Annotated in this window: 50 protein-coding genes, 2 tRNA genes and 4 pseudogenes (1 of these 56 only partly in view); 37 read left to right on the forward strand and 19 right to left on the reverse strand. The window is 67.5% G+C overall.

What is annotated here, in order from left to right:
- Positions 1–227 precede the first annotated feature (227 nt).
- The gene (locus tag J1M64_RS11315) at positions 228–1,016 is read left to right on the forward strand and encodes a recombinase family protein (RefSeq protein WP_082924043.1); all 789 of its coding nucleotides are present in this window, start codon (positions 228–230) and stop codon (positions 1,014–1,016) included.
- 235 nt (positions 1,017–1,251) lie between these two features.
- Positions 1,252–1,695, forward strand: coding sequence for a hypothetical protein (locus tag J1M64_RS11320; protein ID WP_119192334.1), 444 nt, complete (start codon positions 1,252–1,254; stop codon positions 1,693–1,695).
- A 254-nt stretch (positions 1,696–1,949) separates the two neighbouring features.
- On the opposite strand, the gene cydB is transcribed toward J1M64_RS11320, so the two are convergent.
- Both cydB and J1M64_RS11330 read right to left on the reverse strand, forming a co-directional pair.
- Positions 1,950–3,005, reverse strand: coding sequence for a cytochrome d ubiquinol oxidase subunit II (gene cydB, locus J1M64_RS11325; protein WP_119192335.1), 1,056 nt, complete (start codon positions 3,003–3,005; stop codon positions 1,950–1,952).
- A gap of 20 nt (positions 3,006–3,025) precedes the next feature.
- Positions 3,026–4,606 carry a cytochrome ubiquinol oxidase subunit I gene (locus J1M64_RS11330; RefSeq protein ID WP_096907664.1) on the reverse strand — a complete coding sequence of 527 codons (1,581 nt, stop codon included), beginning with the start codon at positions 4,604–4,606 and terminating at the stop codon, positions 3,026–3,028.
- Positions 4,607–4,749: 143 nt separating this feature from the next.
- On the opposite strand from J1M64_RS11330, the gene J1M64_RS11335 reads away from it, so the two are divergent.
- The gene (locus tag J1M64_RS11335; protein ID WP_070719688.1) at positions 4,750–5,109 is read left to right on the forward strand and encodes a BlaI/MecI/CopY family transcriptional regulator; all 360 of its coding nucleotides are present in this window, start codon (positions 4,750–4,752) and stop codon (positions 5,107–5,109) included.
- A 14-nt stretch (positions 5,110–5,123) separates the two neighbouring features.
- Positions 5,124–5,957: a M56 family metallopeptidase gene (locus tag J1M64_RS11340; protein WP_206474215.1), complete on the forward strand. Its 834-nt coding sequence runs from the start codon at positions 5,124–5,126 to the stop codon at positions 5,955–5,957.
- A gap of 33 nt (positions 5,958–5,990) precedes the next feature.
- Here the strand turns inward: J1M64_RS11340 and cydC are convergent, their stop codons facing one another.
- Positions 5,991–9,395 (reverse strand): thiol reductant ABC exporter subunit CydC, encoded by a 3,405-nt coding sequence (gene cydC / locus J1M64_RS11345; RefSeq protein ID WP_206474216.1) that lies wholly within the window; start codon positions 9,393–9,395, stop codon positions 5,991–5,993.
- Positions 9,396–9,634: 239 nt separating this feature from the next.
- On the opposite strand from cydC, the gene J1M64_RS11350 reads away from it, so the two are divergent.
- Complete coding sequence (locus tag J1M64_RS11350) at positions 9,635–10,831, forward strand: FAD/NAD(P)-binding oxidoreductase (protein ID WP_206474217.1); 1,197 nt, start codon at positions 9,635–9,637, stop codon at positions 10,829–10,831.
- Positions 10,832–11,198: 367 nt separating this feature from the next.
- Positions 11,199–11,618, forward strand: a pseudogene (locus J1M64_RS11355) (transposase); the annotation flags it as partial.
- A 976-nt stretch (positions 11,619–12,594) separates the two neighbouring features.
- On the opposite strand, the gene J1M64_RS11360 reads toward J1M64_RS11355, so the two are convergent.
- Complete coding sequence (locus J1M64_RS11360) at positions 12,595–12,957, reverse strand: metalloregulator ArsR/SmtB family transcription factor (RefSeq protein WP_238556426.1); 363 nt, start codon at positions 12,955–12,957, stop codon at positions 12,595–12,597.
- Positions 12,958–13,045: 88 nt separating this feature from the next.
- Here J1M64_RS11360 and arsB point away from each other — a divergent pair, with 88 nt between their 5' ends.
- The 7 genes and pseudogenes from arsB to J1M64_RS11390 all read left to right on the forward strand — a co-directional run bounded on the left by arsB (position 13,046) and on the right by J1M64_RS11390 (position 18,972).
- Entirely contained in the window at positions 13,046–14,173 is a 1,128-nt protein-coding gene (arsB, locus tag J1M64_RS11365) for an ACR3 family arsenite efflux transporter (protein ID WP_017838563.1), read from the forward strand.
- Positions 14,170–14,556, forward strand: a pseudogene (locus tag J1M64_RS19890) (low molecular weight phosphatase family protein); the annotation flags it as partial. The gene arsB and the pseudogene J1M64_RS19890, both read left to right, overlap by 4 nt.
- An 18-nt stretch (positions 14,557–14,574) precedes the next feature.
- Entirely contained in the window at positions 14,575–14,994 is a 420-nt protein-coding gene (locus tag J1M64_RS19895; protein WP_307872435.1) for an arsenate reductase ArsC, read from the forward strand.
- A pseudogene (locus tag J1M64_RS11375) lies at positions 14,991–16,325 on the forward strand (FAD-dependent oxidoreductase). The gene J1M64_RS19895 and the pseudogene J1M64_RS11375 overlap by 4 nt, the downstream one beginning before the upstream one ends.
- A 12-nt stretch (positions 16,326–16,337) precedes the next feature.
- A complete protein-coding gene (locus J1M64_RS11380; RefSeq protein ID WP_206474219.1) occupies positions 16,338–16,967 on the forward strand; it encodes an arsenate reductase ArsC in 630 nt (209 codons plus the stop codon).
- Positions 16,968–17,013: 46 nt separating this feature from the next.
- Positions 17,014–18,204 carry an MFS transporter gene (locus J1M64_RS11385; protein ID WP_042330372.1) on the forward strand — a complete coding sequence of 397 codons (1,191 nt, stop codon included), beginning with the start codon at positions 17,014–17,016 and terminating at the stop codon, positions 18,202–18,204.
- Positions 18,191–18,972, forward strand: a pseudogene (locus J1M64_RS11390) (FAD-dependent oxidoreductase). The gene J1M64_RS11385 and the pseudogene J1M64_RS11390 overlap by 14 nt, the downstream one beginning before the upstream one ends.
- Positions 18,973–19,112: 140 nt before the next feature.
- Here J1M64_RS11390 and J1M64_RS11395 read toward each other — a convergent pair.
- From J1M64_RS11395 to J1M64_RS11415, 5 genes are all read right to left on the reverse strand, one after another.
- Positions 19,113–20,117: an arsenic resistance protein gene (locus J1M64_RS11395; protein WP_017838569.1), complete on the reverse strand. Its 1,005-nt coding sequence runs from the start codon at positions 20,115–20,117 to the stop codon at positions 19,113–19,115.
- Between the two features lie 102 nt (positions 20,118–20,219).
- Positions 20,220–20,816: a cadmium resistance transporter gene (locus J1M64_RS11400; RefSeq protein WP_017838570.1), complete on the reverse strand. Its 597-nt coding sequence runs from the start codon at positions 20,814–20,816 to the stop codon at positions 20,220–20,222.
- Entirely contained in the window at positions 20,813–21,172 is a 360-nt protein-coding gene (locus tag J1M64_RS11405; RefSeq protein ID WP_031265411.1) for a helix-turn-helix transcriptional regulator, read from the reverse strand. Before J1M64_RS11405 ends, J1M64_RS11400 begins: the two co-directional genes overlap by 4 nt.
- Before the next feature lie 108 nt (positions 21,173–21,280).
- The gene (locus J1M64_RS11410; RefSeq protein WP_371517683.1) at positions 21,281–22,135 is read right to left on the reverse strand and encodes a cytochrome c biogenesis CcdA family protein; all 855 of its coding nucleotides are present in this window, start codon (positions 22,133–22,135) and stop codon (positions 21,281–21,283) included.
- 41 nt (positions 22,136–22,176) lie between these two features.
- Positions 22,177–22,797, reverse strand: coding sequence for a TlpA disulfide reductase family protein (locus J1M64_RS11415; RefSeq protein WP_017838574.1), 621 nt, complete (start codon positions 22,795–22,797; stop codon positions 22,177–22,179).
- Positions 22,798–23,103: 306 nt separating this feature from the next.
- Between J1M64_RS11415 and J1M64_RS11420 the strand changes: the two genes are divergently transcribed.
- The 6 genes from J1M64_RS11420 (at position 23,104) to J1M64_RS11445 (ending at position 30,133) form a co-directional block, all read left to right on the forward strand.
- A complete protein-coding gene (locus J1M64_RS11420) occupies positions 23,104–23,466 on the forward strand; it encodes a helix-turn-helix transcriptional regulator (RefSeq protein ID WP_063973160.1) in 363 nt (120 codons plus the stop codon).
- Entirely contained in the window at positions 23,463–25,457 is a 1,995-nt protein-coding gene (locus J1M64_RS11425; RefSeq protein ID WP_372504395.1) for a heavy metal translocating P-type ATPase, read from the forward strand. Before J1M64_RS11420 ends, J1M64_RS11425 begins: the two co-directional genes overlap by 4 nt.
- A 208-nt stretch (positions 25,458–25,665) precedes the next feature.
- Positions 25,666–26,043 carry a helix-turn-helix transcriptional regulator gene (locus J1M64_RS11430; protein WP_206474221.1) on the forward strand — a complete coding sequence of 126 codons (378 nt, stop codon included), beginning with the start codon at positions 25,666–25,668 and terminating at the stop codon, positions 26,041–26,043.
- Positions 26,044–26,049: 6 nt separating this feature from the next.
- Positions 26,050–26,991 carry a cation diffusion facilitator family transporter gene (locus J1M64_RS11435; protein WP_017838579.1) on the forward strand — a complete coding sequence of 314 codons (942 nt, stop codon included), beginning with the start codon at positions 26,050–26,052 and terminating at the stop codon, positions 26,989–26,991.
- A 370-nt stretch (positions 26,992–27,361) separates the two neighbouring features.
- Positions 27,362–29,404, forward strand: coding sequence for a cytochrome c oxidase assembly protein (locus J1M64_RS11440; protein WP_206474222.1), 2,043 nt, complete (start codon positions 27,362–27,364; stop codon positions 29,402–29,404).
- A gap of 225 nt (positions 29,405–29,629) precedes the next feature.
- The gene (locus J1M64_RS11445) at positions 29,630–30,133 is read left to right on the forward strand and encodes a hypothetical protein (protein ID WP_206474223.1); all 504 of its coding nucleotides are present in this window, start codon (positions 29,630–29,632) and stop codon (positions 30,131–30,133) included.
- A gap of 60 nt (positions 30,134–30,193) precedes the next feature.
- On the opposite strand, the gene J1M64_RS11450 is transcribed toward J1M64_RS11445, so the two are convergent.
- A complete protein-coding gene (locus tag J1M64_RS11450) occupies positions 30,194–30,889 on the reverse strand; it encodes a M23 family metallopeptidase (protein WP_206474224.1) in 696 nt (231 codons plus the stop codon).
- A gap of 479 nt (positions 30,890–31,368) precedes the next feature.
- Between J1M64_RS11450 and J1M64_RS11455 the strand changes: the two genes are divergently transcribed.
- Entirely contained in the window at positions 31,369–32,139 is a 771-nt protein-coding gene (locus J1M64_RS11455; RefSeq protein WP_206474225.1) for a M23 family metallopeptidase, read from the forward strand.
- A 761-nt stretch (positions 32,140–32,900) separates the two neighbouring features.
- Here the strand turns inward: J1M64_RS11455 and J1M64_RS11460 are convergent.
- Positions 32,901–33,278, reverse strand: a complete 378-nt coding sequence (locus J1M64_RS11460; protein ID WP_017838585.1) for a hypothetical protein — start codon at positions 33,276–33,278, stop codon at positions 32,901–32,903.
- A gap of 446 nt (positions 33,279–33,724) precedes the next feature.
- Here J1M64_RS11460 and J1M64_RS11465 point away from each other — a divergent pair, with 446 nt between their 5' ends.
- The 8 genes from J1M64_RS11465 (at position 33,725) to J1M64_RS11500 (ending at position 39,543) form a co-directional block, all read left to right on the forward strand.
- A complete protein-coding gene (locus J1M64_RS11465; protein ID WP_206474226.1) occupies positions 33,725–33,925 on the forward strand; it encodes a hypothetical protein in 201 nt (66 codons plus the stop codon).
- Positions 33,922–34,305, forward strand: a complete 384-nt coding sequence (locus tag J1M64_RS11470; protein WP_206474227.1) for an SURF1 family protein — start codon at positions 33,922–33,924, stop codon at positions 34,303–34,305. Before J1M64_RS11465 ends, J1M64_RS11470 begins: the two co-directional genes overlap by 4 nt.
- 241 nt (positions 34,306–34,546) lie before the next feature.
- Entirely contained in the window at positions 34,547–36,220 is a 1,674-nt protein-coding gene (ettA, locus tag J1M64_RS11475) for an energy-dependent translational throttle protein EttA (RefSeq protein WP_067719805.1), read from the forward strand.
- Between the two features lie 6 nt (positions 36,221–36,226).
- Positions 36,227–36,712 (forward strand): thioesterase family protein, encoded by a 486-nt coding sequence (locus J1M64_RS11480; protein ID WP_241261441.1) that lies wholly within the window; start codon positions 36,227–36,229, stop codon positions 36,710–36,712.
- Complete coding sequence (locus J1M64_RS11485; RefSeq protein ID WP_067719802.1) at positions 36,709–37,167, forward strand: thioesterase family protein; 459 nt, start codon at positions 36,709–36,711, stop codon at positions 37,165–37,167. Before J1M64_RS11480 ends, J1M64_RS11485 begins: the two co-directional genes overlap by 4 nt.
- Positions 37,164–37,649: a thioesterase family protein gene (locus tag J1M64_RS11490; RefSeq protein WP_154830477.1), complete on the forward strand. Its 486-nt coding sequence runs from the start codon at positions 37,164–37,166 to the stop codon at positions 37,647–37,649. Before J1M64_RS11485 ends, J1M64_RS11490 begins: the two co-directional genes overlap by 4 nt.
- Positions 37,646–38,329, forward strand: a complete 684-nt coding sequence (locus tag J1M64_RS11495; protein ID WP_244294303.1) for a hypothetical protein — start codon at positions 37,646–37,648, stop codon at positions 38,327–38,329. Before J1M64_RS11490 ends, J1M64_RS11495 begins: the two co-directional genes overlap by 4 nt.
- Complete coding sequence (locus tag J1M64_RS11500; RefSeq protein WP_154830476.1) at positions 38,326–39,543, forward strand: site-specific DNA-methyltransferase; 1,218 nt, start codon at positions 38,326–38,328, stop codon at positions 39,541–39,543. The genes J1M64_RS11495 and J1M64_RS11500 overlap by 4 nt, the downstream gene beginning before the upstream one ends.
- On the opposite strand, the gene J1M64_RS11505 is transcribed toward J1M64_RS11500, so the two are convergent.
- Genes J1M64_RS11505 through J1M64_RS11515 form a run of 3 tightly spaced genes read right to left on the reverse strand, consistent with a single transcriptional unit; the run spans position 39,540 to position 42,279 of the window.
- Positions 39,540–40,283: an SDR family NAD(P)-dependent oxidoreductase gene (locus J1M64_RS11505; protein WP_067719946.1), complete on the reverse strand. Its 744-nt coding sequence runs from the start codon at positions 40,281–40,283 to the stop codon at positions 39,540–39,542. The two genes, J1M64_RS11500 and J1M64_RS11505, sit on opposite strands and share 4 nt — an antisense overlap.
- Before the next feature lie 11 nt (positions 40,284–40,294).
- Positions 40,295–41,848, reverse strand: coding sequence for a glycoside hydrolase family 13 protein (locus J1M64_RS11510; RefSeq protein ID WP_206474330.1), 1,554 nt, complete (start codon positions 41,846–41,848; stop codon positions 40,295–40,297).
- 35 nt (positions 41,849–41,883) lie between these two features.
- Positions 41,884–42,279: a globin gene (locus J1M64_RS11515; protein ID WP_182610313.1), complete on the reverse strand. Its 396-nt coding sequence runs from the start codon at positions 42,277–42,279 to the stop codon at positions 41,884–41,886.
- A 284-nt stretch (positions 42,280–42,563) separates the two neighbouring features.
- On the opposite strand from J1M64_RS11515, the gene J1M64_RS11520 reads away from it, so the two are divergent.
- Positions 42,564–43,175, forward strand: coding sequence for an HNH endonuclease (locus tag J1M64_RS11520; RefSeq protein ID WP_206474228.1), 612 nt, complete (start codon positions 42,564–42,566; stop codon positions 43,173–43,175).
- Between the two features lie 25 nt (positions 43,176–43,200).
- Here J1M64_RS11520 and J1M64_RS11525 read toward each other — a convergent pair whose 3' ends face one another.
- Positions 43,201–44,637 carry a hypothetical protein gene (locus J1M64_RS11525; protein WP_206474229.1) on the reverse strand — a complete coding sequence of 479 codons (1,437 nt, stop codon included), beginning with the start codon at positions 44,635–44,637 and terminating at the stop codon, positions 43,201–43,203.
- Between the two features lie 174 nt (positions 44,638–44,811).
- The gene (gene pepN, locus J1M64_RS11530) at positions 44,812–47,415 is read right to left on the reverse strand and encodes an aminopeptidase N (protein ID WP_206474230.1); all 2,604 of its coding nucleotides are present in this window, start codon (positions 47,413–47,415) and stop codon (positions 44,812–44,814) included.
- 113 nt (positions 47,416–47,528) lie between these two features.
- Between pepN and J1M64_RS11535 the strand changes: the two genes are divergently transcribed.
- The 3 genes from J1M64_RS11535 to J1M64_RS11545 are packed head-to-tail and all read left to right on the forward strand — an operon-like array spanning position 47,529 to position 49,513.
- Positions 47,529–48,155: a DsbA family protein gene (locus J1M64_RS11535; RefSeq protein WP_119192399.1), complete on the forward strand. Its 627-nt coding sequence runs from the start codon at positions 47,529–47,531 to the stop codon at positions 48,153–48,155.
- Between the two features lie 44 nt (positions 48,156–48,199).
- Positions 48,200–48,673 carry a ribose-5-phosphate isomerase gene (locus J1M64_RS11540; protein WP_096905799.1) on the forward strand — a complete coding sequence of 158 codons (474 nt, stop codon included), beginning with the start codon at positions 48,200–48,202 and terminating at the stop codon, positions 48,671–48,673.
- 6 nt (positions 48,674–48,679) lie between these two features.
- Positions 48,680–49,513, forward strand: a complete 834-nt coding sequence (locus tag J1M64_RS11545; RefSeq protein ID WP_206474231.1) for an Fpg/Nei family DNA glycosylase — start codon at positions 48,680–48,682, stop codon at positions 49,511–49,513.
- A gap of 111 nt (positions 49,514–49,624) precedes the next feature.
- Here J1M64_RS11545 and J1M64_RS11550 read toward each other — a convergent pair.
- Positions 49,625–49,698 (reverse strand) — tRNA-Gly (locus J1M64_RS11550).
- Between the two features lie 200 nt (positions 49,699–49,898).
- Here J1M64_RS11550 and J1M64_RS11555 point away from each other — a divergent pair.
- The 5 genes from J1M64_RS11555 (at position 49,899) to clpX (ending at position 54,408) form a co-directional block, all read left to right on the forward strand.
- A tRNA-Pro gene (locus J1M64_RS11555) sits at positions 49,899–49,975 on the forward strand.
- 50 nt (positions 49,976–50,025) lie between these two features.
- The gene (gene tig, locus J1M64_RS11560; protein ID WP_206474232.1) at positions 50,026–51,429 is read left to right on the forward strand and encodes a trigger factor; all 1,404 of its coding nucleotides are present in this window, start codon (positions 50,026–50,028) and stop codon (positions 51,427–51,429) included.
- Between the two features lie 209 nt (positions 51,430–51,638).
- Positions 51,639–52,301 (forward strand): ATP-dependent Clp protease proteolytic subunit, encoded by a 663-nt coding sequence (locus J1M64_RS11565; protein ID WP_119192410.1) that lies wholly within the window; start codon positions 51,639–51,641, stop codon positions 52,299–52,301.
- Positions 52,302–52,369: 68 nt separating this feature from the next.
- On the forward strand, positions 52,370–52,993 hold the full coding sequence (locus J1M64_RS11570) for an ATP-dependent Clp protease proteolytic subunit (protein ID WP_119192402.1): 624 nt from the start codon (positions 52,370–52,372) through the stop codon (positions 52,991–52,993).
- Positions 52,994–53,139: 146 nt separating this feature from the next.
- Positions 53,140–54,408, forward strand: coding sequence for an ATP-dependent Clp protease ATP-binding subunit ClpX (clpX, locus tag J1M64_RS11575; RefSeq protein WP_206474233.1), 1,269 nt, complete (start codon positions 53,140–53,142; stop codon positions 54,406–54,408).
- A 73-nt stretch (positions 54,409–54,481) separates the two neighbouring features.
- Here clpX and J1M64_RS11580 read toward each other — a convergent pair whose 3' ends face one another.
- Positions 54,482–55,771 (reverse strand): benzoate/H(+) symporter BenE family transporter, encoded by a 1,290-nt coding sequence (locus J1M64_RS11580; RefSeq protein ID WP_206474234.1) that lies wholly within the window; start codon positions 55,769–55,771, stop codon positions 54,482–54,484.
- Positions 55,768–57,179 carry the final stretch of a LuxR family transcriptional regulator gene (locus J1M64_RS11585; protein WP_206474235.1) on the reverse strand. 1,423 nt of this gene lie beyond the right edge of the window, so 1,412 of the gene's 2,835 nt are visible here — the last part of the coding sequence; the start codon falls outside the window, past its right edge — the gene reads right to left on this strand; it ends in the stop codon at positions 55,768–55,770. Before J1M64_RS11585 ends, J1M64_RS11580 begins: the two co-directional genes overlap by 4 nt.

The raw sequence follows: 57,179 nt of genomic DNA on the forward strand, positions 1-57,179 counted from the left end.
CCACCAAATGCGACACCACGACCGTCTGCCGCTATCTGTGACCAGACCGGTGCTCGCGTGTATCGCCATGAGCAGATGCCGCCACAGAGCGTCGACAGAACCCCGCCATATAACGGCGAAAGCCACAATTGCTGCTGTGTCACAGGGTCCAGTTCGACATTTATGAAACACCTTCCCATCGGGTCTAATATCTACTGATACAGATTCCGGGCGAAAGGGTCTCTTCGATGGCCGATCGGATCGGGACGCTCTTGAACCGTTCGGGTGACGGTGGCGAGGAGGTGCTCATCGTCAGCCGCGGGAAAGAGCGGACTCGGTTCCGGCGCCGGGACGAGTTGGGCTGGAGCTTTCGGGTGGAGTCGACGGACTCGGAGAACATCATCGAGCAGAACCCGAAACGAAAGCCAAAGCCGGATCCGAAGCCGGCTCGCCGGGCCTCGCGTCCTCGTGGGCAGCGAGTGGCGTACGTGCGGGTGTCGGCGGCCGATCAGAACGAGGCGCGTCAGCTCGAAGCGGTGGGGGAGTGCGACCGGGTCTACGTCGAGAAACAGTCCGCTCGCTCGCGTGCCGATCGCGTGAAGCTAGAAGAGTGCATCAGGTATCTCCGGGACGGTGACGAGCTGGTTGTTGCGTCGATGGACCGGCTCGCCCGTTCTCTGGTTGATCTCAAGCAGATCGTCGGCGAGATCACCGCCAAGGGCGCCAGTGTGGAGTTCGTCCACGAGCGGGCCACCTACGCCGCCGGCGCCCAGGATCCTCGAGCAGACCTGATGCTCTCGCTGCTCGGTGCGTTCGCCGAGTTCGAGCGGGCCATCATCCGTGAACGCCAGGCCGAGGGCATCGCCATCGCCAAGGCGAAGGGCAAGTACAAGGGACGCAAACGCGTCCTGACTGACGAGCAGATCGACAAGGCCCGCGCCCGCATCGAGGCAGGGGAGGGGCCATCAGCGATCGCCCGCGATCTGGAAGTCGGACGGTCAACGTTGTACCGCGCCCTCCAACGACATACGACGTAGACGAGGAAGGGGAAGCGACATGGATGGGTGGTCGCCAGTGTGCGGCAAGGGCCGCATCGCAGCGTTGCTCGAGACCGGGACCGTGGGTGCTGTCCGAGATCTCTTTCCCTACGGGGTGCGGATCCTGTGTCCGATCACGCTCCATACGGGCCGCGACGTGGCCGGGTGGAGCTCATGGCATGAGGTCGCTGAGCGTGTAGGTGCGCAGTATCCGCCCCGCCGTGGATTGACATCGATGATCGACAGCGCCAACACCCCGGAGCTGGCGATAGGTGTGGATCGCCTGGTCGGGTGTAGCGCTGGCCCTGCCATCGAGATCGCGCAGCGCTACTGCAGCACCGCGTCTGTCCTGCAGTGGAAAGCCGCGATCTGGACAGTGAACGGCGATCCAATCGGAACATCCGACGCCGCACGCACTATCACAATCGTCGATGACGGCGACTATGGCAGCTCCTACGACTACCAGCTGGTATCAGCTTCCACGGCGGCTCTCATGGACCCGTTCCTCCACCCCGAACCATCCTTCTTGTGGTCCGACGACGAGACACTGTTCCTCGAGATTCAACCCGAGACAGGATGGATCGAGGTCTACTCGACTAGGCCGGATCTGGTCGAGGAGGTGCGAAGCGACACCCAGTGGGAAGTAGTCCCGCTGACCCGCGACCTCCCGCAGTCGTAGCAATAGCGCCTCCCGCGAATCTTGCTCGCGGTAGGCACTGCAGCACGACACCGGACCGCCAGCCAGTACTGGCAGAAACCCGCCACCGAGCGCCGGGAGCTGATGCACGGTTAGGTGACAGGGTTAGTCACGCGGTCTGAAGGGCCTCGTCGGTCATGATGGTCTCGAATTCAATGGGGGCCAGTCTGCCGAGGCGGTCCTGCCGTCTACGACGGACCCGGCCATCAGGTTGGTCGCAGTCGGCTGATGGGTGGTTACACCTGGCGCCCGGCGTCTTCGGCCCGCAGAATCGCCGGCAGAACCACGTGTGGCTCGGGGATCATCCCGGGTGTGACGCGGTGCCGGAACACCCAGTAGCTCCATGCCTGGTAACAGAGGATCACGGGCAGCGCCACGACCGTGATGGCGGTCAACACGCCGAGGGTATACGTACTGTGCGCCGCGGACTGCACCGTGATGTCGAAGGCACTGTCGATTGTGGACGGCAGCAGAACCGGGAACATGGCCAGGAAGATCGCGGCCAGCCCGAACAGGCCGGTGCCGGCATAGCCGGTAAACGCGAGCCCTTCCCGGCCCGCGCGTGCCTGAGCCCATCCGACGCCACCGGAGACCACGGCGAGAAGGGCGACCGTCCACCCCGCCGGTCCGGCACCGTGCTCGAATTGCACCATCGCAATCCAGACGAGCAGCGGCAGCAGGCAGAGGGGAGCCCACCGGACGGCGAAACCGGATGCGCGCCGCCGCACTGGGCCGTCGGCCTTGAGCGCCAGGAACGTGGCGGAGTGGGCCAGGGCAAATCCCACCACGGCGAGGCCACCGACGAGGGCGGGCCACGAGAGCCAGGCAAAGGGACCGCCGACGCGGTCGCCGTTGCCGTCGATAGGCAGTCCGATCGAGGTGAGCGCGAGCAGCGCGCCGATGAAGAACGCGACGGCCGCGGAACCGAGGCCGATCATGTACGTCCAGAACGTCGCCCAGACCCTTGTGCCGACCTTGCCCCGGTACTCGATACCGACGGCCCGCACGATGAGTCCGAGCAACGCGAGGGTCAGCGGCACGTAGAGGGCGGACAGTAGCGCGGCGTACCAGGGCGAGAACGCGGCGAAGAGGGCAGCGACGGCGGTGATGAGCCACACCTCGTTGCCGTCCCAGACGGGGCCGATGGTGTTGAGCATGACGCGGCGGTCGCGTTCGCTGCGGGTCGAGAAGATCATGTGCATGCCCACGCCCAGATCGAATCCCTCGAGCAGGAGGTACCCGGTCCACAGGAGGGCGATGGCGACAAACCAGATGATTGCAAGGGGTTCCATGGTTGTTCCTCGTCTCGTGGTCAGTAGGCAAACGACAGCACGTCGTCGTGCTCGCCGTCCGGGTCGTCGACGTCGTCGTCGTCCTGACCAACGAGTTCGGGCATCGCACTGGCGACTCCACCGCGCGTATACCGCACCAGCAGGTACACCTCGACGACCAGCAGAACCCCGTAGACGGAGCCCAGGGAGATGAGGGAGAACAGCAGCTCCCCGGCGGTCACACCGGGAGATACGGCGGCCTGGGTGTACATGTACACGGAGTCGGCTCCGGTCACGGCGGGGTTCGGGGCCACGACGAACGGCTGTCGGCCCATCTCGGTGAAGATCCATCCGGCGATGTTCGCGGCGAACGGTGCGAGGATTCCGGCGAGCGCGAGTCGCATGAGCCCGCGGGATCCGGGGACGGTGCCGCGCCGGGTGAGCCACAGGGCAACCGCTCCGGCGGCGGCGACTATCCCGCCGAGGCCGATCATGAGGCGAAAGCCCCAGTAGGTCACCCACATGACGGGGACGTACTCGATCTGCGCGCCCGCCCGGTCGCCGTACAGGGCGTCGTCCGGAATCGTCTCGCCGTAACGGTCCACGTACTCGGGTTCGAGGTCGCGAATACCCGGCATGTCGACGCCCCACTCCCCGGTGGCGAGGAAGCCGAGAACGCCGGGGACCTCGATGAGAGTGGTGACGTCGCGGCAGTCCGTGGATCCCGGGTTGCCCAGCGAGAGCACCGAGAAGGAGGAGCCGGAGTGGCAGGCGGCCTCGGCGGCAGCCATCTTCATGGGCTGCTGCTCGTACATGAGTTTGCCCTGGATGTCGCCGGTGACGACTGTGCCGAGGAACCCCACCATGGCGACTATCGCGCCGAATCGCAGGGACCAGATCCAGACGCCGTGGTCGGTGCGGTCGCGTCCTGGTATGTCCTGGGCCTGCCCCACGATCACGTGCCCGCGCTCGTCGACGGTGTCGATCCCGTCATGCCGGCGGCGCCACAGGTGGTACCAGGCGATCCCGAGCAGGAACATCCCTCCCACCACGAGCGCACCAAAGACGGCGTGGGTGAACGCTGCCAGTGCGGTGTTGTTGGTGAGCACGGCCCACACGTCAGTCATGACCGGCCGGCCGTCCTCGCCGAGCTCGACGCCCACGGGGTGCTGCATCCACGAGTTGGCGACGATGATGAAGTACGCCGAGACCCAGGATCCGATCACCGCGCACCACAGGGCCGCGAGGTGCACGCCCTTGCGCAGCCTGCCCCAGCCGAAGATCCAGATACCGAGGAAGGTCGATTCGAGGAAGAAGGCGAGCAGACCCTCGAGCGCGAGCGGGGCACCGAACACGTCCCCGACGAACCGGGAGTACTCGCTCCAGGCCATTCCGAACTGGAACTCCTGGACCAGGCCCGTGGCCACGCCGAGGATGAAGTTGATGAGGTAGAGCTTTCCCCAGAATTTGGTCATCCGGAGAAATTTCTCCTGGCCGCTGCGCACCCAGGCGGTGTGCATCACGGCAACCATCGCCCCGAGTCCGATAGTGAGCGGGACCATGAGGAAGTGGTAGACGGTCGTGATGCCGAACTGCCAGCGTGCGATCTCGACAACGTCCATAGGACGCCAACCCCTTTCACCGGATCGGGTGTCGTGTTCACCCGCCATCGGCATTCTACATAGCGTAGAAATATTTCTACCGAGAGTCGAATTTCTTTCGCCACTGATAGAATCCGGCTACAAAGCAGGAGGAGAGGATCACCGTGGCGACCCTGGGCGAGTTGGAGCGTGCCGTTATGGACGTAATCTGGGACCACAGTGGGCCGGTGACGGCGTACGACGTCAAGGGCGTGCTCGACAGCTCCCGGGAGCGCCCACCCGCCGTGACCACCCTGCTCACGGTCTTGAGCCGCCTTGCACGCAAAGGTCTGGTCGTCTCGGATCGCACCGCGCGCCCCCACCGCTACCGCGCTGTGGCCTCGCGGGAGGAGTACACCGCGGAACTCATGCACGAAGTCCTGGGTGACTCCCGGGACCGGCACGCGGTACTTGCACGGTTCGTCGGCGGGGTCTCCAACGATGAGGCGGCGGCGTTGCGCACCCTACTGAAGGGAAACGGCTGATCCCCCAGTCGGCGATGTCCACCGGCGCCGTGGGGCTCCTGTTGGCCGGGGTCGCCCTGGCCCTGGCCTGGCCGGTGCCGGTTCTGTTGGCTCGCGCGCGCTGGCCGATGCACGCCCCGGCCCGCGCGCTCCTTCTCTGGCAGGCCATCGGCCTGGCCGGCGGGGTCTCGATGATCGGGGCACTCGCGCTGATCGGCCGCGCGGTCGCGCCGGAGCATCCCCTGGCCGCGGTGATCCCTGCGATCCTGCTGGGCTGTTATCTTCTCGCTCACCTCGGTGCGACCGTCGTCCAGGTCACGCGGCAACGGCGCCGACATCTGACGCTGCTCCAACTACTCACGGCGCCCCATCCGACCCGCGCGCGAACGCGGGTTATCGATGAGGCCGCACCGGTGGCATATTGCATCCCCCGTGGCGCCGGTTCTGTCACGGTGCTCTCCCAGGGGCTGCTCGACAACCTGGATCCAGATGAGCTCGAGGCCGTGATTGCCCACGAACGCGCGCACGTGGAGCAGCGGCACGACATCCTGCAATTGGCATTCCGGGCCTGGCGGTCAGCGTTACCGGGGCTGCCCACAGCGGTCCTCGCGGAGACGGAGGTCGCCGCGATGGTGGAGATGTTGGCCGACGACCAAGCTCGCCGCGAAGTACGCGACGAGGTGGTGGCCCGCGCGATCCTGCGGGTCGGTGCCGCCGACGGTAGCGGTGAGACCGACAGCGTCGGCGACGACGACCGCAGCGGGAGCAGCAGGAACGAGCGCGGCTGCGGCCACCAGGCCTCCTGCCGCGGCGGCCGCATGAGCGATCGACTCCGCCGTCTCGGTGCCCCGGCCCCCGGCCATGAGTGAACGATGCGGATCTGACGGCTCGCTCCGGCTCGTTCAGCTGAGTCGGACCACCTGGTCCTCGGGCCGCCGGTCGTTGTGGCGGTGTGAAACCAGGATCACCACCTTGTCGTGGGCGGCGGTACGGAGATCTTCCATCATGGCGTCGGCTGTCGGCGCGTCTAGGTGCGCAGTCGGCTCGTCGAGCAGGAGAACGTCGGCGCGCGTGAGCAGTGCCCGTGCCACCGCCAATCGTTGACGCTCCCCTCCTGATAGGGCCCGACCGCCGGCCCCGACCCGGGTGTCCAGACCGTCGGGGAGCGCGTCGAGCAGAACGGTCAAACCGACCCGCTCGAGAACCCGCCGCAGTGCGGCGTCATCGGGGGCCTGGGCGGCCGGCCTGGATAGGAGGAGATTGCCGCGCAGGGTGGAGTCAAAGACGTAGGCGTCCTGCGGGCACCAGGCCACGCGGGATCGCCATTCCTTTTCGGCGAACGTCGTGATCGGAGAGGTCTCGGCCCAGATCGTGCCGCCACTGAGGGGCAGTGCCCCCATCACGGCGGATAGCAGCGTGGACTTACCCGATCCGGACGGCCCGTCGAGGAACAACCAGCACCCCGTGCGCGCGACAGCATCCACCTCCGCCACGGCCGGTCGCGCAGTGTGCGGATACCGAGCAGTAACCTTCTCCAGCGTCACCGAATTCACGGGGCCGTTCGGCGCGCCAACGCCCCATGCGGTCTGCGGGAAGGGGCCCAGTACGGAGCCGAGGCTCTGCAGCAGTGATCGCACGGACGGCACTCGGTGCACTGCCGAGACCCACGCGGCGAGAGACTCACCCAGCGCCAGGCACAGGAGGGCAATCACACTGGCTCGTTCTGCACCCACCGACGGATCGGACACTGCCACGAGCACCGCTAGGAGGCCCGTGCCTGCTGTCACCGCCGCCGTTCCGAGCCCTGTGCCGCGGGTGGCGCGCCGTTCGGCGGCGGCCTGTTTCCGGTTCAGCTCGTCGAGTTGGTCGACCGCCGCCGCTGCCACTCCATTACCGCGTAGGTCCGCCGCTGCCGCGTTCAATGAGGCCGACCCCCGTATCAGGTGGGACCGACCAGCAACCCTGGCCACATCGCCCCCACGTTCGACCGTTGCCACTAGGACCGCGCCGAGGGCCATGGTCGCGCTCAGGCTCACCCCCACCTGCACAGTGAACTCGGGGGTGACCAACCAGGTGGTGAGTGTGGCTCCCAGCAGTACGGCGACTCCGGAGATCACGGGCGTAACGACTCTGGGGAGTTGGTCCCGCAGTTCATCGGCCTGGGTCACGAGGTAGTCCAGGGGCGCCCCACCCTCGAGCAGCCGCCGGGATCCGGTTCCTCGTGCTGCGATCGCTCGCCAGAGCCGCAGCCGAAGGTCATCGATGGTTCGAAAGGCGGCGTGATGGGTGAGTAATTGTTCGGCGTATGTGGCCACCGAGCGTCCGATCCCAAACGCTCGAACTCCGACGATCGCCACCAGGAGATACATGATGTACTCCTCGACGCTCGATCGGACGATCAACCATCCCGACAGCGCGGTGAGCGCCAAGCCCAGCGAGGTGGCGAGCACCGAGATGCCTACCGCCCCCGCCCAGAGCCTGCCGTGGGCACCAATCAGCGCACCGAGTGACAGACGCTGGGCGCCGCCTGTCTCGTCCGACACCTGCTCGTCCGCCCCCGCGCAGACTCCCTGTTCTGGTCCCCGCCCGTAACGACCCTGATCGGCATTCCCGTCCACAGCGGGGACCGGGGAGGCGCCGAGATCACCGTCCCGAGCGGCCTCGGTGAGCGCGGATGCGTCATCGTCTGCGCGGCCGGCCTGCCCAGAGATCCGAATAGTGCTCGTGGCGAGATCAAGTGTCATCGGTTCGTGGCTCGCCAGCACGATCGTGGCATGCTCGGCCCGGCGCACGATCGCGTCCCTGACCAGCTCAGCGGCATGGTGGTCAAGGTGGGCAGTCGGCTCGTCGAGCACCAGCAGGCGGGCGCCGGCGTCCACGCGGGCCAGTGCGCGCGCCACAGACAGGCGTCGGAGTTCCCCCGGGCTGAGTTCGGCGGCAGCCGACTCGGCGACCCGGGATAGTCCGACCTCGGCCAGAGCGGCCGCGGGATCCGCGCCATACAACGCGAGTTCCGCCCGTGGGGTGGCACCGAATACTCGCGGCGACTGGGGTGACCACCCCACGAGGTCAGCCTCGATTCCAGTGACTCGACCATGCACTATCGCATCGACCGGCAGCGCCCCGACCAGCGCCGAGAGGAACGTGGACTTACCGGCTCCACTGGCCCCGGTCACGGCGACAATGCCGCTCAGCTCTGCGTCGAGACCAGTCAATGCCGCGGCCCCGCGACCGGAATAGCGAACCTCGAGCCCTGCGACGCGGACCGTGGCCCCGTGGGCTTCTCGCAGGTCAGTCCCGGGTGCTACCTCGAGATGTTCGCGCACTCGGTGCAGAGCCGCGAGGCCATCCTGTGACGCATGGAATGCCACCCCGACCCGGCGAAACACGGTAAAGCACTCTGGCGCGAGCAGCAGCGCGAGCAGTGCGGGCTGTAGGTCCATCGACCCGCCAAGCAAGCGGAGACCCAAGAAGACCGCTACTACCGCCACAGAGATCGTCGCGATGAGCTCAAGTGCCAGGGCGGACAGGAACGCCCACCTCAGCGTCTCCTGCGTGCGGCGCCCGTAAATCCGCTGGATGGTGTCCAGCGAGTCCGTCTGCTCCTCGACGCGGCCGAGCCCGACCAGCACTGGCAGTCCGCGGGCCAGTTCGGCCAGATGGTCAGACAGCCTGGCCAGAGCACGCAACGCCGCATCTGTGCGTTGACCGGTGTGGCGGCCGATCAGGACCATGAACAGTGGCACCAGCGGGATCGTCACTACAATCGCCAGTGCACTGACCCAGTCGGCGGCGAGGATGCGTACCAGCAGTAGCGGGGGCACCACGATCGCCGCGACTATGGCCGGCACGGATTGCAGGTAGTACTCGTCCAGATCGTCTAAGCCATCCGTGGCGAGCACCGCGGTCCCGCCCCGGGGATCGTGCGCTTGCACCATGTGGCGCCACAGCCGACCCCGCAGGTTCTGCTTGACGGCGATGGCGACCCTGCGTGCACTCGTCTCGGTCGCCCATTCGGCAGCGGCCCGCAGCAGCACACCACTCATACCGAGTACCAGGATCGCCCGCACCGACCCGGTCGAGAGGGTGCCGACCGCCAGTCCCGCGATCCCTCGCGCGACAGCCTCCGCCACCAGCACCAGGCCCAGTGCCCGCAGGGCTGCCAACAGCCCCAGCGCCACGAGGGAGGATCTCGGTGCGGGCCCGAGGTCCGGGCGCGTGGAAATCCGCTGCACAGTCCGCTCGGCCTCGAGCATCCAGGGATCGATCCCCTGGGCGGGCCGCGTGGTCGACCTGCGCATCACCATCCACACACGTCCTCACAGGGGGTTCACCGCAATTGATCATCGACTCCGCCGTGTAATTCTACATTCCGTAGAAGTACGCGCTGGGACCAGGTCGGCGAACACCGGGTCATCGATGGCATCGACGCCAAGGCCGAGCAGTGGATCCTAAAGGGAGACCCTCCATCCGCTGTACTTATATACCCTGGGGGGTACATTGCGGGGTGGCAGAACTGCCACAGCTGCTACGAAAGGCTTCCAACATGAGCACTCACCATGCAATTCTGATCATCGGTGGAGGCAACGCGGGAATCAGCCTGGCCGCCCGACTGCGCCACGCGGGACAGGAGGACGTCGGTCTCATCGAGCCCAGCGATACTCACTACTACCAGCCATTGTGGACCCTGGTCGGCGGTGGATGTGCTCCACAGGAGGAATCTAAACGCTCGGAGTCCTCCGTGATCCCTCAGGGTGTTGCGTGGATCAAAGACGCAGCCGTCGATATTGATCCGGAGGCACAAACAGTGCTATTAGGATCCGGAGGTAGGGTTACCTATGACTACCTAGTCGTCTGCCCAGGTATTCAGCTTGATTGGAATAAGGTGCCCGGTATGGCCGAGGCTGTCTCGTCGCCGTCTGCGTCGAGCAACTACGTCTACGATCTCGCCCCGAAGACCTGGGATCTGATCAAGTCCACCCGGTCTGGGACGGCTATATTCACCCAACCTTCTGGCCCCATCAAGTGCGCAGGGGCCCCTCAGAAGATTGCGTACCTTGCGGCTGATTATTGGCGGAAGACGGGGGTACTTGACGACATCCGGGTCGTGTTGGTCCTTCCAACTCCAGGAATGTTTGGGGTACCAGTGTTCGCCGAGGAGCTTGAGCGCGTAGTCGCCGACTATGGGATCGAAGTCCGCAAGAACAGTGAGATGGTCTCGGTAGATCCTGAGACGAATACGGCGACCATCGCGGATAATTCTGCTGAGACCCAAGAGGATCTCCACTACACGATGCTACATATGGTGCCTCCCCAGTCGGCGCCAGATTGGCTCAAAGCCACGAAGCTCGCGGACCCTGAGGATCCCGGCGGGTACGTCGAGGTCGATAAGAACACGCTTCAGCACACGCGTTACCCCAATGTCTTTGCATTGGGGGACGCCGAGTCTTCCCCAAATTCTAAGACTGGCGCCGCGATCCGCAAGCAGGCCCCGGTGGTGGCTAAGAACCTTCTCGCTGCCATGAAAGGCTCCCCGGTTGCCGCACGATACGGGGGCTACTCCTCATGTCCACTCACCACTGCACGAAACAAGATGCTTCTGGCAGAGTTCGACTACACCATGGACCCGGTCCCCAGTATTCCGATTATCGACACCACGCGTGAGCGGAGAGATATGTGGTACCTCAAGCGCTACGGGCTGCCCACTATGTATTGGAACCTCATCCTCAAGGGCCGCGCATAGCCGAGCCGGTGGTTGGTGCACTCGCGGCCGAAGAGATTATGGGATTCAGCTCGCGCTTCTCGCGATTCACTGGTGCGACACATTTGCGCGATGCACTGACAGAGGTGGAGCGTTGATCGGCCCGTGCCTAGGTGCGTCGCAGTAGAGGATCGTCAAACGCGCCATCGCTCGAGGCTTCTGTCAAGGGACATTGGGATCTCCCTGTGCGCGGTCAGTTGATCTCCCTGGTGGTCGGTTAGTGCAATGGGTGAGGTTCCCCCGGATCCGTAGAGGGATCAGCTATAAGGGGAAGCGATGCCAGAGAAGCGCCAGAAGTACGACCGGGAGTTCCGTGAGGGAGCGGTCCGGATCGTCGAGGAGACCGGGAAGCCGATACGACCAGCCCACCGCCGAGGCTGTCAATGCCCAGTTCGACCGGCTCTTGGACTACACCGAAGGCAGACTGCCCGAGGTTGCTGACCACCTCGGCGATGCCCGCGAGGACCTGCTGGCGTTTATCGCGTTCCCCGACGATGTGTGGCGGCAGATCTGGTCCAACAACCCCACCGAGCGGCTCAACCGGGAGATCCGACGCCGCACCGACGTGGTCGGGATCTTCCCGAACCGGGATGCCATCGTTCGCCTCATCGGCGCCGTCCTGGCCGAGCAGACCGACGAATGGGCCGAAGGCCGCCGCTACCTCGGTCTCGAAGTCCTCAGCCGCTGCCGACTCACCCTGACCACCGACCCCGCCACCAGCTCGCCGACGGAGGTGAGCACCGATGACCTGATGCAACTACCCGCCTGACCACCCACGAAGGATCACCATTCAGTTACACCACTTCCAGGGGCTTGACCGCCACCGAGCTGGTGGTACTTGTCCAGGATGCGGCCGCAGACGGTGAAGTTGCGACCGAAGTTCGGGTTCCAGAAGGCTGCGCAGGCCGTTGTGTGGAACCTCGGTGAGGGGGTTGCCTGGTCTCGGCGCTGCTCGGGTGGCGTGTCCTGAGACGGAGGGCCTGCGGCGGGGGAGGAGGGGCTCGGATTCGTGGACGGTGCAGTCGGCACCGGTGGTGACGTCGTTGCCGGTGCCTCACTGCGGGCGGTGGTGGCTGGTTGAGCCCCTGCCACCAGGGTTGGGGCCGCGATCACCATGGTGGCTGTGGCCGCTGTTGCGACGAGCCGCAGCAAGCGGGGACTTCTTGGTCGCGATCTCATGCGAGACCTCCTGAGGGGCGGAAAACTGTACGGGGAGAATCAAACTCCGATGTGACGCCGCTCACATTGAACTTTCGTGTTCCCATCCGCCCCAGGAGTATCACCGCTGGTGAACGGTCGTAACAATGTTGGTTCGAGTCACAATCGATATCGCCCAGAGACCAAAGTTCCCGCATTGCTACGGGTCTGGCGCCGCATAGGAGGGGCTCGGCGGCATCGTTTCGCGCCGAGTGGTACCTCGACGTTGCACGACTCGGTGGCGCTCTTCTACACCGCGGCCCGACGCCGATCGCGCACAGCAGTCGCTGATTCCGCAGGCCCGGCCGGAGATCGCAGAACTACACAGGAGAGACGCTCATGCAGGGATGATTCATCTGACGCTATACGCAAACTACAACTTTACATAAGACCTGGTTACCGGCCGTGGTGTACGTGCCATAGATGGGTAGGCATCCAGCCACCTGCATTCTGGCAGCGACTCACTTTCGCGGGCTGCAGCTGCGTGGTCCGCGTAGCGACTCCGGCCGGATTGCCTACTGGTGAAACGGCTACCGCTCCGGGTGGCCTCAGGCCAAGTCTAGGAAGCGGCGTAGGTCGACGAACGTCTCGTGCACGACTGAGTAGTGTGCCCACTTGCCGCGCTGGTCTCGGGTCAAGAGTCCTGCGTCGACGAGTTTCTTGAGGTGGTGGCTGATCGTGGGCTGGCTGATGTCGACCACGTCGAGTAAGTCGCACGCGCACACCGACTCGCAGCCTTGCGCGGCGATGTGGGACAGCAGTCGCAGGCGTGTCGGGTCCGCCAGTGCTTTGAGCGTGCGCGCCATCTGATCTGCGGTCTCGGCGGTGATCGGAGCTGATGACAGGGGGCAGCACTCGTTCTGCGTCCGAGTCGGAAGGACGTCGTTTGCTGAAGTCATTTCCTCGATCACCTCACCTTGAACAATACATTGACACATGCCGATATGTGAGCATAGCCTCCAGCATAGACGTTCATCGATATGAGGGAGTTTCGTGCCAATGAGCACCACCACAGCCCGGGCTGTTGCGCCGGTCGCCAAGAAGATGTCGTTTCTCGACCGCTACTTGGCCGCATGGATCCTCGTGGCCATGGCCGCCGGCCTGCTGCTCGGGCGCTTCGTCCCAGGCCTGGATGCCGCATTGGACTCGGTGAAGATCGGCGGCATCTCGGTGCCGATCGCGATCGGCCTGCTGGTGATGATGTATCCCGTCCTGGCGAAGGTGCGCTACGACGAGACCCACAGGGTGACCGGCGACCGCAAACTCCTCACGCTATCGTTGATCCTGAACTGGATCCTCGGGCCGGCATTCATGTTCGCGTTGGCGTGGATCTTCCTGCCGGATCTTCCCGAGTTTCGTACCGGGTTGATCATCGTGGGACTCGCCCGGTGCATCGCGATGGTGTTCATCTGGAACGACCTGGCGTGCGGGGACCGGGAGGCCGCCGCGGTACTGGTGGCGATCAACTCGGTGTTCCAGGTCGTGGCGTTCGGCGCCCTGGGCTGGTTCTACCTACAGCTGCTCCCCTCCTGGCTCGGACTGGAGACCACCTCAGCGCAGTTCTCCGTGTGGTCCATCGTGATCTCCGTGCTGGTCTTCCTCGGCATCCCCCTGCTGGCCGGTTTCCTCACCCGAGTGCTGGGGGAGAGGGCGAAAGGACGGCACTGGTACGAGGAGACCTTCCTCCCCCGGATCGGCCCGTGGGCCCTGTACGGGTTGCTGTTCACCATCGTGTTGCTGTTCGCCATGCAGGGCGAGGCGATAACCTCGCAGCCGCTGGACGTGGCCCGGATGGCCGCGCCGCTACTGCTGTACTTCGTCCTGATGTTCTTCTTCAGCTGGTTCGTCTCCAAGGCGGTGGGGCTGAACTACGCCAAGTCGACCAGCGTCGCCTTCACCGCCTCGGGCAACAACTTCGAACTCGCGATCGCAGTGTCGATCGGCACCTTCGGTATCGCCTCGGGCCAGGCCCTGGCGGGTGTGGTCGGCCCGCTGATCGAGGTTCCTGTTCTGATCGGGCTCGTCTACGTCGCGCTCTGGGCCGGACCGAAACTGTTCCCGGGAGACCCAACCCTCCCGCCATCTCGCACGGACCCGGCCCGCAACACCGAAGGAGCCCGGCCATGACCAACACTCCCAGCGTCTTGTTCGTGTGCGTCAAGAACGGCGGCAAGTCCCAGATGGCAGCAGCGCTCATGCGCCTGCACACCGGGGAGGCGATCGAGGTCCACTCCGCGGGCACCCGGCCCGGTTCCGCGGTCAACGCCCTAGCCGCGGAAGCGGTCGCCGAGCTCAGCGCCGACATGTCCGACCAGACACCCACGGCCATCGATCCCGACCTGCTCCGGCGGGTGGACCGGGTGATCGTTCTGGGAGAGGAAGCCCAGGTCGAACCGGTCGACGGGATGGCGGGCACGATCGAGGTGTGGAACACCGACGAGCCCTCCGCCCGCGGAATCGAGGGGATGGAGCGGATGCGGTTGGTCCGCGACGACATCGACCACCGAGTACGCGATCTGCTCGCAGAGATCACCAATGGCAAGCCATGCGTGTTGTTCGTCTGTGTCCACAATGCCGGGCGTTCCCAGATGGCCGCCGGCTACCTCTCGCATCTGGCGGGGGACCGGATCGAGGTCCTCTCCGCCGGTTCGCAGCCAGCCGAGCAGCTCAATCCCGTCGCGGTGGAGGTGATGGCAGAAGAAGGCATCGACATCACCACCGCCACACCGAAGGTGCTGACCACCGACGCGGTCAAGGCCGCCGACGTGGTCATCACGATGGGCTGCGGAGACACCTGCCCGGTCTTCCCGGGAAAGCGGTACGAGGACTGGGAACTGGCCGATCCAGCCGGTCAGGGCAAGGATGCTGTCCGCCCGATCCGCGACGACATCAAACGGCGCATCACCCACCTGATCGCCGAACTGGCACCGAAGGAGAACGCCCAGTGAGCACGACACTCAACGAACTTCCGGTAGTAGTCATCGGCGCCGGGCCGGTGGGGCTGGCCACGGCCGCGCACCTGCGGGAACGGGGTCTGACGCCGTTAGTGCTCGAGGCCGGCGCCACCATCGGCGCCGCTATCGAGCAGTGGGGGCACACCCGCCTGTTCTCGCCCTGGCAGTACGACATCGACGCCGCCGCCCGACGCCTACTCGAGCCCACCGGCTGGACCGAGCCCGACCCGGACGCTCTGCCCACGGGGCACGAGCTGATCGAGAAATACCTGGCCCCGCTCGCCAAGCTCCTGGGTAGCGATGTCATCCGTACCGGCGCCCGCGTGGTGGCGGTTTCCAGGGAAGGAATCGACAAGACCCGCTCGGCGGGCCGCGAGCAGACCCCGTTCCTGGTCCGAGTCCAGGCCGCTGATGGCGCCGTGACCGAGGTGCGGGCCCGCGGCGTCATCGACGCCTCCGGAACCTGAGGCCAGCCCAATCCGCTCGGCCGCTCCGGTCTGCCCGCCCCCGGTGAGAACGCGGCGATCGACAAGGGCCTGATCACCGCGCCGCTTCCGGCCGTGACCGGGTCAGAGCGCGACCGGTTCGCCGGACGTCATGTCCTGGTCGTGGGGGCAGGACACTCGGCCGCCAACACCCTGCTCGACCTCGTTGACCTCGCGAAGCAGGATCCTGCAACGCGGATCAGCTGGGCGGTGCGCACCCCCGAGGTGTCGAGCGTCTACGGAGGCGAGGACCGCGATGAACTGGCGGCCCGAGGAGCGCTCGGCACCCGCCTGCGCGAAGCCGTCGAGTCTGGAGTGATCGAGGTGCACACCTCCTTCACCATCACCGAGTTCACCCCGACGACCGACAATCTGACCGTGCACGCCAGCACCCCACAGGGTCCCTCCCGACTGGAGGTGGACCTGCTCGTTCCGGCCACGGGATTCCGTCCCGGCCTGTCCATCCTGTCCGAGCTTCGGCTCGCTCTGGATCCGGCCGTGGACGCTCCGTATCAGCTCGGGCCGCTGATCGATCCGGAGTTCCACTCCTGCGGAAGCGTGGAACCGCACGGCGAGAGCCTGCTGGCGCATCCCGAGACCGGCTTCTACATCGTGGGAATGAAAAGCTACGGCCGGGCGCCGACATTCCTCATGGCCACCGGTTACGAGCAGGTTCGTTCGATCGCCGCCGCACTCGCCGGTGACCGGGCCGCCGCCGATGATGTGCACCTCGACCTGCCCGAGACCGGAGTCTGCTCAACCGACCTCGGTGGCTCGTGCGACGCACCGGCCTCCCCGCAGCTGATCTCGCTCGGCGCCACCACCTCTTCCTGCTGCTGAAAGGGATCTGCCATGACCATCGATGCACCCGAACTGGACGTCCACGTTCTCCAGCGCACGGCCGATGACCTCGCTCGGACATACGAGGGCATCTTCTCGGCCGAGACGATAGAACGCTACGTTTTCGAGTCCTACACCGCGCTGGCTCGCACGGCGACGATCAAGCGGTACCTCGCGGCGCTCGCCCGAAATTTCGCCTCCGACAGGCTCCGTGCACTGGCGTTGTCACAGGGCAAGATCCAGTCGACCGTCCCACAAGTGCTGTTCGTGTGTGTCCACAATGCCGGCCGCTCCCAGATTGCCGCGGCCCTGCTCAAGCACTACGCCGGTAGCGGCGTCGAGGTCCGGTCAGCTGGCTCACTCCCGGCCTCTGAGGTCGACCCTGTCGTGGTGGAGACCTTGGCATCGCGCGGAATCGACATGGCGGGGGCGTTCCCGAAGCCACTGACTGATGACGTGGTGCGGGCTGCCGACTACGTCATCACGATGGGGTGTGGGGATGCCTGCCCGGTGTATCCGGGCAAGAACTATCTGGACTGGGACCTTGTCGACCCCGCGGAGCAGACTCCGGAGATCACCCGCCAGATCGTCGACGACATCGACGATCGAGTCCGCGCCTGGTGGGCCACGGTTCACAGGTGACCCGCCGCAACCCGGTGGTCACACGTCGTGTCCGGCATCGGATCCAATGACGGAACGAGACGCGACACCGCCTGGGATCGACCGCCCCCGGGGCGGACTCGCGGCTCTGTGTATCGCGCAAACTACCAGCTGGGGCCTACTTTTCTACTCACTGCCCGCGGCTGTCGCGCCGATCTCCCAGGACACCGGCTGGAGTGGCACCGCCATCACCGGCGCACTGTCAGCTGGTCTCACAATCTCGGCAGTCGCCGGCCTCAAAGTCGGTTCCGTTCTGGATTCCCGAGGGCCACGCACGGTGATGACCCTCGGGGCGGTCATCGGTGTGGCTGCCCTGGCGCTGGTGGCGTGGTCTCCCAACCTGCCCATGTTCTATCTGGCCTGGCTCGTGGCGGGGTTCGCCCAATCGGCTGTCCTCTATCCACCCGCGTTCGCTGTCATCACCCGCTGGTACGGCCCGCGACGAGTCGGCCCCCTGATGACGCTGACACTCGTCGCCGGGCTTTCCTCCACCATCTTCGCCCCGCTCACTGCCTCCCTGATCGAGCAGTTCGGTTGGCGCACCAGCTACCTCATCATGGCCGGCATCCTCGCCGCCGTATCTGTGCCCCTGCACGCCTTCTTTCTCAACTCCACCTGGTCAGACACCGCCAGCGAGCCGACCGTGCAGCAGTCCCGAACCGAGATCCGCCAGGTCACCAGAACCCGCCAATTCCTCACCCTGCAAGTAGTGATGACGGCAGCCACGTTCACGCTATTCGCCGTCACGATCAACCTCATCCCACTGTTGCTGGAACGAGGAATCGACTACTCGACCGCAGCACTGGCCTTCGGACTGGTGGGCGCAGGACAAGTCATCGGCCGACTCGGCTACCCACCACTGACCCGAAGAACCACACCCCAACACCGCACACTGGTGATCCTCGGCGCCGGTGCACTCGGCCTGTGGGGACTGGCAACAACTCCCGGCCCGACCTGGCTGCTCATCGCTCTGGCCGTAGGTACAGGCGCGGCCCGCGGCTGTCACACCCTTCTCCAGGCCACCGCCGTCTCCGACCGGTGGGGCACCCAAAACTTCGGCGCCATCAACGCCCTATTCAACGCACCAATGACCGCCGTCACCGCACTCGCCCCCGTGTCCGGACCCCTATTGGCCAGCCTCATCGGTGGATACCCTGCAATGGCAGTCATCATGGCCGTCCTGCTCACCGTGGCCGCAGCACTAAGTGCCCGAACGTGAACAGGAGCTGACCACCATTTCGGACACAGACTGGACCCCGGAGCACCACGAGGCAATCATCATCGGCGGTGGGCAAGCAGGTCTGGCCACCGCCTACTACCTGCTGCGGTCAGGCGTGGACACCCTCGTTCTGGATAATCAACCCAACCCGGGTGGGGGCTGGTTACACGTCTGGCCGTTCCCTCCCACCCAGGAACCTTCGCCGGCACGCAGTGGCATTCCGCCAACTACCCCGGTACAACTCCCTTTCGAAGTACCACAGTCGCGGTCGTGGGCGGCGCGAACTCCGGCGCCCAGATCGCCGCAGAACTCACGAGCGTCGCCGAGGTGACCTGGTACACCCGTCAGCCACCACGCTGGATGCCCGACGAGGTCGACGGACGGGTGCTGTTCCGCCGCAACCGACTACGTGCCCTTGCCCTGCAGCGCGGCGAGCCCGACCCCGGGACAGACTCAGCCTTAGGAGACATCGTCGTCCTGCCAGAGGTGCGCCGCGCTCGGGACACCGGACGGCTGCAGGCCACGCCGATGTTCACCTCACTGGATGAGATCGACGCCGATCACCTGATTTGGTGCACGGGTTTTCGCTCCGCGATCGGGCCGATACGCCGGTTGCTCGACCACGGTCGACCAAAGCATCCGGGCCTCCATGTGGTCGGCTACGGCGACTGGACCGGTCCCGGAGCGGCAACGATCACCGGTGTGGGGCCCTATGCCAAACAGGCTGCCCGGAGAATCGCCGCATCAGTTGGCAGAACCGTGAAATAGGCGCAGCCACCACCAGAGTGATCTCCCTCGGGGGTGAGGGGAGTGCGAGCTATGCCGCCAGTTCGGCGGGGCTCGGATCCCTCCCGTTGGTTATTACGCGCCCTGGGCTGGTGTCGGTCCCCACAGGGCCTGTGCGGACATCAGGGCGGGTTGCCCTTGGGAGCTGGCGAAGTTGTTAGGGAGCGGGCTCCAGGGTGGTGTGGAATGAGGCGGGGTATGAGCCGGACGTAGGTGACCATGCCGACGAGTTCGACGAGGGTTTGGGTGACCACGACGACCGCGACCAGGGCAAATGGGTCGGGCAGGGCCAGGGCGAGGGGCAGTATGACCAGCGAGTTGCGGGTCGCCCCGGAGAAGACCAACGCCCGTGTCGACGGGGCATCCTGGCTGAAGACCCGGCCGGTGAGGATTCCCAAGGGGATCATCACGACCAGGAAGCCGACATAGACCGGGATGACCCGCAGCAGTGAGGACAGATCCGTCCGGACGGCGTCGACTTGCGAGGCAATCACGACGGCGAGGGTGGCCATCATCAGCGGCACCATCAGTGACTCCATCGCGTCCATGAGCTTCCGGGCGGAGGCGGACCGTGCGGCCAGGTACTGCGTGATGGCCGCCAGAACCAAGGGTGTGACGATCAATAACAGGAAGGCCTCAAGGAACGGGGCGACGTCCAAGACCTCGAACAGGCTGGGGCCCATAAATAGGCCCAGGTAGGCAGGCAGCAACAGCATCTGCACGAGCATCAGCAGCGGGGCCGCGGCCAGTAGCCGGTCGTGCGCGGAGCCAGCTAACCCGGAGAAGACGATGACGTAGTCGATGCACGGGGCAAGCAGCACCAGCAATACACCCAGCAGCAGGGCCTGGTCGTCAGCGACGAACCGGGAGAGCCCGTAGACCACGACCGGGACGATGGCGAAATTCAGCACCAACAGCCCGGCCAGGAACCGGCCGTCACGCAGCGCGCGACCGAGCCGGGTAAGCGGCACGCCCAGGAATGTGGCGTACAGCAGCACCATCAGTACCGGGTTGATTGCCTGCTCCAGACCCGGGGCGGCGGAAGGGGTGGCCAGCCCGAACACGGCACCGACCCCCAGGGCCACCAGGTACAGGGGTATCTGCCACCGCTCCAGCCACGTGATCATTGTTCGTCCTCCTCGGGACAGGGCCTTGCCTTCGGCCTCACGTCGCTGACGATCCTGGTCGGCAGTGGCAGTGAGAGTGGGCGGCGGGAGGGCCGGCCGTGATTAGAGTCCGAAGGCTCCGCCGCTGACCAGGATAAAGATGCCCAGGCCGATCAGGACAATGGGGAACAAGATGTGTTCCCAGCGTTCTAAAGCCTCGGCGACTGGCCGACGGGTGGCCACGAACTTGGCCAGGCCCACCAGGACCGAGACCAGAACCAGGAACACGACGCAGTAGGCCACCACGGCTCCCGGGCCGACGCTGAGGAAGACTGGGACGTAGACGCCGATGTTGTCCCCGCCGTTGGCGAAGGTCACCGCGGCCACGGTCCACACGGTCACGTTCTTACCTTCGATTTTGGCGTCGTCGTCGTCATCGTCCCCACGCCAGGCCTGCCACGCGGCCCATAGTCCCAGGCCTAATGGGATCAGCCCGAAGTACGGGATGGCCTCCGAGGGCAAAAACGTCCCGGCGCCCAAGGCCACGAGCACAGCGGCGCCGAGGATGCCTAGGAATCCAAGGTACTGGCCGACCAGGATGCGTGCGGTGGTGCCGCGTTGGCCTGCGCCGCGGGCGAAGAACAGTGAGAGGACGATGATGTCGTCGATATTGGTGGCGATGAACAGACCGATCGCCTGCAGGGCTGAGGACAGGATCACCCCTGCACCTCCGTGGCGTAACAACCCGGCACCGAACAGGCCGGGTCCAGGCAGGAGGCGTTTTCATTGACTGCGAGGGTGACCTCGACCAGGGAGGCCAACGCCCGCGCCAGGTGCGGATCAGCGATCTCGTACCGGGTCTGGCGGCCTTCGGGCACGGCGACCGCGATGCCACAGTCGCGCAGGCACGCTAGATGGTTCGACACGTTCGAACGCGTCAGTTCCAGATCGCGGGCCAGCTCCGCCGGGTAGGCCGTCCGCTCCAGCAGGGTCAGCAGTATCCGCGACCGGGTGGGGTCGGCCATCGCCCGCCCCAACCGGTTCATCACATCCACACAAGACGATATAGTCAGCATTCACTGAACTGTACAGTAGGCGCTGAACTGACTGGGCGTCTGAACAGGTTAGACATTTCTGGGCTCTGTGACTCGGGCGCTACCGCCCCGGAAGGGCCGCGCAGAAGGTTAAATCGGCAGCGTCGTGCCGGTGATTGCGAAGTCCCGTAGCCAACTGATGAACAGTGCCCACACGCCACTGAACAGTGCTATGCCCACTGCGATGAGTAGGAGGCCGCCGATGATCTGGATTCGTCGAGTGTTGCGTTGTAGCCAGCCGACGGTTCGGATTGCCCAGGTGGAGCTCCAGGCGACGAGGATGAATGGCAGCCCCAGCCCGAGGCAGTAGGCGACGATGAGCATGACACCGCGCGTGCCGCTGAAGCCGCTTCCGGCGGCGACGGACAGTGCGGCGGCGAGCGTTGGTCCGAGGCAGGGTGTCCAGCCGAGGGCGAACACTCCGCCCAGGAGAGGCGCGCCGACCCAGGTAGAGACAGCCTTCGGCTGGAATCGGGTATCTCGTTGCAGCACCGGTACGAAGCCGATGAAGACCAAACCCATGAGGATGGTGATGACCCCGCCGATGCGCTGGAGCAACTCCTCGTGTGGTGCGAGGTATTGAACCGTTCCGAGGACCATTGCGCTAAGCGAGACGAACACAACGGTGAACCCGCCAACGAAGAGCAGAGATGCCCCGACGACCCGGTAGCGCGAGCGTTGTCTGGCCTTCTTTTCCTCGAGAGTGATCGTTCGCGACTCGCTGTGGCGCTGTTCGGCCTGCGCCACGGTGACCGGTGGTCGCTCGGCGCCGACGACGCTAGCGAGGTAGGCGAGATAGCCGGGGATGAGCGGGACCACACATGGCGAGGCGAACGAGACCAGACCGGCTAGTAGGCAGGCGCCGAGGGCGAGCAGAAGGGGTCCGCTGGCCGCTGTCTGTTGGAACGCCGAACCGATACCCTGCGCGAGCACCAGGCCGTCCATCGGCGGCATGGCACCGGCGAAGACGAGGTCGGCAACATTCGTCACGGCGTGGCACTCTCCTCGTCGGCCACCAATTCGGCGATGACGTCCCGAAGTTGGTAATCGGTGACCGCCGCCAAATACACGGCGGCCACCCGGTGTTGCCGGTCAAGCACGAGGGTTGTCGGCACGATCGAGGTGGGAAAGCCGCGAAGTGCACCTACGGCCGCGTTGGACGGGTCCCAGATCGACGGGTAGGTAAGGCCGTTGTCGCGCACGAAGTCGACCGGCTTATCGCGATTGGGATCACGCACGTTGATCCCGAGCACGGTGGCGCCCTGGGATTCGAACTCCTCCTGAAGGCGCTGAAGATCGTCGACCTCGGTGCGGCAAGGCCCACACCATTGGCCCCACGTATTGAGGATCACCACCTCGCCCTTGTAGTCAGCGAGCCCGATGGTCTGGTCTGGGTCAAGCAGATCCGGCCCGGCGAGTTCGGCAACCGGTTTCCGTTCTTCCTCGGGGTAGTGGATCTCCAGCTGTCCATCTGGACTGACGAACTCAAACGTGCCGCCCTGCGCGACCGCATCGGTGCCACTCCCACAACCGGAGAGGACAAAGGCGCCCGCACACAGGGCCGCCCAGAGGCGCGCGCGGAAACCGATTGCTCGGATACTGCCCATGCTTTTCACTCCGGTCTGCGACGGGTCATTGCCCCCTCGGCTCCGAACCGGCGGTGCCGCACGGGGTGGCTCTCTCGAACACCAGTGACGTGACCGGCACTGGCGAGATGTTCCCGCTGTCCGATCGTGCCATAGCCACTATCCGCCCTGTTAAACGCCCCAGAACGGCGCGGCAAGCGGGTGGGTTCCGGGGGTAGGCCAGGTACACCTGTGCCCATTGACTGTGTTGGCCTTGCGGTTTCGTCGTCTTTAGATGCGTGGTCACACCGCCAGGGACAGTTCACTGAGTCCTGTACTATTCAGTGCATGCTGACTGTTGCTTCGCGTCAAGGTGTGATGAACCGACTCGGTCGTGCGATGGCCGACCCGACTCGTTCTCGAATTCTCATGAGGCTGCTGGATGGGCCCGTGTATCCCGCCGAGATTGCCCAGGAGCTGGGGTTGACGCGTTCAAATGTGTCGAATCATCTCGCCTGTCTCAGGGATTGCGGGATCGTCGTGGTTGAACTCGAGGGTCGGCAGAATCGGTACGAGATCGTCGATGCCCATCTGGCACGTGCGTTGAACGCCTTGGTCGAGACGACTCTTGCCGTTGACGAGAACGCGCCCTGTCTGGACATGCAGTGTCCGGTCGAGGGTTGCTGCAGTTCGGAAGGGGGTCGGCGGTGACAACGTCCGCGTGTGGTTGTGAGCCGGCCGGGCCAGTGGCCGGCCCTGACGAGTCCGCTTCGTGGTGGCGCAACGGTGCCGTCCTCATCCCGGTGTTCTCTGGCCTGACGCTCCTGCTGGGTGTGATCCTCGAGTGGCTCGCCAACGGCCCCGGGGCGGAGACTGCAGCGGCGTGGCTGTTCTGGACCGCTCTCCTTCTGGGCGCCTCGCAGTTTGTTCCAGGCGCGGTGCGGGGTCTGCTCGTCCGGGGTCGGTTGAGTATCGGGCTGCTGATGACGATCAGCGCCGCCGGTGCGGTCGGGCTCGGGTTCATCGAGGAGGCCGCCGCTCTGGCCTTCTTGTACTCCATCGTCGAGGCGCTGGAGGATCGGGCGATGGACAAGGCCCGCTCGGGCTTGCGGGCCCTGTTGGCGCTGATTCCCTCCAGTGCCACCGTCCTCGGCGCCACCGGGGGCACCCGCACCGTGCCCGTTGAGTCTCTAGAACGCGGCGATGTGCTGCGTCTGGTCGCCGGCGAACGTTTGGCCACCGACGGGATCGTTCGTGTCGGGCAGAGCAGCCTGGATGTCTCGGCGATCACGGGTGAATCCATTCCCGTCGAGGTCGGGCCCGGTGACGCGGTGTTGGCCGGCTCGATCAACACCTCCGGCGTCCTGGAGGTCGAGGCCACCGCCGCAGGGACAGACAATTCCTTGACCACAGTGGTCGAACTGGTTGAGCAGGCACAGACAGAGAAGGGGGAGCGGGCACGTATCGCCGACCGCCTGGCCCGCCCGCTGGTGCCGGGTGTTCTCATCCTGGCTGCTCTGGTCGCCCTGATCGGCTCGATCTTCGGAGATTCCGGACTGTGGATCGAGCGAGCACTGGTGGTACTGGTCGCCGCTTCGCCGTGCGCACTGGCGATCTCGGTGCCGATTACGGTCGTCTCCGCGATCGGTGCGGCCAGCAAGTTCGGGGTGATCATCAAATCCGGTGCCGCGTTCGAGCGCATGGGCTACCTCCGGCATGTGGCAGTGGACAAGACCGGCACCTTGACCCGAAACCAGCCCACCGTCACGCAGGTCCTCACCACTGGCAACGCTGCCCAGGACGAGGTCCTGAGCTGGGCGGCCGCTCTGGAAACCCACAGCACCCACCCGCTGGCCGCAGCGATCACCGCCGCAGCTACCGAGGTCCCCGCCGCATCGGCGGTCACCGAGTCCGCGGGCGCGGGAATCGCCGGCCTTATCGATGGCGCGCACATCGCCGTCGGCAGCCCGCGCTGGCTCGACCCAGGTCCTCTGGCAGATCACGTTCACGCGATGGAGGCCCGCGGCATCACCGTGGTGGTCGTCCACCGCGACGACCACCCGGTCGGGGCCATCGGGGTGCGCGACGAGCTGCGTCCAGAGGCCGGCGAGGCCATGACGTCGCTGGCGTCGAGGGGTATGGGCGTGACGATGCTTACCGGCGACAACGCCCGCACCGCTGATGCACTGGCCGCCGAGGCGGGGATCACCGACGTGCGTGCCGAGCTGCGTCCGCAGGACAAGGCGCAGGCAATCGCCGAGTTGCGTGCCGACGGCCGGGGGCCAGTGGCGATGATCGGCGACGGTGTCAACGACGCCCCCGCGCTCGCCTCGGCGGACATCGGAATCGCCATGGGGGCCACCGGCTCCGACGCAGCGGTCGAGTCGGCGGATGTCGCATTCACCGGCGATGACTTGCGACTGATCCCGCGCGCCATAGACCACGCCCGCCGCGGTCGTCGCGTCATCAATCAGAACATCATCCTGTCCTTGGCGATCATCATCGTTCTGCTTCCACTGGCGATCACCGGAATTCTGGGACTCGCAGCGGTCGTCCTGGTCCACGAGGTCGCCGAAGTCTTCGTGATACTCAATGGCCTGCGTGCCGCACGCACCAGGCAGCTCGAGCGACCCTCGAGCCCAAGAACTGCCGACCGCGACGACAGCCGGCACATGCACCAGCTGGCACCGCTCCCTCATTGACACTGTGCCCGCGTGCCCCGCACCGCACACCGCCGGAAAAAAACGACGGCAACCATCACAACACTCGGTATCGACCGGACGGCCTTGCGCTGCGCCCCGGCATCGACGGGAGGGCATCAGCTGCCAGGCACGACTGAGCAAGAACAATGCGTACACCGATGGCCGAGACCCACCCGAACTTATCGACGGTTCGTGCTAACATCGCTCTATGGCGATCAATTATGGGGTGCCCGATTCAGTGACGTTCGAGGATCGAAACACCTATGCAGCGGTGTTCCATGCTCTGGCAGAACCAACTCGACTGGCGTTGTTGGAGCATCTGGTCAGTGGTGAGCATCGGGTTCGGGATCTGGTCGATCACATGCATCTGGCACAGTCCACGGTGAGCAAGCACCTGGCTTGCCTGCGGGATTGCGGGTTAGTCAGAATGCGGATCGAGGGGCGCTCCTCGTGGTTCTCGCTGGCTGAGCCGGCCCGGCTGGCGGACCTGGTGGAAGCCGCCGATGCGCTGTTGAGTGCGTCCGGGGTGTCGCCGTCGCTGCGCGATCACCAGGACCACCCCGACCTTGACCTCGGGCAGGAGTGAGTCGAGATGGGGCATAGCCACGGTCACGACCATGGAAGTACTTCTCCCCAGGCCGATCGCGGGACGCGTCGTCGGCTGCTGATCGCGTTCTGCATCACCGCGATCATCGTGGTGGCCCAAGCGGTGGGCAGCGTGGTCACTGGCAGTCTCGCGTTGTTGACCGACACCGCTCATGCATTGGCTGATGCGTCGGGATTGTTGGTTGCGGTCATAGCCGCGACGATGATGCTGCGTCCACCGAGCAGTAAACGGACCTGGGGATTCGCCCGGATCGAAGTCATCGCCGCACTAGGGCAAGCTGTCCTGCTGATCGTCGTCGGTAGCTATGCCGCGATCGAAGGCGTCCGCAGACTCTTCGAGCCGGCGGACGTGCCCGGTACCGAACTGCTGGTGTTCGGCGTGATCGGCCTGATCGCCAATATCGCCGCCATTGTGGTGCTGGCCTCCAGGCGAGGCGACAACTTCAACATGCGGGCGGCATTTCTGGAGGTGCTCAACGACGCTTTGGGGTCGGTGGGGGTGATCGTTGCGGCGATCGTCATCAACACCACCGGTTTCCAGCGAGCCGACACCATTGCCGCGCTGTTCATCGCCGCCTTGATCATCCCGCGCGCGTTCACGCTTCTGCGGCAGACGGTTCGGGTGCTGATGGAGTACGCGCCTACGGGGCTCGATCTGGATGAGGTTCGGGATCACATACTGGAGCTGGACCATGTTCGGGACGTGCACGACTTGCACGCATCCATGATTGGGACCGGCCTGCCGGTCATCTCCGCGCATGTCGTGATCGATGATCAGTGCTTCGAATCCGGTCACGCCCCGCAGATCCTGGAGGAGATCCTCACCTGCGTCAAGGAGCATTTCCCCGTCTCCATTGACCATGCCACCATTCAACTGGAGACTGCCGCCGTGCGTGACCGTGAATCTCCCGCAGTCCGACACGCTTGACCCGCTACGAGCCGGAGATGAACGGTTCACATTTCTGCACGATGGGTAGTGCGGGTCCGGCCAGCGGACTTGCTCGGCGCGGCGGCAGGAAAGGGATCGGCGGGCGCGGAGACGGCCACCAATGCGGGTGAAGGTACGACCCTGAAGGCCTCGGCAGGCTGGCCGACCCACGCGATCACCGCCCGAACCCGAGACTGTCTGATCAGCTGAGGCCCGGAGTCCGAGAGAGCGGCGGCCGAGTGGGCGCATGCGAGCAGGCCCGGTAGTCCGCCGGCAGGTGGACGGCCCGCATGAAACGTCGCCGGTCACGGGGGTGCGCAGAGCAGGCGCGAATCGGACCCCGGGATACCCGCTTCCTACGATAGGGATCATGTCGCCGTCGTCGAAGGCACCCTCGTCCAAAGCTTCCGCCACCGCCAGACCGCTGCGTACCCGCGGTGTGGTGCCGGTCGTGGTGCTGCTCGCGGTCGTGGCGGCAGGTGTGGTGGTCCCGCTCTCGCGAATGTCCACGGACCTGGCACTCGAGCTCCTCGGCGTCCCGAACCCGGGCCTGCTCACCACCGCCGGGCTCCCGGCGGTCCGCGCGATCGCCGAGCTGCTGGCATCGGTGGCGGTGGGAATGGCGCTGTTCGCCGCGTTCTTCACCCCGCCGCAGAAAGACAAGACCCTCGACGTGGACGGCTACCGCGCACAGCAGATCTCCTCGTGGATCAACATCGCGTGGGCGATCGCGGCGGCCCTGCTCATCCCGCTGACCCTGTCGGATGTGTCCGGGCGCACGCTCTGGCAGTCCCTGCCGCCGGACCAGTGGATCGTGGCGATCACTCAGATCGAGGTGGCGTCCTCGTGGCGCTGGGCCGCGATCATTGCACTGGTCGCCGGGATCGGGCAGCGGCTCACCGTGAGCTGGCGCTGGTCGGTCATCTGGCTGGGGGTCACGGTGCTCTCGCTCCTGCCCGTTGCCGCGACGGGCCACGCCTCGGGCGGCACCGCCCACGACATCGCCGCCAACTCGCTGATTATCCACCTGTTCGCTGCCGCGTTCTACGTCGGTGGGCTCGTCGCGGTGATCGCCCACGCGATGCGTGGCGGGGGCCGGGTAGCGCTTTCATTGCGCCGCTATTCGGTGGTGGCCACGGTGGCGATCGTCGCGCTCGGGCTGACCGGGATCATCAACGGGCTGGTCCGTCTGCACCCCGCCGACCTGTTGTCTTCGACCTACGGGCTGCTGATTGTGGCCAAAGCGTTGTGCCTGGCACTGTTGGCGGTGTTCGGGCTGGCGGTGCGCCGGCGCATCATCAACCGCATCGAGGGAACGTCGGCCAACGCCCCGGTGGACCGCGGCACGCTGCTGCGCATCGGACTGGTCGAAACGGTGATCATGGCGGGCACCCTGGGTCTGTCGGTCTCGCTCGGCCGCACCCCGCCCCCGGCACCGCTCTATGTGCCCACCCGGCAGGAGTCGCTGCTGGGTTTTGAGTTGCCGGGGCCGTTCTCCTTCGAGACGGTGTTCGGTCTGTGGCGCTTCGACCTGGTGCTGGGTCTGGCCTCGGTGATCCTGCTCGGGCTCTACGTGTGGGGGCTGATCACCCTGCGCCGACGCGGCGACTCCTGGCCGGTGGGACGAACCGTGGCGTGGGTGCTCGGGTGCGTGCTGCTGTTCCTGACCACCAGCTCCGGTATGGGGATGTACATGATGGCCGACTTCTCCAGCCACATGGTCGGGCACATGCTCATCTCGATGCTCGTTCCGGTCCTGCTCGCCCTAGGCGGGCCGCTGACACTGGCACTGCGGGCGCTCCCGGCGGCGGGCCGCGGCAACCCGCCGGGACCACGCGAGTGGATCGTGGAGTTCATCAACAACCCGCTCTCCCGATTCCTCACCCACCCGATCGTCGCCTCGGTGCAGTTCGTGGCCGGGTTCTACCTGATCTACTTCGGAGGGTTCTACGAGACGCTGGCCTCCGAGCACCTGGGCCACATGTTCATGAACGTGCACTTCCTCATCAGCGGCTACCTGTTTTACTGGGTGATCATCGGCGTGGACGCGGCGCCGCGGCACTTCTCGCCCTTCTACAAGCTCATGGTGCTGCTCGGTTCGCTACCGTTCCACGCCTTCTTCGGCATCGTGCTCATGAACTACAAGACCGTGCTGGCCGAGAGCTGGTACTCGGGGATCGGGCTGCCCTGGGTCCCGGATCTGCTGCAGAGCCAGCAGGTCGGCGGCGGGGTGGCGTGGGCGGCGGGGGAGATCCCGCTGTTCATCGTCATGCTCGCCCTGGCCTGGCAGTGGTTCCAGACGGACATGCGTGAGGCGCGGAGGGGGGAGCGGCAGGCCGAGCGGGACGACGACGCCGAGCTCAAGGCCTATAACGACATGCTCCGCGAGATGTCCCAGACCGACCGGAGGTAGGGGGCAAGCGGTCCCTCGTCGTCGAGGATGGTTCGATCACACCCCCTTGTTCGTCCCGCAGGCACGTCGGCGATAGGAGCGAGCCCATGAACGAGATGGGCAGCCCGCCGCAACATCCCCAACCCCACCAACCGGCGGGTGCGACAACCCGGTGGTCTCCACCTCAGTGGCGAGCAACCCCGCTACCAGGACCACGACACCGATCACGACGAGGGGAAACAGAGAATGGGCGACGAACTGAGTCACAGCGCACGTAATCAGGCCGAGTTCACACGCTCACACTGGCGGGCGATGCGAGAATTCGTGCTCGTCGGCCTCACCGCCATCATCGCGGGCGGCCTTGTCGCCGCGGTCACCGGTCCCACCGGTTTCGACGAGGGTTCCTGGGTGGCGGCCTACCTGGTGCTAGTTGCGGGGGTGGCCCAGGTAGGGCTGGGCGTCGGACAGGCACTGCTTACTGACGGCACAGTGCCCGGCCGCCTGCGCGTGGTCCAGCTCCTCGCCTACAACCTGGCCAACAGTGCGGTACTCGGTGGCACCCTGACCGGCTCCGTGACCGCGGTGGCCGCGGGCGGTGTGCTGTTGCTGATATCGCTCACATTGTTCCTGGCCACCGCGCGTCACGCGCGCCCGCGTACGTGGTACCTCGTGCTCTACCGGATTGTCATTGCCAGCCTCGCAGTGAGTGTGCCGGTGGGCGTCGTCGTGTCCGTTATTCGTCACAGTTAGAAGCCCAGTGTGGGGGAGCCAGGGCCTTGTCGGCCAGCCTGCGCCGTCAGAGTTCAGGCGTCATAGGGCGCTGCTGCCCGACCCCGAGTTGACCATGATGCCCCGTTCTGCCAGCCATGCCGACGGATCGACAGCCCGCGAGCCGCCGTCGGCCCATACCTCGAAGTGCACGTGTGGGCCGGTGGAGAAGCCGCGGTTGCCCATCACGCCGATTTGCTGACCAGCGACGACAGTGTCACCGACCTGAACGGTATTGCTCTCATTGTGGCCGTAGACGGTCATGAAGCCGTCCGGCGACATGATCCGAATCCAGATGCCGAAACCGGAGGCCGGGCCTGAATCGATGACGATTCCGTCGGTCGCGGCGAACAGCGGTGTGCCGATGGCGTTGGCGACATCGAGACCCGAATGGGACGTGCCCCATCGGGGGCCGAAGGAGGACGTTGAGACGCCTACCGCCGGGAGGGCGACAACGGGACGCCGCGCCTGCTCCTCGGCAATCTCACGCTCGTAGTTGAGTTCGGTGCCCCTCTGCAGACTGGCGACGAAACCCGCGGCGGTGGGTCCCGGCTCGCCTGACACGTTCGCGTCATCGGAGGTGAGGGGGAGCGGAGCCGAGGGGGTCGCGGCCAGGGCATCTTGGGTGTGCGCGTCAGCGGCGCCACCGGTCGGGTGCTCGTCGGTCGCGAGGAGGACGATCTGCTGATCACTGGTGGGCGCCGCCGCGGCAATAGAGGCACCCGCGGCCAGGGCCACGACCGCGGCGATACTGCGGTGGTTGTTCGGTGAAGGCCGGCGATGGGCTCCGCGGCGGCGCCGCGGGGGGCTGGTCGACTGAGAGGCGTGCTTCGGTCCTGCTCGCTTCTCCACTGCTACCGAATCCCGTCGTCGTCTAACCGTAATCGTTTCGTGACCTGACCCCGGTTAAAGGTAGTGGCTGACCAACCGGGTCGCAAGGCAGATGCACGGCCGAGACGACCGTCACAGAGAGGACCAGTGAGGTGACAGCTCCGCCAGGGTTAGGCGCTGGCTGAGCTTCCGAGGTGGAGACGACTTCTCCCCGACCGGGAGTCGATCTGGGCGCACTGGGGCTGGCGATGATCACGAATTACGCGCTGAGGGGTGACACGATCGATACCGAGTTGTTATATTGGGTCGTGTTGCCGACGAAATCGGTCACCCGCATCGCCTAGACGTCGCGGGAACACATCACCCCGAACGATGGAGACAGCCCCATGATCGACTCCACCCGGCCCGTGACCGTCGCAGAGCTCACCGAGCGTTTGGGCGTGCGCAGCGCGACTTTGGCCGGCGGCCGCCATTGTGTGGCCAGCGAAACCGCGACGGTGTCGCGGTTTGTTGGTAGCGCCGTCGTCGGCGTAGCCCTCTCGGGCGGCCTTGGTCTGGCTTTCGCGCCAGCCGCCGCCGCTCAACCCGTCGCGATCGATCAGGCCCAGGTCGTCGAGGCGATCCAGTCCGCGGCCGAGCAGTTCGGCATCGGCCCCGCCGAGATCCAGAGGATCGGGGAGCAGTTCGGCCTCGCCCCAAGTGAGGTCCGGCAGTACGCCGCCGGACTCGGACTCGGCTCCCTCGGAGAAAGCGCCGGGAGTCCGCAGATCGGCGGCGCACATGCCCCTACGGAGGCCGTGATCACCTCGGGGTTCGGCTCGCGTTGGGGCAGCTTCCATAACGGCACTGATTTCGGTGCGCCGATTGGTACGCCGCTCTACGCCGCCAAGAGCGGCGTTGTCGAAGCCGCTGGCCCCGCCGCCGGGTACGGCATCTGGATCCGCATCCGCACAGATGACGGCGAACTGCTGGAATATGGCCACAACGACCAGAACTACGTCAGCGTCGGCCAGCGGGTCAACGCCGGTGAAGTGATCGGAACCGTCGGCAACCGCGGAGACTCCACCGGCCCCCACCTGCACTTTCGCGTACAGACCGCCGCCGGTCAGTGGGTCGACCCGGTGCCGTGGCTCGCGGCCCAAGGAGTCCTCGTCTAGCACCGTCCACTTCGGGCGTGCCGACCGCCTCCCCGCGGGGGAGCGCGTGCTGGTGTTCGCCAATTTCCGGGCCGGCGTTGCAACCCCGCGCGGTAGTGCATTTCTTCGGGGAATCCCCGACTTACTAGATCTCAAACAAGCCCCTGCAGGTCACGGCGTTGCGCCCACTCCGAAATGACTCCAGAACCGGAGAATTCTCCGGAACGCTGGCAGGAGTGGTTCCTGGTTTCCGGCCGCGTGCGCGACGTGGAAGCGTGTCCCGGCTGGGAGCGAAAACCGGGGTTCCGCGGACCGTCTTGATATCGCGGTCATTGAGCTGAGTCGTACGGGATTCGATCAGCAGGCCGGTGACCGGACCAGATGCTTACCGCCTCCACCGGCGGCGTCGAGTTGGTTGCGGTGCTCCTCACGCAGATGCTGCCGGGCTCGCTCGTGCTGCAGGAGTTGTGGGCCGACGGGACTCCGTACGCGCCGGGCGTGCGGTACCTCAACGGGCTACCCGGTACGTCGAGGTCGTCCTGCCGTACACGTCGGGCCTGGCCCCCGGTTCGATGGCGACCAACGTGGTGGTCCAGGACGGCTGCGAGCAGAACCTCTCCGAGCACGTTGCCGTGGCCGATCCCCGCGCCCCCGACTACGTCCTGAACGCTCTCGACCCCGGCAACCCGCGTCAGCCGCGGTGCGAGGCGAGCGCCCCGATTCACGATCCGCGGGAATCTTCCTCCCGATGTTCACCCCACCGCGAAAGGCCGGGGTCTTTGTCAATTTGCTTTTGGCCCCGTTTCGCGAGTGGTCAGGATCTGACGAAGGCCCGCCACGAAGTACACGACGAGCACGATCAGCATGATCCCGCTGACGATTACCGCAGCAGGTCGCTCTGCATCTCCGGCGAACAACGCGCCGAGGTCGGCAAGCGGCATGAGAGATCCCAGTGCCCCGAGCACGGCGATGACGAGCGCTGCGATCATCACCCCTCGGCTGGCGTTCGGGACGCGGCTCGCGATGAACGCCGCGATGAGCAGCAGCACACCGATAAACGCCGGTATCAGCGAGGTGGCACTCTCCATCCCGGTGGTGAAGTAGGCGATGAGTCCGGTGGCGGTGAGGATGCCGCCCGTCCACGTGGTCAATGCGATCATTGCTGATCTCCTAGGTCGGTATCTGATTGCAGCTAGGCTGGCACGCCCGTTGCTCTGCGAGCAGTCATCGGCTCCAACGACGCCTAATCAGGCTACGGTCCCGGACGCTGCTGGGGGCGAGACTCCAGGGCGCTCTTCAAGTGTCCCATTCGGTCATGAGTCCCGCGTTTCTGCTTGGGGGGTTAGGTGACACGGGCAGAGTCGACACGAATTGCTAGACCTCAACATGCCCGTGCAGGGCACAGCGTTGCGAACACCCCGGAATGGCTTCAGAACCACCGAATTCTGCGGAACGCCGGTCAACCGGAAGGTGCTGGCGGCCCAGTAGGTAAGCGCCCAGCGCAGCCACGCCGGGCCCGTAACACACCGGGGCTCTGGCCTCGGCCGGGAACGCAGCGGTAGTCACTACTCCGCATGAACATGCGCGCCGCTGGGCGCGGTGCTCGATGGCGAGCATGTTCGATCGGCGGGAGGTCGAAAACCTGACGACGCTGATCACGGACCACCAGGGCACCGGACAGGTCGTAATTGAGGTGCGCGCCCCCCGGTCAGCCCAGTTTTCCGACAGGCCCGTGCAGCCGGCTCCCGTCGCCGTGGTGATGCGCAGGGTGATCGGACAGCCGGCACGATTACTGTTTGGCAGGTGAAACGGTTCTCTCGCATGCTCAAGCCGGGATGGTTGATCACCCTTCTGTTCATCAGCCTCTTCGCCTACCTGTGCTTCACGATGCTTGCCCCCTGGCAGTTGAACAAGTACGAGGATCTCAAGGCACGCAATGCCCAGCTCGTTGAGAGCAGCGTGGCAGGGCCGGTTCCGTTGGACGAAGTGATCCGGCGGGAGGGATCTCTCGGTGATTCCGAATGGCATCTGGTTACTGCGCGCGGAAGTTACCTGCCCATGGAGGATGTCCTGTTGCGGATGCAGTCCGTCGACGGTGAACTCGTGTACCAGGCACTTCGTGCATTCCGCACCGACAGTGGTGACTCCCTGCTCGTCAACCGCGGATGGGTGAGTGTGCCAGTCTGAATTGGCCCCACTTGGAGGCGTAGTGCTGCTCTGAAATGGCCCCACCCTCGATCAACCAGACCCTAAGTTTCGTGTCGTCCGACCAAAGACGTTCACGAGAGGCAAGGGGTGCCTGATGCTCCCGGGGGTGGGGCCGGCGTCCGCCGCGGACGCCGGGGCCGCGGGCGGACACGTAACATGGGGGTCGTGCCCGCGGCCGACCCGCGGCGAAGTGAACTGTCTGCGCAGGTGAGAGGGTAGAATGGCCGAGTTTATCTACACGATGAAGAAGGTACGCAAGGCGCACGGGGACAAGGTGATCCTCGACGACGTCACGATGTCCTTCTATCCCGGTGCGAAGATCGGCGTCGTGGGCCCCAACGGCGCCGGCAAGTCCTCCATCCTCAAGATCATGGCCGGGATCGACCAGCCCTCCAACGGCGAGGCGTTCCTCGATCCCGAGGCGACCGTCGGCATCCTGCTGCAGGAGCCGGAGCTCGACCAGTCCAAGACCGTCAAGGAGAACGTCGAGGACGGCCTCGGCGAGACGATGGTGCAGCTGCGTCGGTACAACGAGGTCGCCGAGGAGATGGCGACCGACTACACCGATGAGCTCATGGAGGAGATGGGTCGGCTGCAGGAGCAGCTCGACGCCGTGGACGCCTGGGACGTGGACTCCCAGATCGAGCAGGCCATGGACGCCCTGCGCTGCCCGCCGGGCGACTCGCCGGTGACCAACCTGTCCGGTGGCGAGGCGCGTCGGGTGGCGCTGTGCAAGCTGCTGCTGAGCAAGCCCGACCTGCTGCTGCTCGACGAGCCCACCAACCACCTGGACGCCGAGTCCGTCCTGTGGTTGGAGCAGCACCTGGCCGCCTACCCCGGCGCCGTCCTGGCCGTCACACACGACCGGTACTTCCTCGACCACGTCGCGCAGTGGATCTGTGAGGTCGACCGCGGTCAGCTGCACCCCTACGAGGGCAACTACTCCACCTACCTCGAGAAGAAGGCCGAGCGCCTCGAGGTCCAGGGCAAGAAGGACCAGAAGCTGCAGAAGCGGCTCAAGGCCGAGCTCGAGTGGGTGCGCTCCGGTGCCAAGGCGCGCCAGTCCAAGTCCAAGGCCCGTCTGGCCAAGTACGAGGAGATGGCCGCGGAGGCGGAGAAGCACCGCAAGCTCGACTTCGAGGAGATCCAGATCCCCACGCCGCCGCGGCTCGGCAACGTGGTGGTGGACGTCGACAAGCTCACCAAGGGCTTCGACGACCGCGTCCTCATCAAGGACCTGTCGTTCACGCTGCCACGCAACGGCATCGTCGGCGTGATCGGCCCCAACGGCGTCGGTAAGACGACGCTGTTCAAGACCATCGTGGGCCTGGAGGAGCCGGACTCCGGCACCGTCAAGGTGGGCGACACGGTGAAGCTGAGCTACGTCGACCAGAACCGCGCCAACATCGACCCGGAGAAATCGGTGTGGGAGGTCGTCTCCGAGGGCAACGACTACATCGAGGTCGGCCAGAACGAGATGCCCTCGCGTGCCTACGTCAGCGCCTTCGGCTTCAAGGGCCCGGACCAGCAGAAGAAGTCCGGCGTCCTGTCCGGTGGTGAGCGCAACCGCCTCAACCTGGCGCTGACGCTCAAGGTCGGCGGCAACCTGATCCTCCTCGATGAGCCCACCAACGACCTCGACACCGAGACGCTGGGCAGCCTGGAGAACGCACTCGAGGACTTCCCGGGCTGCGCCGTGGTCATCTCGCACGACCGCTGGTTCCTGGACCGCACCTGTACCCACATCCTCGCCTGGGAGGGCAACGTGGACGAGGGGCAGTGGTACTGGTTCGAGGGCAACTTCGAGGGCTACGAGAAGAACAAGGTCGAGCGTCTCGGCCCCGACGCGGCGCGCCCGCACCGGGTCACGCACCGCAAGCTCACCAGGGACTGACCGCAGATGGCCACGCCGACCACCCAGGGCTCGGACGCCCCGACCACCGGAACCTCACCCGGGGCCGCCACCGTGGCGGGGGCCGTGCACCGGGTCCGGATCCCGTTGCGCATCTCCGACTTCGTGGGCATGCACGTCAACAACGTGCGGTTCCAGGAGTTCTCGCAGGACGCCCGCCTGATGTGGTTCCGCGAGAAGTTCGGGGTGCCGGGCTCCCGGGTGCCGAGCGCGCTGGCGCGGTGGATGGAGATCGACTTCCGTCGCACCATCGCCATGGGCGTGCCCGAGGTGTGGGTGGACGTGCAGGTGGTGCGGGTGGGCCGCACCTCGTTCACGATGCGGACCTTGATCGGCTCCGAGTCGACCGGCTCCGAGCCCTGCGCGGTGGTCGACACCGTGATGGTGGTGACCGCGGCTGACGAGACCACGACACTGGAGATCACCCCCGAGGAGCGCGCGGCGCTGCTCGGGGACCGGGAGGAGGCGGGATGACCATGCGCGACGCCGTGGACGCCGGAACGTTCCGCTGCACCCTGCAGGTGCGGTGGGCGGATTTCGACCAGTACGGCCACGTCAACAACATCAAGTACCTCGAGTACGCGCAGGAGGCGCGGATCCTGTTCATCCGCAGCCGATTCGGGCCGTTCGGCCTGGGCAACCTGCCCCAGGTGGTGCGGCGCACCGAGATCGACCACCTGCGGCCCGTCCTGCGTGACTCCACCTCGGTGGACGTGGAGATCGACGTCGAACACGTCGGGACCACGTCGTACCAGATCCGCCAGACCATCCTGGACGCGGCGGGCGAGATCTGTTGCACGCTGCGGGTGGTCATGGTCGCCTACGACTCCTCCACCTCGACCGCGGTGGAGATTCCCTCCGGTGTCCGCAACGTGCTGGAGGCGGCCACACAGCCGGCGGCGATCACCGACCAGGGGCCCGCCACGTGACCGACCAGCTCGTCTACGAGACCGGCGGCCCCCTGGGCGTGTCCGGACAGCCGGGTCGCCGGGTGTTCACCTCGGCGATGCCGGTCCGGTGGTCGGACCAGGACCTCTACCATCACGTCAACCACGCCCGGATGATCACGCTCATCGAGGAGGCGCGGATCCCGTGGCTCTTCTCCGAGGGCATGCCCACCGCGACGCTCACCGCGGGAGCGGTGATGACCGACCTGTCGGTGAAGTACCGGGGCCAGGTCAAGCACGCCGACGGCCCCATCCGCGTGCGCATGTGGTGCGAGAAGGTCGGGGGAGCGATGTTCGTGGCCCGGCACGAGGTCCGCGGCCGCACCACCCCGGACTCGGCGTCGCCCGCGGTGGACTGCACGGCCACCATCGCCGCGTTCGACCTGGCAACCCAGCGCCCGCGTCGGTTCACCCGCGCCGAGCGCGACTATCTGCTGGAGTTCCGGCACGAGGACCCGGCGTGACGGCACCGGGTTCGGACGCCGGGATGATCCGGGTGCCCGACCCCGCCGACCGCGACGACCTGCGCACCCTCCTCCGCCGCATCCTCCGCCTCGATGAGGCCGCCGTGGTGCGGCTGACCTCCGGGGCCGGGGGCCGGATGCGCGTGTGGGCCCGCACTCCCTTCGGGGCACTGGTCGTCCGCGGACTCGGCGGCGACTGCCCCGGCGGCGACGTCGTTGCAGGTGCGGACCATCTGCTCACCGAACTCGACGTCCTGCCGCGCGGAGACATCGACGGTCGGATCGACCCCGGTATGCCACTGCTCTCGGCATGGCAGGGACTGCTGCCGCCCACCGACGGGTTCCAGCCCGTCGAGGACGTGCCGGCCCAGGTGCTGCTCGACCTCACCCGGTCGGGTCGGGAGGCCGCGCGGGAGAACGCCGGCCCCGCCGGCCTGCCGCCGTCGCTGCTCGACCAGGTGGCCCTGACCGTCCGTGCGGACACCGCCCACCCCGTCGGCGTGGACATGCGGACGGTGTTCTCCATGGTGATGTGCGGGTTCGTGCCGGAGAAGGCCGGTTCCGCCCCGGAGGGCGAGCCGGTCCGCGTGAGCGAACGCGGCGCCTGGCTCCGTCTGGACGCCCGGTACGGCACGGTGTTCAGGCGGACCGACTCACTCACCCTCGAACCACTGCGGTGACCGCTCCCGACTTCTCCATCTCCTGGCCCGGGCGGGGCCGCGCCGCGGCCCCGGGCGCCGACGGCCCGGTCCCGCGGATCGAGGCCCTCGTCACCGGCGACGCGGATCGCGCCGACGGGGCCGGGTTCGTCGCCGAGGGGGCCGTGCTGGTCGGTGACGGCGCGCGCATCGCCGAGGCCCACGACGCACTGGCCGCGCACGGCCTCGCGCCGTGCGGCGCCGCGCAGGTGGTCTACCTCGACCCGCCGTACAACCGTGGGGGCCGGTTCGACGCCTACCACGACAACATGCCGCGCCACGAGTGGCTCGACTACATCGAGGCGCGGCTCGTGGTGGCCCGCGACCTGCTCGCCGAGACGGGCACCGTGTGGGTACACCTCGACGACGCCGAGGCCCACCGGGTGCGTTGCCTGCTCGACGAGATCTTCGGCGCCGACGCGTTCATCGCGGACCTCACGGTGGAGAGCAACCCCAAGGGTCGGCAACTGGACCGCTTCTTCGCGGGCTCCCACGACCGGCTGATGGTGTACGCCCGTGACCCCGAGCAGGTACGGCTGGCGGGCGGGGTGGCCTCGGCGGTCGATCCGGCGGACTTCCCGCACCGGGGCATCGACGGGGTCAGCTACCGGCTCCTGCCGCTGCGCAACACCAACAAGCGTTTCAACCCGCGGACCACGCCCACCATGACGTACCCGCTCTACGGCGACCCGGGCACCGGCGAGGTGTCGGTGGAGCCGGGCGAGGGACTGGAAGAGGTCCTCCCGGTGTTCGGCGATCTCACCCCTGCGGTGTGGCGGTGGTCGCGAGAGCGGGCGCGGGAACGCGTCGGCGACCTGGTGTGCCGGACGGTGAAGGGCCGCTCGGGCCCCCGGGTGGACATCTACCAACGGGACCGGTTCGAGGCGGGTCGGATCAAGAAGCTCAAGACCATCTGGCTGTCCCAGGAGGTCGGCTCGACGGACACCGCGCGAGCCGAACTGAGGGCGGCCGGGGTCGACGGGTTCCGCACCCCCAAGCCTGAGGCGTTGATGCGGCGGGTCGTCGAACTGGCCACCGACCCCGGCGAACTGGTCGTGGACCTGTTCGCCGGGTCCGGGACCACGGCGGTCGCGGCTCGTGCGCTGGGCCGGCGCTGGGTGGTGGTCGAACGCAACCCCGAGACGGTCCGCGACGTGCTGGTGCCGAGGTTGCGAGTCGGCTCTGACGACGGTTAGCGGAGCATGAGCCCGCCGCCGTCGACCATCATCGTCTGGCCGGTCATGTACGACGCGTCGTCGCTGGCCAGGAAGACCGCGACCCGTCCGATGTCGGACTCGGGGTCCCCGAAACGGCGCATCGGGGTGCCGGACAGGAGCCGCTTCTCGATCCCCGGGTTCGCCTCGATGTAGGCCTCCACGCCCTCGGTGAGCGCGAGGGGGGAGATGACGTTGACGTTGATCCCGTCGCGCGCCCACTCGTTGGCGGCCACCCGGCTGATCGCGCGGATCGCCTCCTTGGCCGCGGCGTACGACGCCTGGGTGGGGCTGCCGTCGATGCCGGCGCCGGAGGCGAAGTTGATCACCGACCCGTCCCGCCTTGCCAGATGCGGGTGTGCGGCCTTCATCAGCCAGAATGTCGGGTAGAAGCCGGTGGAGAAGGACAGGTCCATCATGTCGCCGGTGGTCTCGAGCAGTGGCGCCTGTCGGGAGGCGTGGGCGTTGTTGACCAGGACGTCCAGGTGCCCGAACGCCTCCACGGCGGCCGCGACGATCGATGCGGCGTTGGCCTCGACCGAGATGTCCGAGTGGAGGTAGCGCACCTGCTCACCGAGCTCGGCGGCGAGCGCGTCCCCGGCGTCGTCATTGATGTCCACCACGAGGACGTTGGCGCCCTCCTTGACGAACGCACGGGTGATGCCGCGGCCGATCCCGCCGGCACCGCCGGTGACGATCGCGGTCTTGTCGGAAAGTCGCACGTCGAAGCCCTTCAGGAGTCCTGCAGCCACACGGCGGTGTCCGGTGGCAGATCCCTCCCGTCGAGTGGGCCGGAGGCGAGGAGGATCTCGCCGTCGGGCAGGGGCACCGTCCGAGGGGATGTATTGATCATGCACAGGATCCCGCCGCCTTCGCGCCGAAACGCCTGACACCCGTCAAGTTCACTTTCCCAGACGATCGCTTCCGTGTCCGCCGCGGGCCACGACTGCCTGATCCCGATCGCCGACCGGTACAGCGACAGCACGGAGTCGGGGTCCTCCCGCTGGGCGGCGACCGTGAGGTGTGACCATCCCTCGGGCATCGGCAACCAGGTGTCGTCGGCGGTCGAGAACCCGTACGGGGGCCGGTCGCCCTCCCACGGGATCGGCACGCGGCAGTGGTCACGGCCCATCTCAGCGTGGCCGGTCCGTTCCCAGGTGGGGTCGGTGAGTCGATGGTGGGGGATCGCAAAATCGCTGGGCAGGCCGAGCTCGGCACCGTTGTAGAGGAACGCGATCCCCGGCAGCGCCAGCGTCACCAGGAGCATGGCGCGGGCCCGGGCCGTACCGACGGCCCCGTTGCCGTAGCGGGTCACCTCGCGGACGACGTCGTGGTTCGACAGCGCCCATGTGGGTGCCGCCCGCGAGACCCGTGCGGCCTCGAGCGTGGAGTCGATCGCCTCGCGCAGGGCGCGCGCGTCGAACGGGGCGCCGGTGAGGGCGAAGTGGAACGCGAAGTGCAGCTCGTCGGGTCGGAGGTAGCGGGCGAACCGGTCGGTCGGTCCCACCCACACCTCGCCGAAGGTGGCGGCGCCCGGGTAGTCGTCGAGGACGCGGCGGATCCGTCGGTGGATGTCGTGGACGCCGGGTCGGTCCCAGCGCGCGTCGCGGGGGTCGACGACGAGCTGGGCGATCTCCACGTCGTCGGGTAGGTCCGCCAGGTCGTCGGGTTTGGCCAGCCCGTGGGCCACGTCGATCCGGAAGCCGTCGACCCCCAGGTCCAGCCAGAACCGCAGGGTCCGCTCGAGATCGTCGGCGACCTCGGGATTCGTCCAGTCCAGGTCCGGCTGTTCGGGGGCGAAGAGGTGGAGGTACCACTGGCCAGGCGTGCCGTCGGGCTCGGTGACGCGGGTCCAGGCGGGTCCGCCGAACACCGACGGCCAGTTGTTCGGCGGTTCGGAGCCGTCCTCGCCGCGGCCGTCCCGGAAGAGGTAGCGCGCGCGTTCCGGGCTGCCCGGTCCGGCGGCGACCGCGGCGGCGAACCAGGGGTGCTCGATGCTGGTGTGATTGGGCACCAGGTCCATGATGAGCACCTTGCGGGCGGCGTGGAGCCGCCCGAGGAGCTCACGCAGCGTGTCGACGCTGCCGAACAGCGGATCCACGTCCCGCGGGTCGGACACGTCGTATCCGTGGTCGGCGCCGGGGGAGCGCATGATCGGGGAGAACCACACCCCGTCGACGCCCAGATGGTCCAGGTGGTCGAGGCGGTGGATCACGCCCTGCAGGTCACCGACGCCGTCGCCGTCGGAGTCGGCGAACGACCGCGGGTAGATCTGGTAGAGGACCATGTCCTCCCACCGGCGCGTCGCGTGGGAGGGAGGCCTCACCCGATCTCCGCGGTGTTGACCATCATCGCCGCGGCGCGGGTGAGGTAGTCGATGAGCGCCGCCCGGTGTTCGTCGTCCAGCGTCTCGCGGTCGATCGTGTCCACTGCGGCGAGCATGTGGGTGAGCCAGGCGTCGTGGGCGGCGCGGTCGACGACGTACGGGTTGTGCCGCATCCGCAGCCTCGGGTGCCCGCGCTGCTCGGAGTAGGTGGTGGGACCGCCCCAGTACTGCTCGAGGAACATCCGCAGACGGTCCTCGGCCGGCCCCAGGTCCTCCTCGGGGTACATCGGGCGCAGCACGGGGTCGCCCGCCACCCGGCGGTAGAACTCGTGGACGATCTTCCGGAACGTCTCCGCTCCACCGATCTCGTCATAAAAAGTGCTGCTGCTCATGCCTCCCATCATGCCTGCCCAGGTGTCCGTGGGGCCCCTGGGCAGGTGGTGGCGGGTGGGCGGCGGCGGCAGGAAACCCGCGGGAGACGACGACGACGAGGTCCCGCGACGGCGACCCGGATCCGCCCGCCCGCCGGGCCGAACCGGCCGGGTCGGCCACCTTCTGCTACGCGTTAGCCGCACGAAGTGTTCACCGAAGGTGCATCATCGTGGCAGGCGAGGTTCACGACGAGCCCGGACACGGCTGATGCACTGGGCTCGGGGCAGACGAGCGGAGACCGACCATGGGCACTGCAGTGCGCGAGAACACGGAGTACCGACAACGGGGTTCACGAGCCCCCTCCCGGCTGGAACCGGTCCCGGACCGGCACGTCCCGCTCGCGTCCGCCCCGCGCGTCCTGCTGCTCAACGCCAGCTACGAGGCCCTGACGGCCCTGCCCGCCCGCCGCGCGGTGGTGATGCTGATCGGCGGCAAGGCCGACGTGGTTCACGACCACCCGGTCGAGCTCCTGGTCCGCTCGGTGGACACCGCGATCCGCGTGCCGTCGGTGATCCGACTACGCGAATACGTGCGGATCCCGTACCGGTCGCAGGTCCCCATGACCCGCGCCGCGCTCATGCACCGCGACGGCCACCGGTGCGGCTACTGCAGTGCCAGGGCCACCACCGTCGACCACGTCATCCCGCGCAGCCGCGGGGGAGCGCACAGCTGGGAGAACTGCGTCGCCTCCTGCGCGCCGTGCAACCACCGCAAGGCCGACAAGCTGCTCTCCGAGCTCGGCTGGGAGCTGCGGGAGCCCCTCGCCGCCCCGCGGGGCCGGACCTGGCGGTTGGTCTCCCAGTTGCGGGAGATCGGCCCGCACTGGGAGGACTACCTCTACCTCGACGCCGCCTGAGGCGATCGGGCCCCCGTCGCCGGGGTCAGCCGAGCGCGAGGCTGTAGACCCCGTCGGATCCGGTGTCGGCGAAATACAGGGTGCGCCCGTCCTCGGACACCGCCAGCCCGGTGACACCGGCCATGCCGGTCTCGAAGACCCGGCCGGGGGAGCCGTCCCAGGCGAACTCGAGGACCCGGCCGGTGGCGTTGTCGGCGACGAACCAGGAGTCGGCGCCGGCCGCCAGCCCCGACGGGCGCTCCGCGGTGGCCGGGCCCGCGTCCTCGACGGCGGCGTCCCACACGTAGGAGTACTCGGCGAGGGTCTCGCGCGGCATGATCCAGCGGTCCCCGGCGGCGTCTATGGCGTCGCGGTTCCCGTGCTCGTCCACCCACGTCCGGACGGTCTCCGGGTCGTCGCCGTCGCCGGGGCCGCCGGGGAGGTGGCTCCAGTCGATCCCGCCGGGGCCGTGCTCGCCGTGGCCGGCGGGGGAGCCGTTCCAGTTGGAGACCATGACCTCGGTGCGCCCGCTGTCCGGCTGGAACCTGCGGACCACGCCCGCGCCGGTGTCGGCGTAGTAGACCCAGCCGCCGTGGGCCATCATCCCGCTCGGGACGCCCTCGACGCGCTCGTAGGGCAGGTCGATGTAACGCCGGGTGGTGCCGTCCCCGTGGAAACCGTTGCCCTCCTGGTGGTCGCGGTTGAAGTCCACGCGGGCCACGTGCCCCGGCCCGCTGCACCCGCCCTCGGTGTCACCGACCCCGCAGCCGTCGAGGACGTAGTACGCGTTGACGGCGTCGTGCAGGATCCCGGTGCTCAGCGGGTTGCCGTGCAGCATGTCCAGGTGGCTGCCCTGACGGGGCCACACGCACCGCGAGATCGTGTCCGACCAGTACTCGGCCGGGCACTGGTGCTCGGGGATTTCGTCCGGCGGATCGTGACTCAACCCCGGCTGCGGCCAGTCGGCGAGATAGGGCTTGTTCTGGCCCGCCAGGGCGAAGGTCTCCGGGGAGAAGAGCGAGGGGCCCATGAAGTTGTTGTCGCGGAAATGCGTATCGCGCTCCGGGTTGAGCACGAACTCCATGTCGCGCACCTCGTTGTTGGAGTCGTTTGACACGGCGAAGAACGCCCCGTCCTCGTTGAAGGCGATCCCGGAGGGCCTGGCCGTGAAGTGCTCCCCGTACCCGTCCCGCAGCGTGCGCGCCGAGGAGGCGTCGGCCGGGTCGACCACGGTCAGAGAGTCGTCGGCGGCGTTGGTGATCCACAGTTCCGCGGTGCCGGGCCGCACGGCGATCGAACTCGGATCGGCGAGCAACTCGCCCACCAGCACCGGTTCGGGACCCGGAGCCCCGCGGTCCCCGGCGGCGTCGGCGGGCTCGGCGTCGGCGGAACACCCACTCACCAGGAGCACGAGGGCGGCGGCCGCGGCCATCACCGCGACGGGTCCCCGGCGGGAGCGCCCCTCAGGTCGGTTGTCGTTCACAGGCCATCCCGTCACTCACGGCCCGCACGACTGCGCCGACACTCAGACCGGGAATTCTTCCACGACGCCGATGTGAGTCCACTTATCGGGGCAGTTGGAGACGCTGTCGTGTCGGAGTGGGTGGAGTGTCGGTGTCGGCGTGTCTCGGCGGCGGCTGGTCTCAGTGGCGGCCGGTCAGCCGGCCTCGGCCGCGTCGACGGCGCGGGCGTCCAGGGCCCGGACCATGTCGGCGGTCTGCTCGGCGATGATCCGCCGGAGGGCCGACGGGTGGGTCTCGTCCGCGATGACCTGCTCGAAGCGCTCGACGGTGTCGCGGTCCACCGCCCAGGACGGGAAGATCCCCTCGGCGACGGTCTGGGCGAGATCGCCGGGTCGTGCCCTCCACAGCGCCGTGACGTCATCCAGGTAGCGCTCGCAGAGCCCGCTGAGCAGGTGCTCCTGACCGGGCAGGTCGACACCCAGGAGCGTGGCGCGCACGATCGCGTTGGTGGGGGCGTCGGCGCCGGTCTCCAGCAGCAGCTGCTCTGCCTCCTCCTTGGCTCCGACGGTGGGGCGGGCGGCACGCGCGGTGGCAGCCCGCCGGGCTCCGCCGGCGGTGTCATCGGTGGCCAGTTCCGCCTCGATGCTGTCGGTGTCCGCGGCGCCGGCGGCGACCAGCGCGGTGAGCACGGTCCAGCGTAGGTCCGTGTCGACGACGAGGCCGGGCAGTCCCGCCTCGTCGGCTCCGGCGTCGAGGAGCGTGGCGAGCACGCGCCCCTGATCGACACCGACCGGGCAGGCGCACAGGGCGGTGAGGAACGCCAGCTGGTGATCGGACCCGGCCTCGGCGTCGCGGGCCGCGGTGAGCATGGCCGCGGAGAACGTCTTCCAGCCGGTGGCGGCGGCCCAGGCCGGGTCGGCGTAGCGCGCCAGCGCGGTCTGGGCCTGGGTGAGCACCCTCTGCACCACGCCGATGTGGGACTCACGCGGCACGGCCCGGGCCACGACCTCGACGAACCGGCGGGCCGGCAGGCGCCCCTCCCGCGTCATCTCCCACAGCGCGGACCAGCACAGCGTCCGCGCCAGCGGGTCCGCGACGTCCTCGAGCGACTCCAGGACGGTGGCCAGGGACCGCTCGTCGAGCCGGACCGAGCAGTAGGTCAGGTCGTCGTCGTTGGGCAGGACCAGATCGGGCACGGGCTGCCCGGCGAGCGCGGAGACGGGCGTCCGCTCGCCGGAGATGTCCAGCTCGGCCCGTTCGGTGCGCACGATCGCACCGGACTCGTCGCGGCTGTACAGGCCCACGCCGAGCCGGTGGGTGCGCAGCTCGCCGGCGCCCGGGGACGCCGGGCCCTGGACCACGGTCAGGCCGTCGATCGTGCGGGAGTCGCCACCGGTCGTGACCTCGACGGAGATCGGGTTGATGCCGGTCGTGCGCAGCCACTGGTCGGCCCACCCCGACAAATCGCGCCCCGACGACGTCTCCAGTGCGGAGAGCAGGTCGTCGAACCGGGCGTTGCCGAAGGCGTGCTCGGCGAAGTACGCGCGCAGACCGGCCAGGAACGGCTCGCGGCCCACGTAGGCCACCAGCTGCTTGAGCACCGAGGCGCCCTTGGCGTAGGTGATCCCGTCGAAATTGGTCTCCACCGTCTCCAGGTCGGTCATGTCCGCGGCGACGGGATGCGTGGAGGGCAGCTGGTCCTGGCGGTACGCCCACGACTTCTCCACGATCGCGAAGGTCGTCCAGGCGTCCGTGTACTGCGTCGCGTCGACCTGGGCCAGCACCGAGGCGAACGTGGCGAACGACTCGTTGAGCCACAGGTCGTCCCACCAGAACATGGTCACCAGGTCGCCGAACCACATGTGGGCCATCTCGTGCAGGATCGTCTCGTTGCGCCGCTCGTAGCGGTAGCCGGTTGCCCGGGAGCGGAAGACGTAGTCCTCGAGGAACGTCACGGCACCGGCGTTCTCCATGGCACCGGCATTGAACTCGGGGACGAAGATCTGGTCGTACTTGCCGAACGCGTACGGCAGGCCGAACTCACGGTGGTAGAAGCCGAAGCCCTCCTTGGTCTCGGCGAACAGGCGTTCCGAGTCGAGGAACTCTGCCAGCGACGCCCGGCACAGCAGGCGTAGAGGGATGGTGCCGTGCTCGTCGGTGTAGGCGTCCTCCACCACGTGGTACGGGCCCGCGATGAGGGCGACCAGGTACGTCGACATGATCTCGGTGGGCGCGAAGCGGTGCACCACGCCACCGCCGGGGGCCGGGGACTCCTCGGCCGGGGTGTTGGCCACCACCACCCACTGCTCGGGCGCGGTCACCGTCAGGGTGTAGCGGGCCTTGAGGTCGGGCTGGTCGACGCAGGCGAACACGCGCTTGGCGTCCGCCGTCTCGAACTGCGAGTAGAGATAGACCTCCCCGTCGGCCGGGTCGACCATCCGGTGCAGGCCCTCACCGGTGGTGGTGTACGCCAGATCGGCGTCCACGATCAGCTCATTCGTCGCTTGCAGGTCGGGCAGGGTGATGCCGTCCTCGTCGTCGTATCGCTCGTCGCCGGGGGCCGGGAATAGTTCCCGGCCGTTCAGGGTCGCCGACCGGATCACGGCCGCGCGGAGGTCGATGAAGGTCTCCGCACCCGGACGCGAGCAGGAGAACCGCACCACGGTGCGCGAACGGAAGGTGTCGGTCCCGGGCCCGCCGCGGCCGTCGGTGAGATCGATCTCCACGTCGTACGACTCGACGGCGAGCAGTTCCGACCGGGCGGCGGCGTCGGCGCGGGTGAGGTTGAGCGAGCGCATCGGTGAGGACCTCGGTTCGGTGGGGGTTCGGCTACCGCACCAGTCCTACCACCCGGCGGGGAGCCGAGGCGGCCGCAGTGGCGGCGGCCGCCGGAGACGGGGAGGATGGGGTCATGACATCAACTACCCGGTCCGCTACCCGCTCCGTCGACTTCTGGTTCGACCCGCTGTGCCCGTTCGCCTGGGTCACCAGCCGCTGGATCCTCGAGGTGGAGAAGGTCCGCGACATCTCGCTGACGTGGAACGTCATGAGCCTGTCCGTGCTCAACGAGGGCCGCGATCTGCCCGAGGAGTACACGGCATTGATGCAGCGCGGCTGGGGGCCGGTGCGCGTGGCCATCGCCGCGGCGAAGCTCCACGGTCCGGAGGTCCTCGGGACGCTGTACACCGAGTTGGGCACCCGCATCCACGATGAGGGCCGCGGCATCGAGGACCCCACCGTGATCACCGAGGCGCTCCAGGCCGCAGGCCTGGACGCCGACCTCGCCGCCGCCGCGGGGACCGATGAGTACGACGACGAGCTGCGCGCCTCCCACCACCGTGGCATGGACCCGGTGGGCGACGAGGTCGGGACCCCGGTCCTCCACGTCGACGGCACCGCGTTCTTCGGTCCCGTCCTCACCCGCATCCCCCGGGGCGAGGACGCCGGCAAGGTCTTCGACGGCGCCGCCATGCTCGCCGACTACCCGTACTTCTTCGAGCTCAAGCGCAGCCGTACCGAGGACCCGCAGTTCGACTGAGACCCGGGGGTGGGGTCGCGGTCGCGCGTGGCAGAATCGCGGTCATGCGCATCTACCTGGGGGCGGACCACGCCGGCTTCGAGACCAAGAACGCCATCGCCGAGCACCTCAAGGCCTCCGGGCACGAGGTGGTCGACTGCGGCGCCCACACCTACGACGCCGAGGACGACTACCCGGCCTTCTGCATCGACGCGGCAGCCAAGGTCGTCGCGGACCCGGGCAGTCTCGGGATCGTGCTCGGCGGCTCCGGTAACGGCGAGCAGATCGCGGCCAACAAGGTCCCCGGCGCCCGCTGCGCGCTGGCGTGGAGCGTCGAGACCGCGCGGCTGGCGCGTGAGCACAACAACGCCCAGCTCATCGGCATCGGGGGCCGCATGCACTCGGAGGAGGAGGCCCTCGCGATCGTCGACGCCTTCCTCGACCAGGAGTGGTCGGGGGTCGAGCGCCATCAGCGGCGCATCGACATCCTCGCCGAGTACGAGGCCACCCACGAGGCCCCGCCCGTCCCCGGCGCCTGAGTCCCCGTGCCTGAAGGGCACACCCTTCACCGGCTGGCCCGCCTGCACACCCAGTACTTCGTAGGCGGGCCCGTTCGTGTGTCCAGCCCGCAGGGGCGGTTCGCCGACCACGTCATCGTCGACGGACGGCACCTCGACCGCGCGACGGCCGTCGGCAAGCACCTCTTCCACCACTACGAGGGCGGCCTCGCGGTCCACGTCCACCTGGGGTTGTACGGTTTCTTCGACACGCACCTCGTCCCCGAGGGGCAGGACCCGCCCGCCCCGGTCGGGCAGGTGCGGATGCGGGTGCGCGCGACGGCGGGGGACGGGCCCGCCCACGTCGTCGACCTGCGCGGCCCGACCCGCTGTGAGGTGATCGCCGAGGCGGGCGTCGCAGACGTACGAGATCGACTGGGCCCGGATCCGCTGGATCCCGGTGCCGATCCGGTACGGGCGTGGGCGCGGATCAGTCGCAGCTCGCGGGCGATCGGCGCGCTGCTCATGGACCAGAAGGTGCTGGCCGGCGTCGGCAACGTCTACCGCGCCGAGGTGCTCTTCCGGCACGGGATCAACCCCTTCCTCCCCGGGGTGGAGCTGCGCGAGGGTCAGTACCGGGCGCTCTGGGACGACCTCGTGGAGCTGATGGAGGTCGGGGTGGAGACCGGCGCCATCCACACGATCCGGCCCGAGCACGACCACGGCGACGTGCCCCGCCGGGGCGCCGATCGACCGCGCAACTACGTCTACCAACGCGACGGCTGGGAGTGCCGGGTGTGCGGGGACGAGATCGCGCTGCAGACGATGGACGCCCGGACGCTCTTCTGGTGCCCGACGTGCCAGGCGGGCCGGCCGCGCTGAGGCCGCGGGCTGATCGGACAGGCGCTCGCGCGAGTCGCCGTCCGTGGGCACTCCGGCCGGGAAATCGACGATGCCCTGCCTCGTCAGTGTCTGACGGGGCAGGGCATCCGGTGGAGCGGGTGACGGGAATCGAACCCGCGTAGCCTGCTTGGAAGGCAGGGGCTTTACCATTAAGCTACACCCGCATCGGCAGCCTGACCTGGCGTTTCATACATGGTCACGCTCACGCCCGGACAACACTACCGGACCCTGGCGGCGCTCCCAACTCCCGGTCCGACAAGTCGGAATCGGCGGGCGGATGGCCCTGTCGTACACTGGCCGAGTTGGTTTGCGGCCCGGCGGATGTCCTGTGCATGATCGCGGGATGGTCGGCCGCGCGACTCACCGGGATGTGGCGCAGCTTGGTAGCGCATCCGCTTTGGGAGCGGAGGGTCGCAGGTTCGAATCCTGTCATCCCGACCAGCGGAGCCGAAAGACACGAACCCCACATGACTTCCTAGGAGAACATCACCGTGAAGAGCACTGTCGAGCAGCTCAACCCGACCCGGGTCAAGATCACCGTGGAGGTGCCGTTCGCGGAGCTCGAGCCGGATTTCGCCAAGGCCTACAAGTCGCTCGCCGGCCAGGTCAACATCCCGGGCTTCCGCCCGGGTAAGGCCCCGGCCAAGCTCCTCGAGTCGCGGATCGGTCGCCCGGCGGTCCTCGAGCAGGTCATCAACGACATGATCCCGTCGCGCTACAGCCAGGCCGTCGACGAGCACGAGCTCGTCGTGCTGGCCCAGCCCGAGATCGAGGTGACCAAGCTGGAGGACAACGACGTCGTCGAGTTCACCGCCGAGGTCGACATCCGCCCGGAGATCACCCTGCCGACCTTCGAGGACCTCGAGGTCACCGTCGAGGCCCCCGAGACCGACGAGGCCGCCGTCGACGCGGAGCTGGACAACCTGCGTGCCCGCTTCGGCACCCTCAAGGGCGTCGAGCGCGGCGCCACCACGGGCGACTTCCTCTCGGTGGACCTGGCCGCGACCGTCGACGGCGAGCCCGTCGACGAGGCCTCAACCGAAGGCCTGTCCTACGAGCTCGGCTCGGGCACCCTCGTCGAGGGCCTGGACGACGCGGCGGCGGGTCTCAAGGCCGGCGAGTCCAAGGAGTTCACCTCCTCGCTCGTCGCCGGTGACCACGCCGGCAAGGAGGCGGTCATCACCGTCACCGTGCAGTCCGTCAAGGAGCGCGAGCTGCCCGAGGCCGACGACGAGTTCGCGCAGATGGCCAGCGAGTTCGACACTCTCGACGAGCTCAAGGCAGACCTCACCGAGAAGGTCGCGCAGCAGGCCAAGGCCGGCCTCGCGGGCGAGATCCGCGACAAGGTCCTCGACGCGCTGATGGAGGCCACCGACGTCCCGACCCCGGAGGCGGTCGTCGCCTCCGAGGCCCACGCCCAGATGCACCAGCTCATCGACCAGTTCGGTGGCGACGCGTCGATCCTGGACCAGGCGCTGGCCGCCGAGGGCACCGACCGCGAGACCTTCGAGGCCGAGACCCGTGAAGGCGCCGCCCGCGCCATCCGCAGCCAGCTGCTGCTGGACGCCGTCGCCGAGCAGAACTCGACCGACGTCTCGCAGGAGGAGCTCACCCAGCACATCCTGTTCCAGGCCCAGCGCTACGGCATGGACCCCAACCAGTTCGTGCAGCAGATCCAGCAGGCCGGTCAGCTCGGCTCGCTGTTCTCCGACGTCCGCCGGTCCAAGGCCCTGGCCGACGTGATCGGCAAGGTCACCGTCAAGGACACCGAGGGCAACGTCGTCGACACCAGCGAGTTCTTCGGCACCGTCGAGGCGGACTCCGCCGAGGACGCCGATGAGGCCGGGTCCGACGCCGTCGAGACGGCAGCGGACGAGAAGGACTCCGACGCCTGATCGTCCCCTGATCGACCCCCGACAGGGCCGGGACCGCACCACGCGGCCCCGGCCCTGTCGTCGTGGCCCCCGCGGACGATGCTGGTGGCCCGACGCTGAGAGCGAACACCCGCCCCGGCGGGACGGTTCCGTCGTCGGTGTTGGTTAGTGTTTGACGTAACGGTTCCCCGGCCACCGGTCGGCCGGGCGCCGCGCTAGCGGTGAAGACGATGAGCGAAGGTAGGTTCCCCGTGGCCCAGAACGGTTCAGCGGCTCAGCCCGGTTCGACGCAGCCCGCACTCAGCTCGCCGGGGTCGCACGGACTCACCCTCGGCGACTCCGTGTACGAGCGCCTCCTGCAGGAGCGGATCATCTTCCTGGGCTCCCAGGTCGACGACGACATCTCCAACCGCCTCTGCGCGCAGATCCTGCTGCTCGCGGCGGAGGACCCCACCCGCGACATCGCGCTGTACATCAACTCGCCCGGTGGTTCCGTGACGGCCGGCATGGCGATCTACGACACGATGCAGTTCGTCGAGTGCGACGTGGCCACCTACGGCATGGGCCTGGCCGCCTCGATGGGTCAGTTCCTGCTGACCGCGGGCACCAAGGGCAAGCGCTACGCCCTGCCGCACGCGAAGATCATGATGCACCAGCCGTCGGCCGGTGTCGGTGGTTCGGCCGCCGACATCGCCATCCAGGCCGAGCAGTACGCCGCCACCAAGCGTGAGATGGCCGAGCTCATCGCCTTTCACACGGGCCAGACGTTCGAGCAGGTCACCGAGGACTCCGACCGTGACCGCTGGTTCTCCGCCGAGGAGGCCAAGGAGTACGGGTTCGTCGACCACGTGATCTCGCGCGCGTCCCAGACGGGCGGGACCTCGCCGTCGTGATCGAGCCCTCCGCCCACGGGAGCGCTCCCGCAGCCCACCCAGCCCCGCACACCACCACGGAGTCACCGATGACCTCAATGCCGACCTCCCGATACATCCTGCCGTCCTTCGTCGAGCACTCCAGCTACGGCGTCAAGGAGTCCAACCCCTACAACAAGCTCTTCGAGGAGCGCATCATCTTCCTGGGCACCCAGGTCGACGACGCCTCGGCGAACGACATCATGGCCCAGCTGCTGGTCCTGGAGGGTCAGGACCCGGACCGCGACATCACCATGTACATCAACTCGCCGGGTGGCTCGTTCACCTCGCTCATGGCGATCTACGACACCATGCAGTACGTGCGGCCGGACATCGTGACGGTCTGCCTCGGCCAGGCCGCGTCGGCCGCCGCGGTACTGCTCGCGGCGGGCACCAAGGGCAAGCGGGCCGCGCTGCCCAACGCCCGCGTGCTCATCCACCAGCCGGCCACCGGCGGCATCCAGGGCCAGGTCTCCGACCTCGAGATCCAGGCCGCGGAGATCGAGCGGATGCGTCGCCTCATGGAGACCACGCTGGCCCAGCACACCGGGCGCACCGCCGATCAGGTCCGCAAGGACACCGATCGCGACAAGATCCTCACGGCCGCGGAGGCCAAGGACTACGGCATCATCGACACCGTGTTCGACTACCGCAAACTGTCGACGAGCAACTGAGCCGACGGCGGCGCGCCGCTGGGGGTAGCGGTGGGCCGTCGGGTGCAATGAACTGATCACGCGGGGTCGGCTTTACGGCCGTCACCGCGTACCGTCGACTACGGGGCGTGACATCGGCGCCCCCGGAATGCGAGGACGTAGAACTCATGGCGCGTGTAGGTGAGAGCGGCGACCTGTTGAAGTGTTCCTTCTGTGGGAAGAGCCAGAAGCAGGTCAAGAAGCTGATCGCCGGTCCCGGCGTCTACATCTGCGACGAGTGCATCGAGCTGTGCAACGAGATCATCGAGTCTGAGGTCGACGATGCGCAGGAGACGGGTCCGGACTCGCTGCCCAAGCCGTCCGAGATCCACGCGTTCCTGGACGAATACGTGGTGGGGCAGGACGCCGCCAAGCGCAACCTGGCCGTGGCCGTCTACAACCACTACAAGCGCATCCGGGTGGGGGCCTCCCTCGGCCGCGGCGACGGTGTCGAGTTGGCCAAGTCCAACATCCTCATGCTGGGCCCCACCGGCTGTGGCAAGACCTACCTCGCCCAGACGTTGGCCAAGATGCTCAACGTGCCCTTCGCGATCGCGGACGCCACCGCGTTGACCGAGGCCGGTTACGTCGGTGAGGACGTGGAGAACATCCTCCTCAAGCTCATCCAGGCCGCGGACTTCGACACCAAGCGTGCCGAGATGGGCATCATCTACATCGACGAGGTCGACAAGATCGCCCGCAAGGCCGAGAACCCGTCGATCACCCGGGACGTCTCCGGTGAGGGCGTCCAGCAGGCGCTGCTGAAGATCCTCGAGGGCACGCAGGCGTCGGTGCCGCCGCAGGGCGGCCGCAAGCACCCGCACCAGGAGTTCATCCAGATCGACACGTCCAACGTGTTGTTCATCGTGGCCGGTGCCTTCCAGGGCCTGGAGAAGATCGTCGGCGACCGCGTGGGTCGCAAGGGGATGGGTTTCGGGTCCGAGGTCGCCAGCAAGAAGGACCTCGACACGACCGACAACTTCAGCGAGGTCATGCCGGAGGACCTGGTGAAGTACGGGTTGATCCCCGAGTTCATCGGCCGCCTGCCCGTCGTGGCGACCGTGACGAGCCTGGACCGCGAGGCCCTGGTCAACATCCTCTCCGAGCCCAAGAACGCGCTGGTCAAGCAGTACGCCCGGCTGTTCGAGATGGACGGTGTCGAGCTGGAGTTCACCGAGGACGCCCTCGAGGCCGTGGCCGACCAGGCGATCCTGCGGGGGACCGGTGCCCGTGGCCTGCGCGCCATCATGGAGGAGGTCCTCCTGCCGGTCATGTACGACATCCCCGGGCGCGACGACGTCGCCCGCGTGGTGGTCACCGGTGAGACGGTCCGCGACAACGTCCTGCCGACGATCGTCCCCTTCTCCGACGAGGAGCTGCGCGAGCGTTCCGCCTGACACCGGACCCGCGAGAAGGCCCCCGCCACTCGGCGGGGGCCTTCTATCGTCTCCGGCCCGGGCGGGCGCCGGGTCAGGCCGCCGCGCGCCGCTCCAGCAGCGCCGAGACGGCCATCCCCAGCACGATGCCCCAGAACGGCGCCGAGATCCCGAGCAACGACACGTCCGCGACGGTGACGAGCAGGCACACGAGCGGTCCGAGTGCCCGGTCGGTCCGGAACGCGGTGACGAACGCCGACTGCAGCGGCGCGAGCATCGCCAACCCGCCCAGGGCGGCGATGAACGCTGCGGGCGTGCCGAGGATGAGCCCGACGAAGGCCGGGGAGAAGACGCCGACCACCAGGGCCAGGCCGCCGTTGCCGATCGCGGCGGCGTAGTGGCGGTCGCGCTCACCGGAGGAGACGAGCAGGGCGTTCGTCGGTCCGGTCAGGCACGTCGAGACCGCGCCGACCGCCGAGACCAGCAGAGACCAGACGCCGCATGCCACCGCGCACGCCGAGACCGGGGGGTGGTGGCCCTTCGCGCGCAGGACCGCGATGCCCTGACCGTTCTGCACCACGAGGACGGTGATGGCCAGTGGGACGACCAGCTCGGCGATCGCCCGGAGGGTGAATTCCGGGGCCTGCAGCATGGGGGCGGCGATCAGTCCGTCGTCGAGGACGCCGCGCGACAGCCCGCCGGACAGGACCACGGCGACAATCCCCACGACCATCGCAGCCAGGATGGGCGGTACCACCCTGGCCAGGCGGGGGACGGCGCCGACGACGAGGAACGCGATCGCCATCGGCAGGGCCACCGCGACGGAGGCCCACACGGCCTCGACCAGTCCCAGCCCGAACCGGAGGAACACCCCGGCGACCATCGCCATGATGATCGGCATGGGGATCCAGTCCATGAGCCGGCGGGCCAGGCCGGTCAGCCCGACCAGCAGGATCAGCACCCCGGTCACGACGTAGGCCCCCAGGACCTCCGACCACCGCAGGTGCCCGAGTGAGTTGCCCACGATCACGGTGCCCGGGATGGTCCAGAAGAACGCCAGCGGCGTGCGGTAGGCCCAGCTCATGATGATGGTGAGCAGTCCGTTGGCGAAGAACACGCCGAAGATCCACGAGGACAACTGTGCGGGGGACAGGTCGCCCTGCCCACCGGCGGCGAGGATGACGGCGACGGGGCCGGTCGCCGAGAACACGAGCGCGATCAGCGCGTTGGCGAACTCGCGGGGGCCGAGGTCGGCGAGCACCCGGCGGGGCGAGGGGCGCGCCACCGGGGCGGAGTCGCGTCGGCGGCCGCGCGCGGGCGGCTGGCCGGTCGCGGTCGGGTCGGCGGGGCGGACGGTGGTGTCGTCCGGGGTTCCGTTGCTCACAGGTCTCCCGTGGGGTCGGGGTCGGTACGGAAGGGCTCGCTGCTGCGGGAGACGTGTGCGGCCAGCTCGGTGCGACCGCTCACTCCGAGCTTCGAGTAGATGCGGGTCAGGTGGTACTGGACGGTCTTGACCGACAGGAACAACTCCTCGGCCGCCTGGGCGTTGGTCCGGCCCGCGGCGACGAGCGTCGCGACCGCACTCTCCTGGGGCGTCAGGGTGCTGTTGCCCCCTGTCCTGGCCACGTCCACGCCGCCCGCGCGGCGTTCGCGATCGCACCGCTCCACGTAGGCGCGGGCCCCCAGTTGCTCGTAGATGTCGCGGGCGGTACCCAGCGCGAGGTGCGCCTCCCGGCGCCGGCCGGCCCTGCGCAGGGTCTGCCCGTAGCCGAAGTGCATGCGCGCGGAGTAGTAGGGCATGGCCAGGCCGTCGAGGTGGTCGAGACTGCGGCGGAAGATCCGGTTGCACTCGTCCACGTCCCCGCGCACCGCGGCGACCCGGGCGCGCACCGCCCCGAGCCGGGCGAGGGTGGAACGGTGACCCTGGCGCTCGGCGCGGGCCTCGGCGGGACCGATGAGGTCCTCCGCCTCGTCGAGCCGACCCGCGAGGACGAGAGCGTGGGAGTACAGGTCGTGCCACGGCCAGTACCCGGGCTGATCGATGTCGAGCTCGCGGGACAGGGCCACCAGGGGCTCGGCGGCCAGACGCACGGACGTGTAGTCACCGGACGAGGCCGCCACCTGCATCCGCGCCATCGCCGACGGGATGACCTGGACCGGGTAGGCGTCGGCGCTGGTCGTGAGATTGCGCAGGTGGGCGGCCGCCCCGAGGTGGTCACCCCGCATGGACCGGATGACGGCGCCGGGCCAGTGCACGACCGGGGCCAGCAGGTCCAGTTCGAGATCGTCGACCCTGCGGGCGGCGGTGTCCACCACTCGCAGGGCGTCATCCCAGTCGCCGCGCAGCAGGAGCGTGCGGGCGAGCCACGCCTGGGCCCAGATGGAGATGCGTGCGGAGCCCGAGACGTCCGCCGTGGGGACGGCGGACCCCAGGTGCCGGCGGGCGGTCTCCAGGTCGTCGCGAGCCAGGGCGATCCACCCCGCCGCCATCTCGAAGCGCTGGGCCACGGCCGGCGCGAGACCGGCGAGCCGGTCCTCGACGGCGGGGGACGCGTCGGGGCCGCCCTCGATCGCGCGGCCCAGCATCTCGATGGCCCGGGCCTCCTCGACCTCGGGTTGGTCCGGGCGCCCGCTGCCGGTGACCACCCGTGTCCAGTGGCGGATGCGGGTCGGTCGCCACTCGCACAGGGAGTGGACGACGAACTTCTGGGCCAGGGCGACCGGGTCCGCGGCGGGAGAACCCGGGACGCCGCCCTCGCGGGCGGCGAGGGCGCGGTCGAGCAGGACCTGGG

Source organism: Dietzia sp. KRD202 (assembly GCF_017168155.1).
GTDB lineage: Bacteria > Actinomycetota > Actinomycetes > Mycobacteriales > Mycobacteriaceae > Dietzia > Dietzia kunjamensis.

Bases quoted from the DNA above. Each gene is read 5' to 3' on its own strand.
- J1M64_RS11315 (WP_082924043.1), top strand. From the start codon at position 228: ATGGCCGATCGGATCGGGACGCTCTTGAACCGTTCGGGTGACGGTGGC.
- J1M64_RS11320 (WP_119192334.1), top strand. From the start codon at position 1,252: ATGATCGACAGCGCCAACACCCCGGAGCTGGCGATAGGTGTGGATCGC.
- cydB (WP_119192335.1), bottom strand. From the start codon at position 3,005: ATGGAACCCCTTGCAATCATCTGGTTTGTCGCCATCGCCCTCCTGTGG.
- J1M64_RS11330 (WP_096907664.1), bottom strand. From the start codon at position 4,606: ATGGACGTTGTCGAGATCGCACGCTGGCAGTTCGGCATCACGACCGTC.
- J1M64_RS11340 (WP_206474215.1), top strand. From the start codon at position 5,124: ATGTCCACCGGCGCCGTGGGGCTCCTGTTGGCCGGGGTCGCCCTGGCC.
- cydC (WP_206474216.1), bottom strand. From the start codon at position 9,395: ATGGTGATGCGCAGGTCGACCACGCGGCCCGCCCAGGGGATCGATCCC.
- J1M64_RS11350 (WP_206474217.1), top strand. From the start codon at position 9,635: ATGAGCACTCACCATGCAATTCTGATCATCGGTGGAGGCAACGCGGGA.
- arsB (WP_017838563.1), top strand. From the start codon at position 13,046: ATGAGCACCACCACAGCCCGGGCTGTTGCGCCGGTCGCCAAGAAGATG.
- J1M64_RS11380 (WP_206474219.1), top strand. From the start codon at position 16,338: ATGACCATCGATGCACCCGAACTGGACGTCCACGTTCTCCAGCGCACG.
- J1M64_RS11385 (WP_042330372.1), top strand. From the start codon at position 17,014: ATGACGGAACGAGACGCGACACCGCCTGGGATCGACCGCCCCCGGGGC.
- J1M64_RS11395 (WP_017838569.1), bottom strand. From the start codon at position 20,117: ATGATCACGTGGCTGGAGCGGTGGCAGATACCCCTGTACCTGGTGGCC.
- J1M64_RS11405 (WP_031265411.1), bottom strand. From the start codon at position 21,172: ATGCTGACTATATCGTCTTGTGTGGATGTGATGAACCGGTTGGGGCGG.
- J1M64_RS11410 (WP_371517683.1), bottom strand. From the start codon at position 22,135: ATGGACGGCCTGGTGCTCGCGCAGGGTATCGGTTCGGCGTTCCAACAG.
- J1M64_RS11415 (WP_017838574.1), bottom strand. From the start codon at position 22,797: ATGGGCAGTATCCGAGCAATCGGTTTCCGCGCGCGCCTCTGGGCGGCC.
- J1M64_RS11420 (WP_063973160.1), top strand. From the start codon at position 23,104: ATGCTGACTGTTGCTTCGCGTCAAGGTGTGATGAACCGACTCGGTCGT.
- J1M64_RS11430 (WP_206474221.1), top strand. From the start codon at position 25,666: ATGGCGATCAATTATGGGGTGCCCGATTCAGTGACGTTCGAGGATCGA.
- J1M64_RS11435 (WP_017838579.1), top strand. From the start codon at position 26,050: ATGGGGCATAGCCACGGTCACGACCATGGAAGTACTTCTCCCCAGGCC.
- J1M64_RS11440 (WP_206474222.1), top strand. From the start codon at position 27,362: ATGTCGCCGTCGTCGAAGGCACCCTCGTCCAAAGCTTCCGCCACCGCC.
- J1M64_RS11445 (WP_206474223.1), top strand. From the start codon at position 29,630: ATGGGCGACGAACTGAGTCACAGCGCACGTAATCAGGCCGAGTTCACA.
- J1M64_RS11455 (WP_206474225.1), top strand. From the start codon at position 31,369: ATGATCGACTCCACCCGGCCCGTGACCGTCGCAGAGCTCACCGAGCGT.
- J1M64_RS11460 (WP_017838585.1), bottom strand. From the start codon at position 33,278: ATGATCGCATTGACCACGTGGACGGGCGGCATCCTCACCGCCACCGGA.
- J1M64_RS11465 (WP_206474226.1), top strand. From the start codon at position 33,725: ATGGCGAGCATGTTCGATCGGCGGGAGGTCGAAAACCTGACGACGCTG.
- ettA (WP_067719805.1), top strand. From the start codon at position 34,547: ATGGCCGAGTTTATCTACACGATGAAGAAGGTACGCAAGGCGCACGGG.
- J1M64_RS11480 (WP_241261441.1), top strand. From the start codon at position 36,227: ATGGCCACGCCGACCACCCAGGGCTCGGACGCCCCGACCACCGGAACC.
- J1M64_RS11485 (WP_067719802.1), top strand. From the start codon at position 36,709: ATGACCATGCGCGACGCCGTGGACGCCGGAACGTTCCGCTGCACCCTG.
- J1M64_RS11510 (WP_206474330.1), bottom strand. From the start codon at position 41,848: ATGGTCCTCTACCAGATCTACCCGCGGTCGTTCGCCGACTCCGACGGC.
- J1M64_RS11515 (WP_182610313.1), bottom strand. From the start codon at position 42,279: ATGAGCAGCAGCACTTTTTATGACGAGATCGGTGGAGCGGAGACGTTC.
- J1M64_RS11520 (WP_206474228.1), top strand. From the start codon at position 42,564: ATGGGCACTGCAGTGCGCGAGAACACGGAGTACCGACAACGGGGTTCA.
- pepN (WP_206474230.1), bottom strand. From the start codon at position 47,415: ATGCGCTCGCTCAACCTCACCCGCGCCGACGCCGCCGCCCGGTCGGAA.
- J1M64_RS11535 (WP_119192399.1), top strand. From the start codon at position 47,529: ATGACATCAACTACCCGGTCCGCTACCCGCTCCGTCGACTTCTGGTTC.
- J1M64_RS11540 (WP_096905799.1), top strand. From the start codon at position 48,200: ATGCGCATCTACCTGGGGGCGGACCACGCCGGCTTCGAGACCAAGAAC.
- J1M64_RS11565 (WP_119192410.1), top strand. From the start codon at position 51,639: ATGAGCGAAGGTAGGTTCCCCGTGGCCCAGAACGGTTCAGCGGCTCAG.
- J1M64_RS11570 (WP_119192402.1), top strand. From the start codon at position 52,370: ATGACCTCAATGCCGACCTCCCGATACATCCTGCCGTCCTTCGTCGAG.
- clpX (WP_206474233.1), top strand. From the start codon at position 53,140: ATGGCGCGTGTAGGTGAGAGCGGCGACCTGTTGAAGTGTTCCTTCTGT.